The sequence below is a fragment of the Streptomyces wuyuanensis genome, assembly GCF_900103455.1.
Classification (GTDB): Bacteria; Actinomycetota; Actinomycetes; order Streptomycetales; family Streptomycetaceae; genus Streptomyces; species Streptomyces wuyuanensis.
This window is the reverse complement of record NZ_FNHI01000002.1, coordinates 454,785-512,455: the sequence shown is the minus strand read 5'-3', so window position 1 is coordinate 512,455 and position 57,671 is coordinate 454,785. Positions and strand designations below refer to the sequence as shown.

General features: G+C 71.9%; 41 protein-coding genes (2 of these 41 cut by a window edge). 15 read left to right on the top strand and 26 right to left on the bottom strand.

Annotated elements, in window-relative coordinates; all coding sequences use genetic code 11:
- Both BLT82_RS05355 and BLT82_RS05350 read right to left on the bottom strand, forming a co-directional pair.
- Positions 1-29, bottom strand: the beginning of a protein-coding gene (locus BLT82_RS05355) for a MarR family winged helix-turn-helix transcriptional regulator (protein WP_093652621.1). 466 nt of this gene lie to the left of the window's left edge; 29 of the gene's 495 nt are visible here — the first part of the coding sequence; its start codon is at positions 27-29; the stop codon falls past the left edge of the window.
- A gap of 210 nt (positions 30-239) precedes the next feature.
- The gene (locus BLT82_RS05350; RefSeq protein ID WP_093652620.1) at positions 240-3,083 is read right to left on the bottom strand and encodes a M4 family metallopeptidase; all 2,844 of its coding nucleotides are present in this window, start codon (positions 3,081-3,083) and stop codon (positions 240-242) included.
- 150 nt (positions 3,084-3,233) lie between these two features.
- Here BLT82_RS05350 and BLT82_RS05345 point away from each other — a divergent pair, with 150 nt between their 5' ends.
- Positions 3,234-4,265: a helix-turn-helix domain-containing protein gene (locus BLT82_RS05345; protein ID WP_093652619.1), complete on the top strand. Its 1,032-nt coding sequence runs from the start codon at positions 3,234-3,236 to the stop codon at positions 4,263-4,265.
- 307 nt (positions 4,266-4,572) lie between these two features.
- Positions 4,573-5,400 (top strand): trypsin-like serine peptidase, encoded by an 828-nt coding sequence (locus BLT82_RS05340; RefSeq protein ID WP_093652618.1) that lies wholly within the window; start codon positions 4,573-4,575, stop codon positions 5,398-5,400.
- Positions 5,401-5,751: 351 nt separating this feature from the next.
- On the opposite strand, the gene lon is transcribed toward BLT82_RS05340, so the two are convergent.
- On the bottom strand, positions 5,752-8,154 hold the full coding sequence (gene lon, locus BLT82_RS05335; RefSeq protein WP_093652617.1) for an endopeptidase La: 2,403 nt from the start codon (positions 8,152-8,154) through the stop codon (positions 5,752-5,754).
- A 269-nt stretch (positions 8,155-8,423) separates the two neighbouring features.
- Between lon and BLT82_RS05330 the strand changes: the two genes are divergently transcribed.
- Positions 8,424-8,984 (top strand): GNAT family N-acetyltransferase, encoded by a 561-nt coding sequence (locus BLT82_RS05330; protein WP_342029396.1) that lies wholly within the window; start codon positions 8,424-8,426, stop codon positions 8,982-8,984.
- Between the two features lie 156 nt (positions 8,985-9,140).
- Here the strand turns inward: BLT82_RS05330 and BLT82_RS05325 are convergent, their stop codons facing one another.
- Positions 9,141-9,890: a rhomboid-like protein gene (locus BLT82_RS05325; RefSeq protein ID WP_208867708.1), complete on the bottom strand. Its 750-nt coding sequence runs from the start codon at positions 9,888-9,890 to the stop codon at positions 9,141-9,143.
- 123 nt (positions 9,891-10,013) lie between these two features.
- On the opposite strand from BLT82_RS05325, the gene BLT82_RS05320 reads away from it, so the two are divergent.
- The 4 genes from BLT82_RS05320 to BLT82_RS05305 all read left to right on the top strand — a co-directional run bounded on the left by BLT82_RS05320 (position 10,014) and on the right by BLT82_RS05305 (position 16,720).
- Positions 10,014-10,709, top strand: a complete 696-nt coding sequence (locus tag BLT82_RS05320) for a spermidine synthase (protein ID WP_093652616.1) — start codon at positions 10,014-10,016, stop codon at positions 10,707-10,709.
- Positions 10,710-10,792: 83 nt separating this feature from the next.
- Positions 10,793-11,536, top strand: a complete 744-nt coding sequence (locus BLT82_RS05315) for a response regulator transcription factor (protein WP_093652615.1) — start codon at positions 10,793-10,795, stop codon at positions 11,534-11,536.
- Positions 11,533-12,624, top strand: coding sequence for a sensor histidine kinase (locus BLT82_RS05310; protein ID WP_093652614.1), 1,092 nt, complete (start codon positions 11,533-11,535; stop codon positions 12,622-12,624). The genes BLT82_RS05315 and BLT82_RS05310 overlap by 4 nt, the downstream gene beginning before the upstream one ends.
- 292 nt (positions 12,625-12,916) lie before the next feature.
- The gene (locus BLT82_RS05305) at positions 12,917-16,720 is read left to right on the top strand and encodes a multifunctional oxoglutarate decarboxylase/oxoglutarate dehydrogenase thiamine pyrophosphate-binding subunit/dihydrolipoyllysine-residue succinyltransferase subunit (protein ID WP_093652613.1); all 3,804 of its coding nucleotides are present in this window, start codon (positions 12,917-12,919) and stop codon (positions 16,718-16,720) included.
- Positions 16,721-16,842: 122 nt separating this feature from the next.
- Here BLT82_RS05305 and BLT82_RS37760 read toward each other — a convergent pair whose 3' ends face one another.
- The 4 genes from BLT82_RS37760 to BLT82_RS05285 form a co-directional block, all read right to left on the bottom strand.
- Positions 16,843-17,157: a DUF6191 domain-containing protein gene (locus tag BLT82_RS37760; protein WP_244291836.1), complete on the bottom strand. Its 315-nt coding sequence runs from the start codon at positions 17,155-17,157 to the stop codon at positions 16,843-16,845.
- Between the two features lie 101 nt (positions 17,158-17,258).
- Positions 17,259-17,840, bottom strand: a complete 582-nt coding sequence (locus BLT82_RS05295) for a T6SS immunity protein Tdi1 domain-containing protein (RefSeq protein WP_167745963.1) — start codon at positions 17,838-17,840, stop codon at positions 17,259-17,261.
- A gap of 309 nt (positions 17,841-18,149) precedes the next feature.
- A complete protein-coding gene (locus tag BLT82_RS05290) occupies positions 18,150-18,416 on the bottom strand; it encodes a hypothetical protein (protein ID WP_093652703.1) in 267 nt (88 codons plus the stop codon).
- Positions 18,416-25,294 (bottom strand): RHS repeat-associated core domain-containing protein, encoded by a 6,879-nt coding sequence (locus BLT82_RS05285; RefSeq protein WP_093652611.1) that lies wholly within the window; start codon positions 25,292-25,294, stop codon positions 18,416-18,418. Before BLT82_RS05285 ends, BLT82_RS05290 begins: the two co-directional genes overlap by 1 nt.
- 276 nt (positions 25,295-25,570) lie before the next feature.
- Between BLT82_RS05285 and BLT82_RS05280 the strand changes: the two genes are divergently transcribed.
- Positions 25,571-28,717, top strand: a complete 3,147-nt coding sequence (locus BLT82_RS05280) for a VCBS repeat-containing protein (RefSeq protein ID WP_107490231.1) — start codon at positions 25,571-25,573, stop codon at positions 28,715-28,717.
- Between the two features lie 176 nt (positions 28,718-28,893).
- Here BLT82_RS05280 and fxsT read toward each other — a convergent pair whose 3' ends face one another.
- From fxsT to BLT82_RS05240, 8 genes are all read right to left on the bottom strand, one after another.
- Entirely contained in the window at positions 28,894-31,887 is a 2,994-nt protein-coding gene (gene fxsT / locus BLT82_RS05275; RefSeq protein ID WP_093652610.1) for an FxSxx-COOH system tetratricopeptide repeat protein, read from the bottom strand.
- Between the two features lie 55 nt (positions 31,888-31,942).
- Positions 31,943-33,328, bottom strand: coding sequence for an aKG-HExxH-type peptide beta-hydroxylase (locus tag BLT82_RS05270; protein ID WP_093652609.1), 1,386 nt, complete (start codon positions 33,326-33,328; stop codon positions 31,943-31,945).
- A complete protein-coding gene (locus BLT82_RS05265; protein WP_093652608.1) occupies positions 33,325-34,497 on the bottom strand; it encodes an FxsB family cyclophane-forming radical SAM/SPASM peptide maturase in 1,173 nt (390 codons plus the stop codon). The genes BLT82_RS05270 and BLT82_RS05265 overlap by 4 nt, the downstream gene beginning before the upstream one ends.
- A 250-nt stretch (positions 34,498-34,747) precedes the next feature.
- Positions 34,748-34,936, bottom strand: a complete 189-nt coding sequence (gene fxsA / locus BLT82_RS05260) for an FxSxx-COOH cyclophane-containing RiPP peptide (RefSeq protein ID WP_093652607.1) — start codon at positions 34,934-34,936, stop codon at positions 34,748-34,750.
- Positions 34,937-34,983: 47 nt separating this feature from the next.
- Positions 34,984-38,319, bottom strand: a complete 3,336-nt coding sequence (locus BLT82_RS05255) for an SAV_2336 N-terminal domain-related protein (protein WP_093652606.1) — start codon at positions 38,317-38,319, stop codon at positions 34,984-34,986.
- 7 nt (positions 38,320-38,326) lie between these two features.
- A complete protein-coding gene (locus BLT82_RS05250) occupies positions 38,327-39,343 on the bottom strand; it encodes an AAA family ATPase (protein WP_093652605.1) in 1,017 nt (338 codons plus the stop codon).
- 109 nt (positions 39,344-39,452) lie between these two features.
- Positions 39,453-41,534, bottom strand: a complete 2,082-nt coding sequence (locus tag BLT82_RS05245; RefSeq protein ID WP_244291835.1) for a VMAP-C domain-containing protein — start codon at positions 41,532-41,534, stop codon at positions 39,453-39,455.
- A gap of 41 nt (positions 41,535-41,575) precedes the next feature.
- Positions 41,576-42,106: a CU044_2847 family protein gene (locus BLT82_RS05240; RefSeq protein ID WP_093652603.1), complete on the bottom strand. Its 531-nt coding sequence runs from the start codon at positions 42,104-42,106 to the stop codon at positions 41,576-41,578.
- 136 nt (positions 42,107-42,242) lie between these two features.
- On the opposite strand from BLT82_RS05240, the gene BLT82_RS05235 reads away from it, so the two are divergent.
- On the top strand, positions 42,243-42,425 hold the full coding sequence (locus tag BLT82_RS05235) for a DUF6104 family protein (RefSeq protein ID WP_005312030.1): 183 nt from the start codon (positions 42,243-42,245) through the stop codon (positions 42,423-42,425).
- A gap of 77 nt (positions 42,426-42,502) precedes the next feature.
- Here BLT82_RS05235 and BLT82_RS05230 read toward each other — a convergent pair whose 3' ends face one another.
- Positions 42,503-43,282, bottom strand: coding sequence for a hypothetical protein (locus BLT82_RS05230; RefSeq protein WP_093652602.1), 780 nt, complete (start codon positions 43,280-43,282; stop codon positions 42,503-42,505).
- Positions 43,283-43,420: 138 nt separating this feature from the next.
- Between BLT82_RS05230 and BLT82_RS05225 the strand changes: the two genes are divergently transcribed.
- Together BLT82_RS05225 and BLT82_RS05220 are read left to right on the top strand one after the other, a co-directional pair.
- Positions 43,421-44,269 carry a DUF4097 family beta strand repeat-containing protein gene (locus BLT82_RS05225; RefSeq protein WP_093652601.1) on the top strand — a complete coding sequence of 283 codons (849 nt, stop codon included), beginning with the start codon at positions 43,421-43,423 and terminating at the stop codon, positions 44,267-44,269.
- Between the two features lies 1 nt (position 44,270).
- Entirely contained in the window at positions 44,271-45,209 is a 939-nt protein-coding gene (locus BLT82_RS05220; protein ID WP_093652600.1) for a PadR family transcriptional regulator, read from the top strand.
- Positions 45,210-45,573: 364 nt separating this feature from the next.
- Here BLT82_RS05220 and BLT82_RS05215 read toward each other — a convergent pair whose 3' ends face one another.
- From BLT82_RS05215 to BLT82_RS05185, 7 genes are all read right to left on the bottom strand, one after another.
- Entirely contained in the window at positions 45,574-46,137 is a 564-nt protein-coding gene (locus BLT82_RS05215) for a Clp protease N-terminal domain-containing protein (protein WP_093652599.1), read from the bottom strand.
- The gene (locus tag BLT82_RS05210; protein WP_018571396.1) at positions 46,137-46,346 is read right to left on the bottom strand and encodes a helix-turn-helix domain-containing protein; all 210 of its coding nucleotides are present in this window, start codon (positions 46,344-46,346) and stop codon (positions 46,137-46,139) included. The genes BLT82_RS05215 and BLT82_RS05210 overlap by 1 nt, the downstream gene beginning before the upstream one ends.
- Before the next feature lie 32 nt (positions 46,347-46,378).
- Complete coding sequence (locus BLT82_RS05205; protein ID WP_093652598.1) at positions 46,379-47,740, bottom strand: cellulase family glycosylhydrolase; 1,362 nt, start codon at positions 47,738-47,740, stop codon at positions 46,379-46,381.
- Between the two features lie 65 nt (positions 47,741-47,805).
- Entirely contained in the window at positions 47,806-48,771 is a 966-nt protein-coding gene (locus tag BLT82_RS05200) for a zinc-binding dehydrogenase (RefSeq protein ID WP_093652597.1), read from the bottom strand.
- Between the two features lie 103 nt (positions 48,772-48,874).
- Positions 48,875-50,443 (bottom strand): alkaline phosphatase D family protein, encoded by a 1,569-nt coding sequence (locus BLT82_RS05195; RefSeq protein ID WP_093652596.1) that lies wholly within the window; start codon positions 50,441-50,443, stop codon positions 48,875-48,877.
- Positions 50,440-51,030 (bottom strand): phosphoesterase, encoded by a 591-nt coding sequence (locus BLT82_RS05190; protein WP_093652595.1) that lies wholly within the window; start codon positions 51,028-51,030, stop codon positions 50,440-50,442. The genes BLT82_RS05195 and BLT82_RS05190 overlap by 4 nt, the downstream gene beginning before the upstream one ends.
- Before the next feature lie 455 nt (positions 51,031-51,485).
- Positions 51,486-52,706 carry an NAD(P)-dependent malic enzyme gene (locus tag BLT82_RS05185; protein WP_093652594.1) on the bottom strand — a complete coding sequence of 407 codons (1,221 nt, stop codon included), beginning with the start codon at positions 52,704-52,706 and terminating at the stop codon, positions 51,486-51,488.
- A gap of 553 nt (positions 52,707-53,259) precedes the next feature.
- On the opposite strand from BLT82_RS05185, the gene BLT82_RS05180 reads away from it, so the two are divergent.
- From BLT82_RS05180 to BLT82_RS05170, 3 genes are read left to right on the top strand one after another with little or no spacing between them, the layout of a single operon-like run.
- Positions 53,260-54,225, top strand: a complete 966-nt coding sequence (locus BLT82_RS05180; protein ID WP_093652593.1) for an ABC transporter substrate-binding protein — start codon at positions 53,260-53,262, stop codon at positions 54,223-54,225.
- Positions 54,226-54,270: 45 nt separating this feature from the next.
- The gene (locus BLT82_RS05175; RefSeq protein ID WP_093652592.1) at positions 54,271-55,230 is read left to right on the top strand and encodes an amino acid ABC transporter permease; all 960 of its coding nucleotides are present in this window, start codon (positions 54,271-54,273) and stop codon (positions 55,228-55,230) included.
- Between the two features lie 3 nt (positions 55,231-55,233).
- Positions 55,234-55,995 carry an amino acid ABC transporter ATP-binding protein gene (locus BLT82_RS05170; protein ID WP_093652591.1) on the top strand — a complete coding sequence of 254 codons (762 nt, stop codon included), beginning with the start codon at positions 55,234-55,236 and terminating at the stop codon, positions 55,993-55,995.
- 81 nt (positions 55,996-56,076) lie between these two features.
- On the opposite strand, the gene BLT82_RS05165 is transcribed toward BLT82_RS05170, so the two are convergent.
- Positions 56,077-56,841, bottom strand: coding sequence for a class I SAM-dependent methyltransferase (locus BLT82_RS05165; protein WP_093652590.1), 765 nt, complete (start codon positions 56,839-56,841; stop codon positions 56,077-56,079).
- A gap of 91 nt (positions 56,842-56,932) precedes the next feature.
- Here BLT82_RS05165 and BLT82_RS05160 point away from each other — a divergent pair, with 91 nt between their 5' ends.
- The gene (locus tag BLT82_RS05160) at positions 56,933-57,562 is read left to right on the top strand and encodes a CGNR zinc finger domain-containing protein (protein WP_093652589.1); all 630 of its coding nucleotides are present in this window, start codon (positions 56,933-56,935) and stop codon (positions 57,560-57,562) included.
- On the opposite strand, the gene sodX is transcribed toward BLT82_RS05160, so the two are convergent.
- Positions 57,466-57,671, bottom strand: the end of a protein-coding gene (gene sodX / locus BLT82_RS05155; RefSeq protein WP_093652588.1) for a nickel-type superoxide dismutase maturation protease. It continues 214 nt past the right edge of the window; only the last 206 of its 420 coding nucleotides appear in the window; the start codon falls outside the window, past its right edge — the gene reads right to left on this strand; it ends in the stop codon at positions 57,466-57,468. The genes BLT82_RS05160 and sodX overlap by 97 nt on opposite strands.

The window sequence follows — 57,671 nt, the reverse complement described above, 5'->3', positions numbered from 1 at the left end:
GCCCCGTTCCCCGTACCGCTACCGTGCACGTCAGCACCCTCCGCGCGCTTTCCCGGCGATGAAAGTTTCCTTCGGCGGCCGCCGTTGCCGCAGCTCGCCCAGTATTTCGCAGGCGTAGACCAACGGCAGGCACCGGCTCCCCCTCCGCCCCGCGCGCCCGAGGCCCGGCTTCGTTCTTCCCGAACGCGGAGCCCCCGGTGCGGCAGCGCCGCACCGGGGGCTCCGGTCAACGGGAGGGATCAGCCGCACAGACCCGCGGGCCGGGTGCGGGTGACCAGGTCCGTGAAGCCGGTCGTGCCGTCCAGCCACACGACCTGCCTGCCGGACACCGCGGCGGGCGAGATCTGCTCACCGCGGTTGCAGGAGACGCGCTCCAGCCGGCTGCCGTCCGTGGTCAGCTGCCACAGCTTCGACAGCGTCTCGTTGCGCCACTGGGTGTCGGGCGTCTGGCTGCTGACGGTGACGGCGTCCTCGGACACGGTCAGGTCGACGGCGTGCAGCGCCCGCGGCTTCGCCTCGGGGGCGATGTCGTAGACGTTGCGGCCGTCGAGGTCCGCCCGGCGCACACCCATCTGGCCGGTGTCGTTGAGGTTGTCGTCGGTCAGCCAGAAGACGTGCTTGCCGTTGACGCCGGTCTGGCCGAGGCTCTGCGGCTCGCCGAGCTGCCCCGTCAGCGTCTTGGTCCCGGTCTTGAGGTCCAGGACCTCGACGCCGAGCAGGTAGTCGGTCTCGCCCGGGTAGAGCTTGGCGTACGCGATCCTGCCCTGCGAGATCGACGGGAGTGCCGTGGCCAGGAAGAAGCTGCCGCCGTCGGCGTACGTGGGCCGGGCGTCGCCGGGCCGGAGGTAGGCGACGTGGCGGTCGCCGAAGATGCCGAAGCTCTCGAAGACGACGACGCCGTTCTCGACCCGCAGCCCCGAGATGTCGCTGGTCGAGGTGTACAGCTTCTTGATGGGGCCGCCGGCGAGCGGACGGGAGAGGATGTCCAGGCTCGTCGTGCCGTAGGCGGCCCAGACGACGGTCTTGCCGTCCGTCGCCGGGTACACGTGGAAGCGTCCGTCGTTCGGGCTGATCAGCTTGGGGTTGCCGGAGCCGTCCGCCCGGCCCGCGTAGACCGAGTACGGCTCGGAGCCGTCGTCGTTGGACTGCGACGCCGTCCACCAGCCGCCGCCGGCCTGGACTCCCGTGCCGCTGATGTTCAGCTTGCCGAGGAGCTGGTCGGTGTCGACGCCGAGTGCGTCCTCCCAGCCGGGCACGATGCCGTGGGCACTGAAGGACCGTTTCACCACGTTCTGCTGCTTCGCGGTGACGCCGAGGTCCTTCGCCGCCGCCAGCACCGCGTTGCGGCCCTCCGTGAAGCCGTCGAGCGGCGTCATGTACTCGGACAGCGCCTTGTACACGATCCGGTCGGCGAGTTCCCCGCCGAGGTCCTGGCGCATGTCCCACAGCGCGCCGGAGAAGATGGCGGAGTTGAGGTGGACGCCGCCGTTGTCGGTGCCGAACGTCACCCCGAGGAAGTTCTTCGAGGTGGTGGCGCCGTCGTCGAGGTCGCGCAGGGCGCACTCCCGCGCGCTCTTGGTGCGGCACAGGTCCTCGCCGATGAGGCCGGCGTCCGGGTCGTCCATGGACCGGCCGGAGGCGGTGACGTCGATCGCGTTGCCGAAGTAGTCGGCGACGGCCTCGTTCAGCGCACCGGACTGGCCGGCGTAGACGAGGTTGGCGGTGTTCTCCACGACTCCGTGGGTCATCTCGTGTCCCACGACGTCGAGATCGGCGGAGAGGGGCTTGAACTCCTCGTCGCCCGAGCCGTACACCATCTTCTGGCCGTCCCAGAAGGCGTTGACGTACGAGCCGCCGAAGAGGGTCACGCCGACCAGCGAGTTCACGGTGGAGCCCCGGCCGTCGAGGCCGTTCCGGCCGTGCTGCTTCTTGTAGTAGTCGTAGACCTGTCCGGCCGCCCAGTGCGCGTCGACCGCGCCCGCTTCGGTGGCCGCCTTGCCGAACTCGGCGGTCGGGGACTCGAACACCTTGATGCCGCTGGGCCACTGGCCCGAGACGTCGCCGACGTCCTGGCTGGACGCGTCCCAGGTGCTGAGGGTGTTCTTGCTGGTGTCGGCCATGCGGGCGTGGTCGGTCATGCCGTACCGGCCGCTCGCCGCGTCGAAGCTGAGCTCCAGGTCGACCTTGCCGCCGTCGAGGCGCAGGCCGCTGCCCCTGGCGGCGGGGGCGGCGGGCTCGTCGGCCGCGGCACCCGCCGTCGCGGTGCCCGCCGCGGCCGGCCGCGCGGAGGCGGCCTTCGGGCCGGTGACGGACTTGATGCCGCTGTACTGCAGCACCGGGAATCCGGACCGCGCGTCGACGTACACCTCCTCCAGCACCGGCTCGCCGGTCACCGGGTTCGTGCCGCGCACCGTCACATGGCGGGCCAGGACGCCCTCGCCGCGCGGGATGACGACGAGGCCGCCCGCAGTGCCGGTGAGGGCCTGCGCCTTCTGCGACTTCTCGCCCTCCTTGCGGATGGCGTCGGCCTTGGTGAGCCGGGAGTTGCCGAGCCGGGCCGCCGTGGCACTCACCGCGCGGCGCACCGCCACGTCCTCGGCGACCGTCGCCTCGGTGCCGGTGGTCAGCCCCGTGAAGTACTTGCCGGAGGTGCCGGTGACGACGCGCTTGCCGCCGGAACTCTCCATCCGCACGACGTACTGGCCGCCGAGCACGGGTACGCCCCGGTGCTTCTGCTGGAGCCGTACGGTCTCGTCCGCACCCCGCTTCACGGTCCGGACGGGTGTCAGGTCCCGGCGCGGCTCGGCGATGCGGTAGCGGCTCTCCTTCGCCGCGAGGTGCCCGCGGGCCGCGTCCGCCGGAGCGGCCTTGGCGTCCACGGGCTCGTGCAGCCCTTCGACGAGAGCGGGTGTCGCGGTGTCCTCCCCGGGGACGACCTCGACGGGCGGTGCCGGCGGCGGGGTCGCCGCCTGGGCCGGAACCGCGGTGATCAGGAGACCGGCAGCGGCCAGGAGCGCCGCGGCCCCTGTCCCCCTGGTGATGCCGGATGCCGGTCTTCCCTGGTTGTGCCTGGGCTTGCGCACAGTACGTACCCCTCCCACGTGCTGATAAGCCGGTTCAGGTGGTCATGGCCATGCAACCCGTGAGGCGTCAACCGATCAATGCGGCAGGTGCGTTGAGAAGTGGACATGCCCACTTGTGTGTTCTGTGAAGGCAGAGTGAGAATCCCCTGCATGATCGAGGCGGAGTTGCACTACCTCGGTTTGGGGGCGACCGAGGAGCGCGCGTACGAAGCCCTGCTGGAGGAACGGGCGGAGGGGGCCGAGGAGTTGGCCCGGCACCTCCGGCTGCCCAGGGACGAAGTGGACGCGGCGCTCGACCGGCTCGTGGAGCACGGCCTCGCACTGCCGCCGCGCGGGGGCGGGACGCTGCCCCGCCCGGCCGCGCCGGCCGCCGCGATCCGTACTCTCATCCATCGCCGCCAGGCCGAACTGCATATGAAATCGGCCGAACTGGAGCGATTACGGATGACCGCCGATCAGCTCGCGGGACGGCTGACGGCGGGAGCACCGGCCGCCCGCGCCGGCGGCATCGAAGTGATCACGGGGCAGCGCGCGATCGGGAAACGCGCCGACGACCTGCTCGCGTCCGCGGAGCGCGAGGTGGTCATCCTGGACCGCCCCCCGTACGCCAAGGGCGGGCGGGGACACGGGACCTTCCACGTGCCGGGGGCCGGCATCGAGGGACTGCTGGACCGCGGGGTGACCGTGCGGACGGTCCTGGACCGGGACGGGCTCGCCGCCCCGGAGCGGATCCGCACGCTCAACGCGCTCGTGGCACGCGGGCTGCGGGCCCGCGTGGCCCCTGCCGTACCGACCCGGCTGATCGCCGTCGACCGGCGGACCGCCCTGCTGCCCCCGGGAGACGCGGCGGACCCGAAGGCATCCGCGCTGGTGGTCGGGGACGCGCTGCTGCGCCACGCGCTCGTGCCGCTCTTCGAGACCGTGTGGGACCGGGCGGCCCCGGTGGGCGGGGCGCGCGCCGGGCAGCCTCCCGCGGGCGGGGCCCTGCCCCCGGAGCAGCGGGAACTGCTGGCGCTGCTGGCGGCCGGGCTCAAGGACGAGGCGATCGCACGCCGGCTGGGTGTCCATGTGCACACCGCACGGCGGCGGATCAGCAGGCTGCTGGAGTCGCTCGGCGCGGAGACCCGCTTCCAGGCCGGCGCCCGGGCGACCCTGCGGGGCTGGCTCGACGGATCGTGCTGAAGCGGGCCGGAGGCCGTGCGGGGCCCAGGGCCCCATTCCCCCGCCGCCGGATCCGGTCGGAGGCGGGTGGGACAATCATCGGCAGACGGCTCGCGGAGGGCGGCCGGTGCGAGGGGGGCGTGACGGTCGTTCGGCGCGGTCTCACCCGCCGGCTCCCTGCGCCTTGGCCGCCCCTCCGGCGCTCCGGGCACCCGGCAGCGGTGCCGGCCCCGCGCGGCCGGGGAACGGCGGAGCCGGCCGGACAGGCACGCGGGTGCGATACGACGGGGGCTGCCGGAAGTTGACCGAGGACGGGGACGGGGCAGCCATGCTCTGGAACAGGCGGACGCTGTGGTCGGGGGCCGTGGTGCTGGCCGCCGCGGCCGCGTGCGCGGCACCGACGCACTCCGCGTCACCGCACGCGCCGGACGAGCCGCCGCCGCGGGCCGCGGCGCCCTCGCCCCAGACGTCGGCCGTTCCGTCCGCGGGTCTGAGCTGGGTGGGCGTGCTGCTCGACGACGAGGACCACTGGTGCACGGCGAGCGTCGTGGACAGCCCGCGCGGCAATGTCGTCGCGACCACCGCGCACTGCGTGTTCGAATACGGCACGTACGCGAGCGACTTCTCGTTCGCCCCTGGTTTCCGGGGCGGCGGCAAGGGCTCGTCGCCGCACGGCACGTGGAAGATCGCCGCGATCCGGGTCGACGACCGGTGGCGCAAGGAGGGGGACGAGGCGTTCGACTACGCCTTCCTGACGCTGGAGCCGGACGCGCGGGGCCGGCAGGTGCAGGACGTCGTGGGCGCGGCCCGGCCCGAATGGTCGTCGGGGCCCGGCCGCCGGGTCACCGTCGTCGGCTACCCGAACGCCGACCACAACCCGGCCAACCGTCCCATCGCGTGCACCACCGACGCCCGTCACGACGCCGACCAGCCCCCGGAGATGCTCCGGATCGAGTGCGCGGGCTTCTGGGACGGCACGAGCGGGAGTCCCTGGCTGGCGGACCACGTGGGTCCGGGGCGGCCGGGGCGGGTGATCGGCGTGCTGAGCGGGGGCGACACGGACACGGAGTCGACGGCGGTGCTGTTCGGGGCGCGGGCCAGGGCCCTCTACGAGAAGGCGGCCGGTGCGGGGGTGGGCCGGGGCCCGGCCGACTGAAGGGGCCCTGGCGCGCGGCTGTTCGGACGGCTGCCGCCGAGCAACGCCGTCCCCGGGCAGGCCCCGACACCCTCCGGAAGGGACGGCGTCCGGACGGGAGGCCGACCGAACGGATGCCGTCCGGACGGCGGTTCTGCACCCCCGCGCCGGACTTCGGCCCTGACGGCGATTCCGGACGACGGCACTGGACAGCGCCGCGGTGGAGGGCCGTTCCGGACGGCCTCGGCCCCAACGCCCTCCCCGTACGCGGCCACGCCCCGCGCCGCGGGCCGGGAAACGCGGTGGCCGTGCGCCGCCCGCGGGGAGCGGGTCGGCGCACGGCCACCTGGACGGGGAGCTTGTCCGCGCGGACTACGCCGCGGCCGGCACCGGCACCTCGGCCGGGGACAGCGCGATCTCCAGGACCTGGCGGACGTCCGTGACGGGGTGGACCTCCAGCTTCTCCAGGACCTCGGCGGGGACGTCGTCCAGATCGGCCTCGTTGCGCTTGGGGATCACGACGGTGGTGATCCCGGCGCGGTGGGCGGCGAGCAGCTTCTGCTTCACACCGCCGATGGGCAGCACCCGGCCGGTCAGCGACACCTCGCCGGTCATGGCCACGTCCGTGCGGACCAGCCGGCCGGAGAGCAGCGACGCCAGCGCCGTCGTCATCGTGATGCCCGCGCTCGGGCCGTCCTTCGGGACCGCGCCCGCCGGGAAGTGGATGTGCGCGCCGCGGTCCTTCAGATCGCCGACGGGCAGCTCCAGTTCCGCGCCGTGCGAGCGGAGGAAGCTCAGCGCGATCTGGGCGGACTCCTTCATGACGTCGCCGAGCTGGCCGGTCAGGGTCAGTCCGGAGGCACCGGTCTCCGGGTCGGCCAGCGACGCCTCGACGTACAGGACGTCGCCTCCCGCGCCGGTGACCGCGAGTCCCGTGGCCACTCCCGGCACCGCGGTGCGGCGCTCGGCCGGGTCCTGGGCGGACTCGGGCACGTGGTGCGGCCGGCCGATCAGCGCGCGCAGGTCGCCGTCGGTGACGGTGAACGGGAGGGCGCGCTCGCCCAGTTCGTGCTGGGCCGCGACCTTGCGCAGCAGCCTGGCGACCGCCCGCTCCAGATTCCGCACGCCCGCCTCACGGGTGTACTCGCCCGCCAGCCTGCGCAGCGCCGACTCGTCGAGGGTCACCTCGCCCGGCTCCAGACCGGCCCGCTCCAGCTGACGCGGGAGCAGGTGGTCGCGGGCGATGACGACCTTCTCGTCCTCGGTGTAGCCGTCGAGCCTGACCAGCTCCATCCGGTCGAGCAGCGCCTCCGGGATGGCCTCCAGGACGTTGGCCGTGGCCAGGAAGACCACGTCGGACAGGTCGAGCTCGACCTCCAGGTAGTGGTCGCGGAACGTGTGGTTCTGCGCCGGGTCCAGGACCTCGAGCAGCGCCGCCGCCGGGTCACCGCGGAAGTCGGAGCCCACCTTGTCGATCTCGTCGAGGAGGACGACCGGGTTCATGGACCCGGCCTCCTTGATCGCGCGGACGATCCGGCCCGGCAGCGCGCCGACGTAGGTGCGCCGGTGACCGCGGATCTCCGCCTCGTCCCGGACACCGCCGAGCGCGACGCGGACGAACTTCCGCCCCATCGCGTGCGCGACGGACTCGCCGAGCGAGGTCTTGCCGACGCCGGGCGGGCCGACCAGTGCGAGGACGGCGCCGCCCCGCCGGCCGCCGACCACGCCGAGCCCGCGGTCGGAGCGCCGCTTGCGCACCGCCAGGTACTCGGTGATCCGTTCCTTCACGTCGTCCAGGCCCGCGTGCTCGGCGTCCAGGACGGCCTTGGCGCCCCGGATGTCGTACGCGTCCTCCGTGTGCTCGTTCCACGGCAGTTCGAGCACGGTGTCGAGCCAGGTGCGGATCCAGGAGCCCTCGGGGCTCTGGTCGCTGGCCCGCTCGAGCTTCTCGACCTCCTTGAGGGCGGCCTCGCGGACCTGCTCCGGAAGGTCGGCGGTCTCGACCCGGGACCGGTAGTCGTCGGACTCGTCGCCGTCGCTCTCGCCGTTGAGCTCGCGCAGCTCCTTGCGCACGGCGTCCAGCTGGCGCCGCAGCAGGAACTCGCGCTGCTGCCTGTCGACGCCCTCCTGGACGTCCTTGGCGATGGACTCGGCCACGTCCTGCTCGGCGATGTGCTCGCGGAGCTGCTCGGTGGCGAGCTTGAGCCGGGCGACCGGGTCGCTGGTCTCCAGCAGCTCGATCTTCTGCGCGATGGACAGGAAGGGCGAGTAGCCGGCGTTGTCGGCGAGCGTCGGGACGTCGTCGATCTGCTGGACGCGGTCCACGACCTGCCAGGCTCCGCGCTTGCGCAGCCAGCTGGTGGCGAGGGCCTTGTATTCCTTCACGAGCTCCGTGACCGAACCCGGCAGCGGGTCGGGCATCTGCTCGTCGATGAGGGTGCCCTGGATCCAGAGGGCGGCACCGGGGCCGGTGGTACCGGCACCGACGCGTACCCGGCTGTGGCCCCGGATCAGAGCGCCGGGGTCTCCGTCGGAAAGCCGTCCCACCTGCTCGACGGTGCCGAGCACGCCGGTGGCGGCGTATGTGCCGTCGATCCGGGGGACGAGCAGCACCCGCGGCTTTCCGGGCTCCGCTCGAGCTGCTGCCTGGGCGGCCTCCACCGCGGCCCGGACGTCGTTGTCCGACAGGTCGAGCGGTACCACCATTCCGGGCAGCACGACCTCGTCGTCGAGCGGCAGCACAGGCAGGGTGAGCGGTGTGGGCGTGGCAGCCATGATCTCCCCTTCGGCAGTCAAGTTGAGTTACACCGACTCAATGCAGAGGAGGTCGCCGATGTTCCCCCGGGTTGTTCGCTGTGAGCGATACCACCCACCACCTGGGTGATCAGCCGGATGTAATAGCCTCATGACGCAAGGATCCATTACACAGGCCATTCGGGCCTGGGTCGACGGCTGGGTCGTCTCACGCGGGGCGGCGGAGCCGCTGGCCGAGCCCTGGGGGCCTCACGGTGGACGTGGGCCACCCCCGGCACACGACCCGCCACGTGCTGACCGACAACAGCGAGACCACCGTCCGCAGGGTCGCCGCTTCGGCAGGGGTTCCCGGACGGTGGCTCAAAGTGTTCGAGGAGGAGGGGCGGGTCCTGGAGTGGCTGGGCCCGGACTGGAGCCCCGACGAGCCCGGTTTCCTGATGACGACGCGCCTGGAACGGCAGGCCGCGCCCCCGCCCGCCGCGCCGGAGGGGCACCGGCTGCGCGTCTGGACGAGGGACGGGGTCACGCGTGTCCTGATCACGACCGCGGACGGCGCCTTCGCGGCCCGGGGGCAGATCGCCACGACCGGTACCACGGCCGTCGTCGACCAGATCGAGACGGCCGCCGAGCACCGGCGCAAGGGCCTCGGCTCCCTGGTGATGCGCACGCTGCAGCACTCCGCGGCCGGACGGGGCGCCATCTCCGGCGTCCTCGGGGGCACGCCCGACGGACGGGCCCTGTACGAGTCGCTGGGCTGGCGCACGATCGCCCCGCTGGTCAGCGTGTACTACGACCCGGCACCGCCGCCCTCGGCAGGGACCGGCGCGGCCGGGCCGGCGCCGGACGCCTGAGGACCGCGTGCAAGGGCGGGGCCTGCCCTCCGCCGACCGGGCGCCCCGCCCCGCCCCTCCCCCGGCCGGGCAGCGCCGCGCCCCTCCACTCCCCTCCCCGGTTCGCTCCGGCTCGTCCCGGTCACTCGGCTCGTCCCGGCACTCCCGTCACCCCCGTCACGCCTGCTCCTGCGACTCCTCCCGGCGCCGCTGCTCCCGGACGTGTGCCCACCTGCGTACGAGGGGGCCGTCGGCCAGGCCGGTCAGCAGGGCCAGGGGGTGGCCCCAGTTGCTCAGCGGGTCCTCGTAGGCGAGCAGGTCCAGCAGTAGGAGCGCCGACACGCCCGCGAGCACCGCGGTCCGCGGCAGTGGCCGGAACAATGCGGTCAGCGCCCCCACGCTCGCCAGCAGACCGAAACTGATTCCGTAGTCGAGCCGGTGCAGTGAGGTCTCGGGCAGCCGCCCGGCCATGACCCAGAGACCGACCGGGATCTCGGTGGCGAGGGTGGCGGTCACATGACCGGCCAGGAACACCGCGGCCGCCCGCAGACCGCCCACCCGGCGCTCCAGCGCCGTCAGGACGAGGACGAGCCCGAGGGCGTACGGGGAGGCGAGCCCGCCGGCGACCCACAGAGCGCTCGCGAAGAGCACGAGCAGCGGCACCGTCGCCAGATGGGCGACGTCCGTGCTCGAACCGTGCAGCAGGACCGAGACGGTGGCCGGGTCGCCGTACCGGGCGTACAGCGAGGTCCCCAGCAGGACCAGCGCGTACCAGAACGTGAACGGCGTGCCCCGGGGGTCCGGGACGAGCCGGGCCGGCCGGGCGGCCGCGCGCGCACCGGTTGCGGGCGCTCCCCCGCCCCGGGGCGCCTGACCGCCATCGGTGCGATCCGTCCCGGCGTACCGCGATGCTCCAAGCCGTCGCATCGTGCGAAGCCCCCTCCGTCCCCCTTGCCCCGCCCCGTGACCCGGGCCGCGCGACCACCGCCCGCGACGTACGTGGCCCCGGCCACGCGGCCGGCCGGCCGGCCACGGATAGCCTGGGCGTCCATGGAGCCTCTCAGCCATACCACCGCCCCCCGGACCCTCGACCGGCGGGAGGGGCCGTACGGCGAAGTCGTCCTGCGTGAACGCGGTGGCCCCGGCGGGGAGATCCACGAGATCATCGCCAACGGCTGCTTCCTGATGGACACATCGGACGGCCGCTCGGAACGCCTGCTCATGGACGCCGCGTACGGGGCGCTCGGCGGCAGGCCGGACCCGTCCGTGCTCATCGGCGGACTCGGCGTCGGCTTCTCGCTGGCGCGCGCGGCCGCCGAGCCCGGCTGGTCCCGGATCACCGTCGCAGAACGGGAACAGGCGATCATCGACTGGCACCTGTCCGGCCCGCTGAAGCACATCTCCGCGGCGGCACTGGCCGATCCGCGCACCACGGTCCTGCGCGCGGACCTCGTGGCCCATCTCCATAACACTTCGGACACGTATGACGCGCTCTGCCTCGACATCGACAACGGTCCGGACTGGACCGTCACCGAGGACAACCACAGCCTGTACTCGCCGGACGGACTGGCTGCCTGTGCACGGTGTTTGAGCCCCGGCGGGATACTCGCCGTCTGGTCGGCGCAGCCTTCCCGGAATTTCGAAGACTCATTGCGGAATGCCGGATTCAGCGGGGTAAGAACCGAAGAGATCCGGGTTGCCCGAGGCGTACCCGACGTGGTTCATCTGGCAGTTCGCCCTGCGTAGCCGGGACCTGGTCGGTGCCTTTACGCTGCCTACCTGACACACCGATCTACACGCAGCTCGCAGTGCGCGACAGGGGCGGGGCGATGGAGCAGACACACACCAGCAGCAACGGCGCGGCGGCACACACGACCGGAAGTGCCCAGCGCCGGGTGCTGGTCGTCGAGGACGACACCACCATCGTCGACGCCATCTCCGCCCGTCTGCGCGCCGAGGGCTTCCAGGTCCAGACCGCGACCGACGGCCCGGCGGCCGTCGACGCCGCGGAGGCCTGGCAGCCGGACCTGATGGTCCTCGACGTGATGCTGCCCGGCTTCGACGGCCTCGAGGTGTGCCGCCGGGTGCAGGCGCAGCGGCCCGTGCCGGTGCTGATGCTCACCGCCCGCGACGACGAGACCGACATGCTGGTCGGGCTCGGCGTGGGTGCCGACGACTACATGACCAAGCCGTTCTCCATGCGCGAACTGGCCGCCCGGGTGCACGTCCTGCTCCGCCGGGTGGAGCGCGCCGCGCTGGCCGCCGTGACGCCGCGCAGCGGCATCATGCGCCTCGGCGAGCTGGAGATCGACCACGCCCAGCGCCGCGTGCGCGTCCGGAACGAGGACGTGCACCTCACGCCGACCGAGTTCGACCTGCTGGTCTGCCTGGCGAACACCCCGCGTGCGGTCCTCTCCCGCGAGCAGTTGCTCGCGGAGGTCTGGGACTGGGCGGACGCCTCCGGCACCCGCACGGTCGACAGCCACATCAAGGCGCTGCGCCGCAAGATCGGCGCAGAGCGGATCCGTACGGTCCACGGCGTCGGGTACGCGCTGGAGACCCCGGCGCCATGATCCGGCAGAGCCGGTTCCGGACCCGGCTGGGGGCGGTGGAGATCTCGATCAAGACCAAGCTCGGCGCCCTCGTCGTCGTGGCGGTACTGATCACGACCGGGCTGGCGCTGGTCGCCTTCCGCACCGGGGCCGAGCTGCGCTACATCACGGTCTTCGCCATGATCACCACGCTGCTGATCACGCAGTTCGTGGCTCACGGGCTGACCGCCCCGCTGGACGAGATGACCACCGTCGCGAAGTCGATCTCCCACGGCGACTTCACGCGCAGGGTGATCGGCGACGGCCGGCGGGACGAACTCGGCGACCTCGCCTCCACGATCAACCGCATGGCGGACGACCTGGAGGCCGTGGACCAGCACCGCAAGGAGCTGGTCGCCAATGTCTCGCACGAGCTGCGCACCCCCATCGCGGCGCTGCGCGCGGTGCTGGAGAACGTCGTGGACGGCGTCTCGGCCGCCGACCCCGAGACGATGCGCACCGCCCTCAAGCAGACGGAGCGGCTGTCCCGGCTGGTCGAGACGCTGCTCGACCTCTCCCGGCTGGACAACGGCGTCGTCACACTGAAGGCCCGGCGCTTCGAGGTCTGGCCGTACCTGTCCGGGGTGCTGAAGGAGGCGAACCTGGCCGCCGGGCAGCGCAGGCTGTCCTCCGGTTCCGGCAGCCACACCCGCAAGGACGTCCATCTGCACCTGGACGTGTCGCCGCCCGAGCTGACCGCGCACGCGGACGCCGAGCGGCTGCACCAGGTCGTGGCGAATCTCATCGACAACGCGGTCAAGCACTCCCCTCCGCACGGCAGGGTCACGGTTCGTGCCCGCCGGGGCGCCCAGGACGAGTCCTTGGACCTCGAAGTTCAGGACGAAGGTCCCGGGATCCCCGAGTCGGAGTGGCACAAGGTCTTCGAGCGGTTCAACCGGGGCAGCGCCCCGTCGAAGCACAGCTCGGGCAGCGACGGGGGCACGGGCCTGGGCCTGGCCATCGCGCGCTGGGCGGTGGAGTTGCACGGCGGCCGCATAGGCGTGGCCGAATCGACGCGCGGCTGCTGCATCCGCGTCACTCTTCCGGGAATCCCCTCGTCGCGCGGTTGACGTAGGGTTCGAAGAGGAGCGAAGCCCGTGGCGAACCGGACCGGCGCGTCCTGCGTCCATACGTCCGGGGAGCAGGACAGGGCTGCGGCCCGCGGGGCCGCAGCCACGTTCCGCCGTACCCAGTCCGTAGGGAAACCGCGTTTGTTTCCCGCCATTTCCTACGTCGAAACCGGCTGTCAGGTGTGACTTAGGCGACGATGACCACGCCCGGCCTGCACCTCCCCGCCGCGTAGGCGTAGCCTTTATTTCCGCTGTCCATCACCTTGTGAAGCGGAAGAGGGCGGTTGCCGCCGTGTCGTCTCAGTCCCCCAGTAACTCGAGTACTTCGACCGACCCCGACGGGCAGGGGAAGAACCCCGCCGCCGCGTTCGGGGCCAATGAGTGGCTCGTCGACGAGATCTACCAGCAGTACCTCCAGGACCCGAATTCGGTCGATCGCGCCTGGTGGGACTTCTTCGCCGACTACAAGCCGGGCGGCGGGGCCACCACCGAGGCCGCGCCGGCGCAGCCGGCCGCAGCGGCCGATCAGACGCCGGGCACCGCACAGGCTCCGGCGCCCACGGCCCCCGCCGCGCAGGCTCCCGCCGCGCAGGCCCCGGCTCCGGCGGCCCCCGCGCAGCCCGCCGCCCCGGCCCCGGCTCCGGCGAAGCCCGCAGCCCAGGCGAAGCCCGCAGCCGCCGCTCCGGCCAAGCCCGCCGCCAAGGCCGCTCCGGCCGCCGAGGCGCCCGAGGGCCCGGAGATGCTGCCGCTGCGCGGTCCCTCCGCCGCGGTCGCGAAGAACATGAACGCCTCGCTGGAGCTGCCGACGGCGACGTCCGTCCGCGCGGTCCCGGTGAAGCTGCTCTTCGACAACCGGATCGTCATCAACAACCACCTGAAGCGCGCCCGGGGCGGGAAGATCTCCTTCACGCACATCATCGGGTACGCGATGGTGCAGGCGATCAAGTCCATGCCGTCGATGAACTGGTCGTACGGCGAGAAGGACGGCAAGCCGGTCCTGGTCAAGCCCCCGCACGTGAACCTCGGCCTCGCCATCGACCTGGTGAAGCCGAACGGCGACCGGCAGCTCGTCGTCGCGGCCATCAAGAAGGCCGAGACGATGAACTTCTTCGAGTTCTGGCAGGCCTACGAGGACATCGTCCGCCGCGCCCGCAGCAACAAGCTGACGATGGACGACTTCACCGGCGTCACCGTCTCCCTGACCAACCCCGGCGGCCTCGGCACCGTCCACTCCGTGCCGCGGCTGATGCCCGGGCAGTCGGTCATCATGGGCGTCGGCTCGATGGACTACCCGGCCGAGTTCCAGGGCACTTCCCAGGACACCCTGAACAAGCTGGGCGTCTCCAAGGTCATGACCCTGACCTCGACGTACGACCACCGGGTCATCCAGGGTGCCGCGTCCGGCGAGTTCCTGCGGATCGTCGCCAACCTCCTCCTCGGCGAGGACGGCTTCTACGACGACCTCTTCGAGGCGCTGCGCATCCCCTACGAGCCGGTCCGCTGGCTCAAGGACATCGACGCCTCGCACGACGACGACGTCACGAAGGCCGCCCGGGTCTTCGAGCTGATCCACTCCTACCGGGTCCGCGGCCACGTCATGGCCGACACGGACCCGCTGGAGTACCGCCAGCGCAAGCACCCCGACCTGGACATCACCGAGCACGGGCTCACCCTGTGGGACCTGGAGCGCGAGTTCGCGGTCGGCGGCTTCGGCGGCAAGTCGATGATGAAGCTGCGCGACATCCTCGGCGTCCTGCGCGACTCGTACTGCCGCACCACCGGCATCGAGTTCATGCACATCCAGGACCCGAAGCAGCGCAAGTGGATCCAGGACCGGGTGGAGCGCCCGCACGCCAAGCCGGAGCGCGAGGAGCAGCTGCGCATCCTGCGCCGGCTGAACGCGGCGGAGGCCTTCGAGACCTTCCTGCAGACCAAGTACGTCGGCCAGAAGCGCTTCTCGCTGGAGGGCGGCGAGTCCGTCATCCCGCTGCTCGACGCGGTCATCGACTCGGCGGCCGAGTCCCGCCTCGACGAGGTCGTCATCGGCATGGCCCACCGCGGCCGGCTGAACGTCCTGGCGAACATCGTCGGCAAGTCGTACGCGCAGATCTTCCGCGAGTTCGAGGGCAACCTCGACCCGAAGTCGATGCACGGCTCCGGCGACGTGAAGTACCACCTGGGCGCCGAGGGCACCTTCACGGGCCTCGACGGCGAGCAGATCAAGGTCTCGCTGGTCGCCAACCCGTCGCACCTGGAGGCCGTCGACCCGGTCCTCGAGGGCGTCGTCCGCGCCAAGCAGGACATCATCAACAAGGGCGGCACGGACTTCACCGTCCTGCCTGTCGCCCTGCACGGCGACGCGGCCTTCGCGGGCCAGGGTGTCGTCGCCGAGACCCTGAACATGTCGCAGCTGCGCGGCTACCGCACCGGCGGCACGGTCCACATCGTCATCAACAACCAGGTCGGCTTCACCGCCGCCCCGGAGTCGTCGCGTTCGTCGATGTACGCGACCGACGTGGCCCGCATGATCGAGGCGCCGATCTTCCACGTGAACGGCGACGACCCGGAGGCGTGCGTCCGTGTGGCGCGGCTGGCCTTCGAGTTCCGCCAGACGTTCAACAAGGACGTCGTGATCGACCTCATCTGCTACCGCCGCCGCGGTCACAACGAGGGCGACAACCCGCAGTTCACCAACCCGCAGATGGTGAACCTGATCGACAAGAAGCGCTCGGTGCGCAAGCTCTACACCGAGTCCCTCATCGGTCGCGGCGACATCACGCTGGAGGAGGCCGAGCAGGCGCTGCAGGACTTCCAGGGCCAGCTGGAGAAGGTCTTCGCGGAGGTCCGCGAGGCCACCAGCCACCCGGCCCCGGCCCATGTCCCGGACGCCCAGGCCGAGTTCCCGGTGTCCGTCACCACGGGGATCTCCCAGGAGGTCGTCAAGCGGATCGCCGAGTCCCAGGTCAACGTGCCCGACAACATCACCGTCCACCCGCGACTGCTGCCGCAGCTGCAGCGCCGTGCGGCCTCGGTCGAGGACGGCACGATCGACTGGGGCATGGGCGAGACCCTCGCCATCGGCTCGCTGCTGATGGAGGGCACCCCGGTCCGGCTCGCCGGCCAGGACACCCGCCGGGGCACCTTCGGCCAGCGCCACGCGGTGCTGGTGGACCAGGAGACCAACGAGGACTACACCCCGCTGCTCTACCTGTCCGACGACCAGGCCCGCTACAACGTCTACGACTCGCTGCTCAGCGAGTACGCGGCGATGGGCTTCGAGTACGGCTACTCGCTGGCCCGCCCGGAGTCGCTGGTCATGTGGGAGGCCCAGTTCGGCGACTTCGTCAACGGCGCCCAGACCGTCGTCGACGAGTTCATCTCCTCGGCCGAGCAGAAGTGGGGCCAGACCTCCGGCGTCACGCTGCTCCTGCCGCACGGCTACGAGGGCCAGGGCCCGGACCACTCGTCCGCCCGCCCGGAGCGCTTCCTCCAGCTGTGCGCGCAGAACAACATGACGGTCGCCATGCCGACGCTGCCGTCGAACTACTTCCACCTGCTGCGCTGGCAGGTCCACAACCCGCACCACAAGCCGCTCATCGTCTTCACCCCGAAGTCGATGCTGCGTCTGAAGGCAGCGGCGTCCAAGGTGGAGGAGTTCACCACCGGCGGCTTCCGCCCGGTCATCGGCGACGACTCGGTGAACGCCGCCGACGTCCGCAAGGTCGTCTTCTGCTCCGGCAAGGTCTACTACGACCTGGAGGCCGAGCGGCAGAAGCGCGGTGCCACGGACACGGCGATCATCCGCCTGGAGCGTCTGTACCCGCTGCCGGGCGCGGAACTGCAGGCCGAGATCGCCAAGTTCCCGAACACCGAGAAGTACCTGTGGGTCCAGGAGGAGCCGGCGAACCAGGGTGCCTGGCCGTTCATCGCGCTCAACCTGATCGACCACCTGGACCTGGCGGTCGGCGCGGACATCCCGCACGGCGAGCGCCTGCGCCGCATCTCCCGCCCCCACTCGTCGTCCCCGGCGGTGGGCTCGGCGAAGCGGCACCAGGCGGAGCAGCAGCAGCTGGTCAACGAGGTCTACGAGGCCTGACGCCGCCGAGGCGGTACGTGACGGAGGGCCCGGCCCCACGCGAGCGATCGCGAGGGGCCGGGCCCTCCGGCGTGTGGGCGACGGGCCGCTGGGGCGAGTGCGCCCACCGCGAGCAGTTCTGTCTACTCAGCGCCCTCGGCGGCCCGGGCCGCTTCGGCGTTCTTGCCATCCCCGGCGTTCTTGCCATCCTCGGCAGCCTTGGTGTGCTCAGCGCCCTCGGCGTTCTTGTCGCCGTCCTCCGGCTCCCCCTCGGCGGAACGCGCCTCGTCCCGTGCCGCGGGGACCCGGATGAGCACGACCCCACTCCCGAGGTCTATCGGCCCGCGCCCGGGATCGGCGTCACCGGCCTCCTCCAGCGTGAGCTCCTGACGCCGCCGCTCCTCCTCGGTGTGCCGCCGCCCAGGAGCGAACAGCTCGTTCAACGCACCGCCGAACATGGTTGCTCCTGTCTGTTTGGGTTGCCCCTCATCGTACGAACGGTTGCGGGGCTGTGGAGAGGACGGAGGCGTGCGGTGCCCCACAGCTCGACGGCTGCGGCTCAGCTCTCCCTCAGCTGCAGCGCGATCTGCGCGCACAGCTCGACGTACACCTGGCGCCCGGTGAGCTCCAGGTTCGCCACATCGTCCGCCCCACCGAGGCTCAGCGGCACCTTGTACCCGACGACCTGGTCGAACCCGACGGGTCCCGCGCCGGGGTTGGCCTTCCGCCACTCGTCGAAGTAGTCGAAGGCGAGCGCGTCCTCGTCCTCGTCGGCGACCACGACCCAGAAGTCGTCGAGCCCCAGATCCGTGGTGTAGTGCTCGCCCTCCTCCGGATCCACCATGATCACGTACCGGGGCCGCGCCTCGGGATCACGGACGTCGAACAACAGCTCACGCCCGCTCCAGTCGAAGGCGAAGGGGAAGAAGCGCCCTTCCAGCCCTCCGATCAGCCGGGCGCACAGCGCGTACGACTCATGCGCGGAGGCGGGCGTGTGCAACCGCAGAAAGCCTTCGGCGAGCGTCCGGCCGGCCATCCGCCCGAACACCGCGGCGAGCGGCGCGGGCACATGGTGCTCGCGCTCAGCGGGCTCGACCGCTCCCGTCTCCGGGAAGCGACGCACGAGGATGTCTAGCGACATGTTCACTCCAAGCGAGCCGGTCTCCACCACCATGTGGGGGCCGGCCCCTTCGCCGTATGACGCGACTACTCGTCCTAAGAATCGTCAGGAAGCAGACCGTTGAACACATCGACCGGCTTCTCGACAGTGTGCCCCGTTGCGTCGGGCTCGTCGAAACCGTCACCGTAGCCGATCCGGACGAGCTCGTCGGACAGGAATAACGGGGTCTCGGCGATCGCCTGCCCGGGTTGATGTTCATGTGGCAGGGCCCGGCCTCACGCGTGAGGCCGGGCCCTTCATCCACTGGTCGCGCTCACGCGTACGCGGCCGTCAGTCCTCTTCCTCGTCGAGGAGACCGAGAACGTCGGGAAGATCCGCCATCGCCTGACGCCGCTCGGGGTTCTCCTCCAGCTCGGCCAGCTCGACCAGCATGTCCGCAAAGGCCCGGCGGTCCTGCTCGCTCAGGTCGTCGAGCAACGCGCTGGCAGGCTCCAGAATGTCCGTCGCGACGTCAGGGTCGATGGCATCGTCATCAGAGAGGTCGATCGAGACAACGATACTCGCGAATGCCCTGGCCAGGACTCTGTTGAGTTCCATCACTTGGGAACCACCCTTACCTTGATGTTTGTAATCAGCAGCGCCCCGAGCATTCTCCGCGCTCGTCTGGCCTCGGCTGCGGTGGGGACCTCCCACCGCCCTGTATAACCGTTCTGCTCCAGTGCCAGCGACTGGTTCAGGGCTTGACGCCACGTCTTGTTGAAGAACTTGATGCTGAGCTTGCGGTCGACGAGCACACCGTTCTGAGCGTCAAAGCCGTCGAACTTGACCTGGGAGAGACTCTTCCCGTTCTCCTTGTAGTACTGGAGTGCGGGCGCATAGCCGGTCCTGGAGCCTACAGCACCGTCGTCGTACTTCCGGGCCGCGCTGCTCATGCTGGCGTTCTCCTTGACCCAGTGGATCTCGCCGTCGCAGTTGTGCGTGAGGACCGGCTTGATGCCAGCGATCACGTAGAACGTGTGGATGTCGTTCACGGTCAGATTGCGGACCGTGGCGCGCTCGGTGCGCTTCTGGACCGACTCCACCCGGATCCACTCTCCGGTGGGCGACTGCAGCCATTGGCCGCCGCGGAGCTTGCCCGCGTCGACCCAGTCCTGCATTGCGGGCACCCAGAGCGGGTGGTTGTCCGTGGCGGTGAGCTTCACGACCGTTCCAGCCTCACCGGCCTTGCCGCCGTGGAACCTGAAGCTGATGTCGACCAGCTTCTTGGGGCCCTTGCCGACGATAGTCGCCGAGACCGTCTTGCTCCGTGTCTCGCCGGTCCTGGGGTCCGTCGCGAGCACCTTGTCGCCAGTTCTCACCTTGTCGATGGGCTTCTTGGACCCGTCAGCCATCAGGACGAGAGTGCCAGGCACGAAGCTGTTTCCGCCTCCCACCTTGCACGCGGTGGCCTGCACCTCCTCCTGGACCTGCTCCTGTACCTCCTTGCGGGCCTGCTTGACCACCTTCTTGACGACCGAGGGCTTCGGCTTCGGCTTCGGAGCGCTGCGTGGCTTCGGCCTCGGCTTCGGGCGGGACGCGGCCTTGCGCGCGGCTGCACGCCGAGCAGCGGCTCGCCTGGCGGCCGCACGAGCAGCCTTTGCCCGAGCCTGTGCCGCGGCACGCTTGGCCGCGGCACGCTTGGCCGCCGCGCGAGCAGCGGCACGCTTGGCCGCGGCGCGCTTGGCCGCAGCTGCCTTCCGGGCCGCCTCGCGACGCGCCTTCGCGGCAGCACGCTTGGCCGCCTCGATGGCACGCTTGCGGGCCAGGGCCGCGGCACGACGCGCCGCCGCCTGAGCCGCCTTGCGGGCCGCGATGATCGCCGCGCGGCGGGCCGCAGCACGAATGGCCGCCTGAATGGCGATACGGGCCGCGATACCGATCAGGATCGGGAAAAACTGCCCGTCAGGGTCGGAGAACGTGACCGGCGCGTTGTTGCTGTAGGCGTACGGGTTCATCGTCGCGGGCTGCGTGTAGTCGACCAGAGGGTCGACCGAGATGAACCTCCCGGTGGTGGGGTCGTACTCACGGGCGCCGAGCGTCGTCAGTCCCGTGTCCTTGTCCACCGTGCCACCGACGAAACCACGCTGGCCGGGCCAGGCTGCCGGCGCTCCACCGCGCTCTTCACCGAACGGCATCAGCTTCCGCCGGGTCACGGCCATGTCGGCGGCGACCATGTCGACGGCAGTGTGGGAGGAGCCGTTCTGGTCGGACAGCAGCACCTGTCGCACACCACCAGTCGCTCGGACAGTGATCACGCCGTCGGGGTGGCCGTAGAACCGCTCAGCGGTCTTCTTCGTCAGATCGGCGCTGATCGTCAGCTCGGCGTCACCCAGGTACAGCGTTTTGCTGCCGTCCGGACCGACACGGATCAGACGCTCACCACCGGCGTCGTAGAGGTAGGAGGTGGTCTTGGTACCGCCGCCCTCCACCGGCTCGGTGACCTTCCGCAGCTCTCCCTCGGCGTCCCACTCCAGGGTCTGAGTGGTGCCGCCGTTCTGACGCCCGGTTGTGTTGCCCGCCTGGTCGTAGGCAAACGTGTTCAGCCGCTCGCCCTCGGGGCCGACCGACTTGACCTCAGCCAGAGCGCTCGGACCGCCGACACCTGCCTTGCCGTAGGTGTAGGTGCGGGTGACGTCCTTGGTCGTGTCACCAGTCGTGTCGTGCTCGATGAGCTTCGTGCGGTTGCCCGCAGCATCGAACTCGAACGACTGCCAGTAGGCGTCCGGGCCACCGACCGTGTCCTTCGAGGGCGCGGCCGTGCAGTCATCGGTCTTGGCCGTCCACGCAGAGGTCATCTGGCGCAGCTGGTTGTGGACAAAGCACTGCGTATCCGTCACGCCGCTGTCAGGCGCTGCCTCACCCGGGGTGTCGGTGATCTTCGTGACGTTGCCCGCGGCGTCGTATGAGTAGCGGGTGTCGCTGATGCGTCCCGGGGCGATCGAACGGTCGAAGGTGGACTGGGTCAACCGTCGAGTGAACTCGTCGTAGATGTAGCTGCCGTACACCTTCTTGGTGGCCGGGCCCGCCTCGGTACGCAGAACCTCGCCAAAAGCCGAGTATTCGACCTGGTTGAGGTAGGTCGAGGCGCCGCCGATGGAGATCGGCAGGTCGTCGGCGTTGTACCGGAAGACCACCCGCTCGGTGGTGAGCCCGCCGACACCCGGCACCTCGGCCCACGCCATGTTGCCGGTCGGCGTGTAGGAATAGTTGTACGTGTACGTGCCGTTGAGGCCCACTTCCTCGTCCGGGATGACGGTCTTCGTCGACTTGACCCGGTAGGCGGGGTCGTACGCGGTCACCTCCTCACGGTAGGCCTTGGCCCCGTCGTAACGAATCGAAGCCGTGGGCAGGCCCTTGAAAAGAGTGTCGTACGTGAACTCGACCCGCTTCGGCCCGGCCTCGTTCCCGTCCCTGACGGTCGTGACACGGCCAGCCGCGTCATAGGTCGTCACAAGCGTGTTGCCACGAGCATCGGTGGTCGACACCACGCTGTCCGAGTTGTCGTACCGGTAGGTCGTCTTGCCACCGTCCGCGTCGGAAGACGAGGTCTGCCGTCCGCGCTTGTCATATTCGAATGACGTCACCGCCCCACCCGGCGCGGTGATCTTGGCGACGTTATCCTGGTCGTCGTACTCGTACTTGGTGGAGCGCCAGGCGCTGCGATCGTCCTTGGTGTACTCACGCAGCTCCACGACGCGCCCCTCGGCGTCCTCGATTGAGGCCGTGACCGTGTCGCCCTTCGGCGGAATCGTCGTCGAGACGTCCCCGTCGCGCTCCGTCGTCGTGCGGAGCTTCTCCACGCCCCGGAAGTACGTCACCTCGGCGACGGGCTCGCCCATGCCGTTGAACGTCGTCCGGTTCTGCGACGGGACCTCGTTGTCACCGACCTGGAGGAGCTTCGCCTCGGGCTCCAGGTCGTTGTAGTAGCCGTCGTTCTCCTTCCACTTGCGGCCGGCGGTGTCGTAGAAGGTGTCGTTGACGATGCGGCCGGCGCCGACTGCCTCGTCCTGGGTCTGCCGCTCACGCAGCAGGCCGTCGAGGATCTCGTAGGAGACGGCGTACTGGCCGTTGTCCTTGAGGGTCTTCGTCGTGACGATCGTCGGGCCGTCGCGGCGCACGGTGTAGCCGTACTCCGCGGTCGGCGTCTGCGTCGCCGGGTCGCGGTCGATCTCCCAGACCTTCAGCAGCCGGCCCAGCGGGTCGTACTGCATCGTCGCCTTCTTGCCGTTGGCGTCCGTCTCCACGAGCGGCATACCGCGCACCGCGTCGAAGTCGGTCGTCTCGGTGTGGCCCAGCGGGTCCGTGGAGACCTGCTTCGTCGGGCGGGCGACCGTCGCCGGGGTGTACGTCACCGAGGTCTTGCGGTTCTCGGCGTCCCAGGTCGCCGTCTCGCGGCCGTGGATGTCGTACTCGGTCCTGTCGATCGTGATGTAGCCGGTGCCCTCGGCGTTCAGCTCCTGGACCTCGGTCGCGAGACCCTTCGTGGGCGCGGCGCCGAAGGCCAGGTTGTCGTAGAGGGTGCGGGTGTCCTCGATGACCTCGCCGCCCGTGGTGCCGCAGGCGCCGAGGGTGGTGAGTTCGCGGGACTCGGACTCCAGCAGGTACGCCGCGGTGTTGCGGGCGTACGTGGTCGTGGAGCACATGCGCTTGCCGCCGGGCGTCGTCTCGTCCACCTGGTACGGCAGGCCGTAGCTGTCGTACTTGGTGGTCTCGGTCGACGTCCGCCAGGTCTCCCCCTTGACCCGCTCGCGGGTCCGGACGGTCTCCGGGCGGGTCATCCACGCCTCCAGCGGCGTGGTGCCGGTGCGGGCGCGGGTGGCCGTCTTCTCCGACCAGGCGGTGGTGAGCGTCGAGGAGTCGACGGCGCCGCCGTCGGACTCGTAGGTGATCTGCTCGCGCAACTGGCCCTGGTACTGGGGCAGGTCGTTGACGGTGCCGCCCTGGGAGTCCTCGATGACCGAGGTCCGGGTGCCACTGGGCAGCTTGTCGCCGTGCATGCCGCGGAAGTAGCGGTGCTCGGAGAGCTGCTTGACGTCGTCGCCGGCGCCGAGGCGGGTGCGGACCCGCTCGTAGCCGCGGTACTGGGACCAGGTGCGGTGCTTGTTCTCGGTGAACTCGCTCTCGTCGTAGGCCCAGGCGGCGCCGCCGATGAACTCGTACGAGGTGACCTTGGCCGGGCTGTCGGTGACCAGGTCCTCCTCGCGCACCTCGGTGACGAGGTACTTGTGGAACCAGTCCTGGACGGGCTTCAGCGCGCCCTTGGGGGTCCAGTACTGCGGGAAGCAGCGCATGGTGTTGGTCTCGGGCGAGGCCGGCATGCGGCGCGGTTCCAGCACCTGGCAGTCGCGCGGCGAGTAGGACACGCCGATGCGGCCGCCGGTCTCCGTGTCGATCGCGTTGATGCGCAGTCGCGAGAAGGGCGGCAGGCCCTCGACGCCGTCGACGCGGTTGTCGAGCTGGACGCCCGAGAAGCTGACCTTCGGCATGGCCGCGGACGAGCCCGCGCCGTGGCCCGTGCGGGTGATGGAGTCCAGCCAGAGCGCCGGTGACGTGCCGTCACCGGTGTCCGGGTAGGAGCTCTCCAGCGCCCAGGAGTCGACGTTGGTCAGCGCGGACCCGGCCAGCACCTGCGTGCTGATCTTGGTGAGGCGCTTGGTGGACCAGAACGTCGGGGAGAACTTGTCGGTGCACTGGGCACCGGACTTGCACTCCTGGTCGAGCGGGGTGTCCGGCCAGCGCGAGGCGTTGGCGGTGGTCCGCTTGGACTCCGCGCAGTCGAACGTCGCGTTCGGGATGCAGCGTTCGGAGACGGTGAAGGAGACCCGGCCGGCGGGCTGCGCCGAGAACAGGGTGTCCGAGCGCTGGCCGTAGTCGATGCGGGCCAGATCGGCGGAGCGCACGTACGAGATCTGCTGGTCGGCCTTCATGTTCTGGCCGTAGAAGTTCGTGTGCTTGTTCCACCACAGGGTCATGGCGTCGCCGAGCGGGTCGACGACGTAGTCCAGGTTCCAGCGGTAGGCCTGGGTGCAGTCGGAGTCCATGAACGCCGTGGCGTGGCAGGGCTCACCGGGGTGGTTGCCGAACACCGGCACGGTCAGGGCCGAGTTGGTGGTCTGCGTCGTGGCGTTCGGCAGCTTGTTCAGACCGAAGTGGTACTTGACGCCGTCGGTGCCGGTGACGATCCAGTACTCGCCGTCCTTGGTGCCGTTGACCGCGCCGGTCTTCTGCTCGATCTTGGTGCCGTCGTCGTCGGCGGGGCGCCACTTGCCGGTGGCGTCGTCCTTCACGAGCTCGGTGGTGTTGCCGCCCAGCGACATCACCACGTGGTCGGAGCCCCAGCACAGGTCACCGTTGTCGGTGGTGTTGTTCGGCGCCTTGTCGTCGACCTTGCCCTTGTCGTCGGAGCAGGAACGGTACTTGCGCTCGATGAAGCCGGGCTCGTAGTCCCAGCCCTCGGCGACCCACGACGACTGGGCGTTCGTGGACGCGGTGCGGCCGTCGACGGACTGCGAGGAGTACGAGAGCTCGATCTCCGGCTGCGGTCCGCCCGGGACCTCGGGTGCCTCGATCGGGTACGTCCACGAGAAGCCGCCGGAGGAACTGCCCGCCATCCAGGAGCCCGACGGCGACAGCGAGGTCGCCTCGTGGCTGCCGCCGGGACCGGACGCGGCCGCGGTGGCGGCGAGGACCATCGGGGCGGCCGCGGTGCTGCGGGCGGCGAAGCCCTGCACGGGCGCCGAGCCCAGGTCCACGGTGGCGTCGACGGTGTGGGCCGCCGGGTCGTTGGAGCCGCGCAGCTCGGTGCGGGTGCGGCACTCCGCCTTCTGCGGGGTCGTCAGCGCACAGGCGGGCAGCTGGACGAGGCGGAGCCGGGAACCCCAGTCGCCTCCGAAGGTGTCCTTGACGGCCGAGTAGTCGAGCTCGACCTCCACGGCGCCGGACGCGGCACCGGCGGTGCCGTCCTCGGCTGCCGCCGGGGTGGCGGTGAACAGGACGCCCTCCACACCGGCCCTGCGGGCCGTGGCGGCATCCTTGACCTGGACCCGGGCGGCGGAACCGGCCGCGGCCTTCGGCGCCTTGGTCCGGGCGCCCTTCGACCGCGGGGCATCCTGCGCCTGACGAAGCCGCACCGGCAGCTTCGCGAGCGCCTCCGGGGCCTTGCCGAGCGCGGAGCCGCCTGCGGCTCCCAGGCGCTGCCTGGCGGCCTTCTTCGGAGTCTTGCCCTGCGGGTCCGTGACCTGGACCAGGTAGTCGCCGGCCGGGACCTTGCCCAGCGACGGCTGCCAGTCCTTGGCCGCGGCGTTCCTGGCCTCGCGACGCTCCTTGGAGAACGCCCGGCCGGCGACCGAGCGGTCGCGCTTGAGTTCTTCGAGATCCGTGCCACGGCCTGCGGCGGCCGCCGGATCGTCCGGTATCAGAGTGATCATCATCGCCATGAAGGCGACGAAGGAAACGGATCTATGCCAGTGCCCCAAGTAGCGCAACTGGCGTAGGAATTGTTGCACGAGCTACCCCCACCCTACGCAACTGAACAGTTGATCGACGTGACCCTAAGGCGCGAGATCTCTGCCTGCAACACAGTCCTTTGCAATGACACAACCCCTCGTTTCGCCACAAGTAGGCAAAACCCTGTCGTCAGGTCCCGTGTACTGTTCCGCCGGAGTCGCTTGAGATCGACTTCACGACTGAACGGACCTGGGGGGTTCAACTACATGTCAGAGATAGGTGCGTGGAGACGGGGGGCGACACGGACCGCGCGCACGGCGCTCGTTGCCGCTCTCGTCGGAGGCTCGCTTGGCCTCACCCCGATCGGACTCACCTCCTCGGCCGCCGCCGAGGACAAGACCTCCTCCGCTCCGGCCGGTTCGGAGGCACACGCCCTGCGGCAGGCCAAGGAGACCGGCAAGCAGGTCGAGGTGCTCTCGGAGCGCAGTGAGACCAGCGAGACGTACGCCCTGCCCAACGGCAACCTCCGCCGTGTCCAGCACTCCGTCCCGCAGCGCGTGAAGCGCGAGGGCGCCTGGACCCCGATCGACACCACACTGGCCGAGGTCAGGGGGCGTGTCGCGCCCAGGGCCGCGGCGGGGAACGTGACCTTCTCGGCCGGCGGCGCCGACCCGCTCGTGGTCCTCACCGACCAGGGCCGGAAGATCTCCCTGAGCTGGCCGAAACCGCTGCCCGAGCCGGAACTCGAAGGCTCCACCGCCACGTACCGCGAGGTGCTGCCGGGTGTCGACCTCGCGGTCGCCGCCGGTGTGGACGGCTTCAGCCAGGCGCTGATCGTCAAGTCGGCCGCAGCGGCGGACAATCCCGAGCTCGCCACCATCGACTTCGACCTCAAGGCCGATGGTCTGACGCTCAGGAAGGACGCCGCGAGCGGCACTCTGACCGCCGTCAACCCGGTCGGGCAGACCGTGTTCGCGACGTCGACGCCGCGGATGTGGGACTCCTCCGGCTCGGAGGATTCGACCGCGGCGCAGACCGCCACGGCGCCCGCGGCGCGAACCGCCTCCGCGAGGACGCTGTCGGCGACGACGACCGCGCCGTCCGCCACCGCCGCCGCGCAGGAGGAGACCCCGACCGATCTGACGCCCGGCACCAACAGCGCGGACGTCGGGGTCACTGTGGCGGGCGGCCAGCTCACCCTGACGCCCGACCAGGAACTGCTGGACGACCCCGGGACCACGTACCCGGTCTACATCGACCCGCGGATGACGGGCACCCGCCAGGCCTGGACCATCGCCTACAAGCCGCACCCCAACAACAGCTACTGGAACGGCACCGGCTGGAACGGCGGCACCACCAGCGAGGCCCGCGTCGGCTACGAGAGCTCGACCGGCGGCACCGCCCGGTCGTTCTTCCGGGTCGACTCCAAGTTCCTGGCCGGTGTAAAGGTGATCGACGCGCAGTTCCAGATCACCGAGACGCACTCCTGGTCCTGCACCGCGAAGCCCGTCGAGCTCTACCTGACCGGCTCCATCAGCTCGTCCACCACATGGAACAAGCAACCGTCCTGGTCCACTCGCCAGGACAGCCGCAACTACGCACACGGCAACGAGTCCTTCGGCTGCCCGGACAAAGCGGTCGACTTCACCGCCAAGGACGCGGCGGTCAAGGCCGCCGCCAGTAAGTGGACCAACATCACCTTCGGTCTTCGCGCCCCGCAGAGCGCGGAGGACAACAAGGACGCGTACAGCTGGAAGAAGTTCAAGCCAGACGCCAAGCTGATCGTCGACTTCAACCGTCCGCCGAAGGCGCCGTGGGCGCTCGACACGATCCCGAGCACCAAGGTCAGTGCGACGGAGTGCGGGAACGGCTCCTCGTACGTGACACTCGGCAACACGGATGTGACGCTCACGGCCCAGGTCTGGGACCCGGACGGCGGTGACGTCAACGTCCAGTTCCATCTGTGGGCGACCGGCAAGCACGACGTGGCGCCCGGCGTGTTCTTCGACAAGAAGGTCAAGGTCACGGTCTCGGCCAAGAACTCCGCGGGAGCGCCAGCCCGGGTGATCGTTCCCAAGGCGCTGCTCGATCAGCACAAGGGCGCCTCCAACGGCCAGTTCTCGTGGAAGGCCCAGGTCGAAGACGTCGCCGACGCGGGCTTCGCCTCCGACTGGACTCCCACTCAGGGGGCTCCCGGTTGCCGCTTCGGGTTCGACCCGACCGCACCGTCGGTGATGCCGACCGTGCAGTCCAAGGAGGACGTCTACCCGGAGAACGCCGAGGGTGCGCTCGCGCGCACTCCCGGTCAGTTCATCCTGGGCGCCAACGGCGTCGGCGACATCGCCGAGTACAAGTGGGGCCTGGACCGCACGCCGCCGAACAACTCCGCCAAGCCCGCGACCGCGGGAGGCGATGCCGAGATCACGGTGACACCGCTCACTCCCGGTCCGCACACCCTGTACGTGCAGGCCTTCGACGCCGGGAAGAACGCGGGACCGATCTATCCGTACCGGTTCTACGTCAGGAGCCCCGGTGTGATGGACAAGCCGGGTGATGTCAACGGCGACGGCCTGCCCGACATGTTCGCGGTGGACGGCACCGACAATCTGCGGCTGTACGGCGGTACGGGCAACGGCGCGGTCGCGAACGCCCTCCCCCTCTCGTCGGGCGGCGGCTGGTCGGACGCGCTGATGACCCACCGCGGTGACTGGACCGAGGACTTCTACGAGGACCTCGTCGCCCGCAAGTCCGACGGCAAGCTGTGGCTCTACCCGAACAACGGCCAGGGCGAGTTCACCGAGGACACCAAGCAGGAGGTGTACGTCTTCCCCGACGACGAGACGGGTGTCCCCACCGACACCTCGGCGGTCAAGCAGATCGTCTCCGTCGGGGACATCACCCCGAACACGGAGAGCTACAACCCCGACTTCGTCGCGGTCATAGGCGACCAGCTCTGGTTCCTTCCCGGCTGGTCGGGCGGATCCCTCGAGTCGGGCTACCTGATCGGCAACTCGGGCTGGGCCGCGATGACGCTCGCTTCCCCCGGCGATGTGGACGGCGACGGCTTCGTCGACCTCGTCGCCCGGGACAACTCCTCCGGTGCCCTCTGGGTCTACCACGGCAAGAGCAGGGGGGACGCGGACGGCGACGGCGTTCCGGACGGCGGCACCGATCCGGCCTCGCTGGGTGTCGGCTCCGGCCGCACCCAGTACGCGAGCGGCTGGACCACGGCGACGCGACCTCTGGTGACAGCGAGCGGTGACTCCAACGGGGACGGCGTGCCCGATCTGTGGACCACCACGTCCAACACCACCGCCGGGCTGGAGTTCGTGCCGGGTCGCAGGACCGGGCTGGTCGGCACTCCTTCTGTCGTCGGCGCCGGCGGCTGGCAGGCGATCAAGGCGATCTCCTGACACAGGACGGGCGGCGTTGCCGACCGGTCCGACGGCCGGTCGGCAACGGCTCCGCCGGGGCACATCCGCACCGGCGGCCGGAGTCCTGAAGTCCCGGGGAAAGAGGCCCGGCCCCGCGGTGCGCGCGGGGCCGGGCCTCCCGCTGTCGGAGCGGTTCCCGGCCCGGAAACCCCGGATCAGATGGTCTGCGGTTCGAAGTCCCAGTAAGGCCGGTTGCGAGAGCGGGCCGAGACCGTGTGGACGTGCTGGGGACCCAGCGTCGCGGCGAGGTCCCCGAGCGCCTCCGACTCGATCTTGTCGGCACGCTGCCGGTCCCTCAGGGCGCGCAGATCGGCCGCGTGGGCGATCCGGGAGGACAGCGTCAGCGGATGGGTGCGGCCCAGTGCCTCGACCGCCCGGTCGATGGTGACGCGGGTCAGTTCGGCGGCGCCTTCGGGGTCACCCACCAGATTGCGCAGCGCGGAGGCGTTGACGGCGCAGCCGAGCGTCCAGGGGTGGTTCTCGCCGACGGCCCGCGTCATGTCGCCGAGGGCCTCCTCGACGAGCACGTGGGCCTGCTCCCGGTCGCCGACGTTGCGCAGGACGAGGGCGTGGTTCCCCCGGGTCCCGGCGACGTACGGATGGCCCTCGCCGAGCATCTCGGAGTAGATGGCGACGACCCGTGCGCTTATGTCCCTGGCCTGGTCGATGTCGCCGTGCTCCCGGGCGAAGCAGCACTGGCTCGCGGAGAACATCACGGTCAGCGGATCGGCTTCGCCGAGCACGCGCTCCGCACGCTCCAGGATCCGGGTGAACATCTCCTCGGCCTTGGCGCGCTCGCCCATGCGGTAGTGGCACAGGGCCAGATTGTGTTCGGCCCGCAGGGTCTGCGGGTTGTCCCGGCCCAGGACGAGCCGGTGCACACGGACGCTCTGCGCCTGGAGGGACTCGGCCTCGTGGTAGCGGCCGAGGAGACGCAGGTCCGTGGCGTAGTTGATCTCCGAGTAGAGCGTCCAGTTGTGCCGGGGGCGCAGCAGCTGCCTGCGCGCCTCCAGGGTGCGGCGGTTCAGCTCCAGGGACTCGCCGTAACGGCCGAGCAGGCGCAGGGACATCGCCATGTTGTTCTGGGCGTTGAGGGTCCGGGAGTCCTGCTCGCCAAGGAGTTCGCGGTAGGCGTCGAGGATCCACTGTGACAGCTCCAGTGCCTCCTCGTACCGCCCGAGCCCGCGCAGATCGGCCGCCAGACCGCCGGCCGCACGGAGGTGCTCCAGGTCGTCCGGGCCGCGCTCGTTGCGCAGATGGTCCGCGGCGGCCCGCTCGATGGCCTCCGTGCCCGCGTAGTCGCCGACGGCGCGCAGCAGGTTCGCGTAGTGGTAGCTGAGGTCCCAGATCCTCGGGTGCGTCTCGCCGAGGAGGGCGCGCCAGGCGGCCATGGCGCGTTCGCCGAGCTTGATGCCGGCGCGGTACTCGCCGGACAGGTACATGTAGCGGAGGCAGTTGAGGACCAGGGTGTGGACCGCCGGGTCCTCACTGGCCAGGGCGTCGGCGTACTTGAGGTGCGGGGTGATCTCCGCGTACCGCGGCCAGAGCCGGGTGTCGGTCGGGCGTCCCGGGTCGGCGCCGGCGAGGGCGCGGCGGACGACCTCGACGAACTCGGCCGCGTTCCGCTCGGGCATGTCCTTGCGGACGATCTGGTGGACCATCCGGTGCAGGTACAGCGACTCCCCGGAGGTGGACGCCTCGTCCGCCAGGGACTCGTGCGACTCCAGCCGCACCACCGAGTACTGGCGCAGCTGGGCGATCGCCCGGTTCCACAGCAGCGGGTCGTTCATCAGCCCCGACAGGGACTCGGGCATGGTTCCGGACGGCATCTCCTTGAGCAGCCGCACGGGTACGGAGCCGGGGGCGAAGAAGGTGCACAGGCGCAGCAGGTCGACGGACTCCGGGACGGTCTCGCGGAGCTTGTTCAGCAGTATCGACCACGCCGTCTGGAAGGCCAGCGGGAAGTCGGCGGAGACCTTCACGACGTCCTGGTCGATGCCGCCTTCGAGGAGCTCAATGTACTCGTCCACCGACATGTCGGAGTCGTTGAGCCAGCCCGCCGTCTGGTCGAGGAGGAGCGGCAGGTCCTCCAGGGCCGCCGCGAGCTGATCGGCCTCGGTGTGGGTCAGCCGGGGGGCGCGGCGGCGGATGAAGGCGACCGACTCCTCGCGGTCGTAGACCTGCACCTCCAGCAGATTGCTGTTGTGCTCGCTCCACTCCGGGTTGCGGGAGGTGATCAGGACGTGGCCGGGGCCGGTCGGCACCAGGTCCCAGATGTGCTCCGGCTCGTCCGCCCCGTCCAGGACGAGCAGCCAGCGCTGGTACGGCTCGCCGCGACGCAGGGCGTCGCGCACGGCGCGCAGCCGCTCACCGTACTCGGCACCGGTGGAAAGACCCAGGGCCGGGGCGAGTTCGGCGAGCTTCTGGCGGTAGGTGACGCGCTTCTCGGCGGAGACCCACCACACGACGTCGTACTCGGAGCCGAAGCGGTACACGTACTCGGCGGCGAGCTGGGTCTTGCCGACACCCGACATGCCGTGCAGGGTCACCACTCCGGCGCCGGGGCCGGCGTCCTGGAGGGCGTGGTAGGCGGAGTTGAGCAGGCTCTCGCGGCCGGTGAAACGGGTGTTGCGGCGCGGGACGCCGCCCCACACCTCGGGGGTGTCGGCCGGGTAGCGGGGGCCCGGCCGGCCGCCGGCCGGAGCGACCGGCTCGGCGGGCAGGTCCAGCCGGGCCAGCAGCCGGCGCTCGGCCTCGTCGGCGCCGACGTTGGTGAGGTCGGCGGCGGCGAACACGGCGGTGGCGGCGGGCAGCGTGGAGGTGGTGATGGAGACGGCGGCGAACCGGTCGGGCTCGGCGGCGACGACGTCGCGCAGCGCCCGGTTCCACTCCGCGTGGCTGCGCGGGCCCAGCTGGAAGTACCAGTCGCTGAGCAGGACGAGGATCCGGCCGGGGGCGAGCATCAGGTCCCGCAGGTTCTCCTCGAGCGGGGTCTGCACGGGCGGGTCCCAGCGCTGGAACACCACGCGCATGCCGCGCCGTTCGAGCCGGTCGCCGACCCAGGCGGCCCAGGCGCGGTTGAATCCCGCGAAACTGATCGTGACGGTCTCTGTCCCGGTCGCTCCAACGGGCTTGCGCGCTGCGGGCATTCAACCGTCTCCCTGCTCCGTGACATTCCATACGAACATACAACGGAACGTGGTGTCACCGCTGCGTTCCGTTTCGCTGGCACCAGATCACGCGCGCGGTGTCGACATATGCCGCCGCCCTCGCCAAGTGCCCGAAAGGGGGCGGCTGATCAGCCAGATGGTCGTAGAGCGCGATCATCTCGTTGACCACGGTGCGCCCTTCGCGGGTGAGTGCCCCGGAGCCCGCGAGGACGGGGAGCACCGCGCCGACCTGTTCGCGGCAACGCGCGTGCTCCGCCCAGGCGAGGTCGCGGTGTGCGGAGTTCCGGGCGCCGAGCGCGAACCGCTGCCAGTAGTCGGCCAGCGCGATGTGCGAGTACGCGCCCTGCAGCAGGCCGTCGAACGGCCGCGGGTCCGATCGCCAGGGAGCGAAGTGCCGCGGTGCGGCGTCCTCGTGGTGCAGCGGGGCGAGCGCGCACAGCGCCGCCAGTTTGGTGTGCTGGAGCTCGTGGACGAGCGTCGCGGCGAAGTACGCGGGCGTGGACGGCTTGCTGCTGAGGACGGCCCCGAAGGCCTCGCGCCGGGTGCCACTGCAGTGCGACGCGCTCCCGCCGGTGGGGCCGGAGCCGGGCGGCGGGGCGAGCGGCACGAGGCAGCGGAGCAGTACGGCCGCCTCCGCGGTGCGGTGCTCGCCGCCGATCCGCAGCAGGGGCTCGATCCCGGACCAGGACTCCGCCCACGCCTTGCGTTCGCCGTCGTCGAGCGCGGCCCCCGAGCTGAGCCCGTGCCGCTCCAGCCCGCCACCCTCGGTGCGGTACGGGTGGAGGTCGTCGAGCGGCACGGGGTGGGAGCCGGGCAGGACGGCGGGCAGCGAGAACACGGACTGCCAGCGCGGATCGCCGCAGTGCGCGGTCCCGTCGGCGGCCCTTCGTACCGCCACCCGGCTCCCCCAGCCTGCTCCGAACGTCAACTCCTCGCCGTCGAAGGCGATCTCCACCGGCTCCGGGCCGGGCACGCGCAAGGCGCCCAGGAGCGGAAGCACCAGCGTCCCGTCCCGGGGCGGGAGCCGGGTGGTGAAGGGCAGCCCGGCGCGGACCGCGGCCGCGGCGGCGAGGGCCCCGAAGTGGTCGAGTCCCGCGCCCGGGCGGGGCGCCGGTCCGGGCGCGGTGAGCCCGTACAGGCAGCGCTGGGCCCAGGGCCCGGTCAGCGGGTAGAGCAGCAGACCGCGCACGGCCTCCCGGTCCTTGCGCTCGGCGGCCTCCAGCAGTGCCCAGGCGTCCCGCATCCGCGCGGCAGCCCGTCGCCCGGATGCGGCGGGTGCCGACTCCGCCGCGTCCAGGAGCGCGCGCAGCAGCACCATCCGGCGGGTGTGCTGGTCCCGTACGAGCAGTCCGAGTGCCTCGTGGCCGCCTTCGGTGCGGCCGAGTTCCCGAAGGGTCCGCCCGGGGACGGGCGCCCTCACCGGACCGCTCCGGCGCCGGCGCCGGCCGCGGCCAGCCGGCCGGCCGCGTGCCGGATGAGGCGTTCGAGGTCGGCGCAGTAGACGGACGGGTGGGTGAAGCCGGCGCCCGCGCGGTAGCGGTGGGCGTAGTGACCGCCGCCGCACACCGTCAGCAGCGGGCAGGCGCAGCACTCGGCGGAGAGGGCCGCCGCGCCCGCCTGCCGGGCGGCCATCCCCGGGTGGCCGAGGACGGCGTCGAAGGCGTGCCGGAAGACGTCGAGGCCCGTTGCGGCGGCGCCGTCGTAGGCGGACTTCAGGGAGTCGACCTGCTCGATCGCCCCGTCCGTCTCCACGACCACGGCGTTGACCGGGTCGAGGCCGAGCGACTCGGTGGCGCCGGGCAGGCCCAGGAGCAGGGCCAGGCACTCCTCGAAGAGCCGGACCCGCGTCTCCCGCCGCCGGGCCCCCCACCAGCGGTCGAAGACCGCGACCAGCCAGTCGCCGTAAGGGGTGGGTGCGTCGGGGAACCGGTGCGGCGTCCCGGGCGCGGCCGCGGGGTGCCCCGGCGGTGGGGAGGTCCAGTTGCCGTGCGGCAGCAACAGGTCGAGGGCCGGGGGCGCGAGGTCCAGCAGGGACTCGTACGTCTCCACCGGATCGGTCCGCGGGTCGACGACGGTGAGGATGCCGGCGTACGCGTCCGGATGGCGCTCGGCGAGGAGCCTCGCCCCCCGCGACGCGGCGGGCCAGGACGGCCGCCCCGCGTGGTCGGTGCGCAGGGCGTTGTGGGCGGGGAGGCCGCCGTCCAGGCTGATGCCGATGCGGACGCCGTGGCGGGCGAGGGTGCCGGCGCGGGCGCCGGTCAGCAGGGTGGCGTTGGTCTGCACGGTCGCGCGGACGGTGCAGCCCTCCGGCACCCGTTCGCGCACGAGGGAGGCGAAGGCGCCCAGCCGGTCCGCGCCGGCGAGCAGCGGCTCGCCGCCGTGCAGCACGAGCGAGAGCCCGCCCAGGCCGTGAGCGGCGGCGTGCTCGGCGATCCGGGCCGCGGTGCGGTCCAGGACGCGGGGCGGGGCGGCCGCCGGCCGGTCGCGCCAGGTCCGGTCCGGGCCCGCGTACAGGTAGCAGTAGCGGCAGGCCAGATTGCAGCGGCCGTGCATCTTGACGATGAACTGGCCGAACGGCACCGGGGGCATCGTCCGACGAGACACTCCGGCACCCCCATGCTGTACGGCACGCGGTACGGCCCCCGCTGCCGGCCCGAGGCGAGTATCCCTGCGGGGCCCGGCGGGCAAACCCACGCCGGGCGACGTTGTCCTGTTCACCGGAGTGCCGGGCCGAAACCGGACCCCCGGCCGGGACGGGACCCCGGATCGGGACCGGGCTCCGGCACACCGCACCACGCGACGGGACCGCGGGCGGACCGCCGGCCCCGGAGCCCGGCGATCAGAACGCGTTGGTGAAACCCCACAGCATCTCCCGCGGCTGCTCGGCCCTCCCCCGCAGTTCCGCCAGCACCTCGGAGAGCACCGGGTGGTCCAGCGTCCGCAGCCGCTCCAGGTCGAGCCCGAGCAGATCGGGCAGTTCACCGCTCGTGTCCGCCGCTCCCGCGGGACTCTCCGCCGACTCGCCCATCACGCCTCCCCGTTGCCGTTTCCCGGTCCGTGCCCCGTGCCGGGTGCTCATCGCTCCAGTTCGGCGAGCCGCTCCGCGGTGGCCTCACCCTCCGCGCCGCCGCCGTCCGGCAGCCTGCGCCACTCCCGGACCGCGGCCCGGTACGCGTCGCGCGCGGCCCTGGGTCGGCCCGCCTCCTCATAGGTCCTACCCCGCCAGTGGTTGGCCCTAGCACCCAACAGCATTGCTTCTTCGCGCTGTTGGGCGTCTTCGCATTCGGCCAGGGCCGACCTCGCGTACTCGGCGGCATCGCGGAACGCCTCGGCCGCCTCGTCGAGCCGGGCCGGTCTGCCCAGGCTCTGGTAGGCGGCCAGCCGGGCCCGGCCCAGCTCCAGCGAGCAGCGTGCGGCGGTCAGCGGGTCGTCGGCCTCCTGCGCGGCGAGCCCGAAGAGGTACTCGGCCTCGCGCAGGTCCACCCGGTCCTCGGTGGCCCGGTGCCGCAGCATCAGGGCCCGGCCCAGCATCAGCAGCCGCTCCGCCTGGTGGACGCTGCCGGCCGCCGTCTCCGTGCGGCAGTCCCTGAGGACGCGGACCGCGGCGCCGATGTGGGCGCGCCCGCCGGGGAGTTCGGCTCGTCGGAGCAGGGCGGCGCCCCACTCGGCGAGCAGGTCCGCGTGGGCCCGGGAGTCGCGCGGAACCCCGCGCGACGCGGCCTCGAAGGAGCGGGCCGCCTGCTCCAGCCGCACCGGGTCGCCGGACTGCTCGTGGCGGTGCACGCTCACCCGGCCCGCCCTGATCTGCAGCGAGGCGCGCAGCCGCGGGTCGCCGACGGTCTCCAGCGCCTGGTCGACGAGCGCGCCGGCCTCGTCCACGCCGTCGCCCGACCGCAGCAGAGCGTCGACGAGGTCCAGCAGGACCCGCTGCCGACTGCCCAGGGTCTGCGCGCCGCCGCCCGCGCCGAACGCCTTGCGCAGGGAGCGCGCCGCCTGGCCCGCGTACAGCCGTGCCTGCTCGGTGTCGGTGGTAGCGCCGGAGAGCCGCAGCAGGGTCCTGCCGTGCGCGAGCGGCAGGCTGACCGGCCGGTTCTCCTGGTCGGGCCACACATCGGCGAAAGCCTCGAGCATGCCGACGGCGCCCTGGAGCAGGGCGCTGTCGCCGCCGAGGCGCCACTGGGCCTCCAGGGCCCGCACCCGGTCCAGGGTGAGGCGCAGGGCCTCGGCGGCGTCGAGGCCGGGTGCGGCGCAGGCCGCGGTGTACTCCCGGTCGGCACGGCGGAGCAGGTCCAGCGCCCCGCGCCGGTCGCCGCGCCGCCGGCGCTCCTCGGCGGCGGCGTGCAGCACCTTGGCGAGGATGGCGCGTTCGCGTACGGCGCCGGGGTGGGCGGCTGCCCTTTCCGCGGCCCGTTCGGCCTCCCGCAGCAGTTCGCCGCCGCCCTGCACCTCCCACAGCCTCAGCAGGCAGCGGGCGAACTCGGCCCACAGACCCGGGTCGGAACCCGGCCGCTGTTCCCGCTCGGTGGCGCCGCGCAGCAGCTGCACGGCGTCCATCAGGTAGTGGACCATGCTGTCGCTCTCGAACTGCCGCAGCAGGGTCCGGGCGCGGTCGACCGCGGCGTGCTCCGGCCGGCCCTCCTCGGGCGGCCCGGCGGGACCGTACGGCGCGAACTGCTCCGGCAGCGGCATGAACCGCTCCAGCACCCGGGCCGCGACCTCGGCGAAGGGGGACGGCACGCGCTCCTCGCCGTTGTCGCCGGGCCCCTCCGTGTCGTCGTCCGGGCCACCGTGCGGGTAGGGGGCGTGCCGGCCGTCGTCGAGCTGGGCCAGGGCGAGGGCGGGGAAGTTCGGGCCCCCCTTGCCGAAGCGCTGCTCTATGTACTCCGAGCAGTGCTTGAGCACGAGCACGGCCTCGTCCCGTCCGAGCGGGCCGAGGAGCGCCTCCCGGACGCCCGGCGCGAACTCGTACCACTGCCCGTCGTCGCGGCCGTCGTCCCCGGCCCGGGCCAGCAGTCCGCTCAGCAGCACCTCGGCGAGTTCGGACGGCCCGGAGTCGGGCAGCATCGTGCGCTGCACGAGCTGCATCACGGGCAGGTAGAGCGGTGCCGCGGCCAGATAGACAGCGAGCTGACCGGCCGCCGGGGACGCCGCGGACCGGAAGGCGCTGACGAGTTGGAGCGAGGACGGCCGGCGGGCGCGGCGGGCGGCGGGCGCGGCGGGCTGGTCGCCGCGCACCAGGCCGACCGCTCCGGACACCCGGCCGGCGCCGGTGCCGGAGAGCAGCCTCGCCCAGGCCCCGAGCGCACCGGCGACGGGAGGCAGGACCGGTACCGGGAGTTCCCCGCGGGAGGTCCGGGGCGCCGGGGCGGACTCGTCGGTGAACCTGAGTGCGGCGGCTCCCGCCGGGCCCTCGCCCCGGGACAGCACGCCATGGGTGACCGGCAGCCGCGTGCGGTTCCACATGCGCTGCGGCAGCGGCTGGACGACGGCGGCGGGCGCCTGCCTGGCGAGCCGGTGCAGCAGCCGGTGGGCCCGCCCGCTGTGCCACAGGGGTCCGGCGCAGTCGCTGAGGAGGACGGTCACCCGGCGGCCGGTGGGGTCGCTGAGCCGGTCAGCGGAGTGCAGCGGGGCGGCGGCGGGGTCGAGGCTCCGGCTGACGGCGGGCGCCCCGTCCGGCCCTTGGTGGAGATAGCGGACCTGGACGTCCCTGAAGGCGCCCAGCCGGGCGAAGACCAGCTGGAGTTCGGCGAACAGCCGGTCCCAGACGCGCATCGAGGAGGAGGCGTCCATGACGAACTGGAGCAGCGCGTCGGCCCTGGACACCCCCGCGAAGACGGGGAGGACCAGCCCGCCCGCGCGGGCGCTGCGTTCCGCCGTGGCCGCCTCGTCCAGGACGGTGCGCGCCGGCGGGGCGGCAGGCCGGTAGCGCTGCAACGGCCGCAGGGCGCGCTGGAGTTCGAGGGGGGCCGGCAGGACGGGGGCGGCCGGTACGCCGACGGTGAGCGTGGTGCGGTCCTCGCCCGGCCCCGGGCGCGGGAGGCCGTCGCGGCGCGGTACGGGGTACAGGGCGACCCGCCGGTCCTCGCCGTCGAGTGCGGCCCGGGGGGCGGGGTGGTCGCGATCCGCGGCGTCGCCGGGGCCGGCGGGCTCCCCCGGGACGGCGGGACGGGCCCGCGTCTCCCCGTGCGTCGCCGGGGCCGGGGCGGCGGGCCGCTGCCCGGGTTCCGGCGTCGGCCCGGGCCGCCGGGTGTGGCCGGCGAGCCAGAGGGCGTCGCAGAGCTGCTCGGCGTCGGGGTCGAGCCCGGCGGCGCGCAGCCGGGCGACGAAGGTCGGCAGCAGTCCGCCGTCCTGCGGCGGCGGCTCCTCGCGGGGCGGGCCGCCCGGTCCGTGCCGTGCGCTCGCGTCGGGCATCAGTGCCTCACCTCGGGCGGTCGAGTCGCTGGATGAGCAGGTCGGCGAGCCGGTCACGGCCGGCCGGGGCGGCGGCGTCGGTGAGGTAGATGGCGTTCAGCAACTGGTCGGTGGCGAGGAGTTCGCTGCGGGAGCGCTCCAGGAAATGGGCGATGAGGTCCTCGCCGGAGCGGGCGGCCTCGTCGCCGAGGTGGGCGCGCACGAACGTGGCGAGCCGCTGGTGGTCGGGCCGGCCGAGCTCCAGGTGGATGCAACGGCGCATCAGCGGCGCCGGGAAGTCCCGTTCGCCGTTGCTGGTGAGGACGACGAAGGGGAAGGCGTTGCACTGCACCCGGCCGCCCATCACGGTCGCCCTGGTGCCGTCGTCGGTGAGCACCTGGGCGCGCCCGTCCGGCAGCCGGTCGGCGACGCGCTCCAGCTCGGGAATGCCGAACTCGCCCTCCTCCAGCACGTTCAGGAGGTCGTTGGGCAGGTCGATGTCGCTCTTGTCGAGTTCGTCGATGAGCACGACGCGAGGCCGCTCCGAGGGCAGCAGCGCGGTGCCCAGCGGGCCGAGCCGGATGTAGCCGCCGATGTCGTCGGCGGCGCCGTCGCGCCCGGCCGCGGCGCCGTGCGCGGCGATCTGGACGTCCTGCAGCCTGGCGATGGCGTCGTAGTGGTAGAGGCCGTCCTGGAGCGTCGAGCGGCTGACGATGGGCCAGCGAAGCACCCGGCCGAGGCCCAACTCGTGGGCGACGGAGTGGGCCAGCGTGCTCTTTCCGGCGCCGGGGCTGCCGGTGACGAGCAGCGGGCGGCGCAGATAGAGGGCGGCGTTGATCATCTCGAGTTCCTCGGCTCCGGGCCGGTGCAGTTCGGCGACGTGCCGGTGGCCGCCGAGCCTGCGGTCCGCGGAGCCGTCGGCGCCGCTCGCGGCGGCGTGCCGGCCCGCGAAGTCCCGCCACGGCGGCGGGGGCGGCAGCTGCCGGATGCCCTCGTGAGGTTCGCCGGCCCCTCGGTAGATGAGCCACTCGCTGGGTTCGCTCATTGCGTGTTCCTCGTCGTCACTCGTCCGCAGGGGGCAGCGGCAGCCGTCGAACGTGCCTTACGGTAGCGATCCGTTGTACGCCCCGTAAGGGGATGTCCGGCCGGGCACCTCACGGGGCCTCCAGCAACTGGCCGGAGCCGGGCAGGGGATGGTGCGGATCGTCCCAGAACAGCGCGACGCCGTCGGACCAGTACGTCTCCGTACGGCCCGCGTGCACGCCGCGCCGCAGTTCATGGATCGTGTGCGGCAGCCGGTCGGCTGTGCCCGCCCCGGCGACGGTGCCGGCGGCCCGCCGGTGGAACTCGGTGCAGACGGTGTCCGCCCGCCGCCCGTCGGGGCGGCGCCACAGGGCGAGGCCGAAGCCTCCGTCGAGGACCCGGAGCAGACCCGTGGCGCCGTCCGGCCCCGGCCCGGCCCCGGACCGGCAGAGCACCGGAACCGTCTCGTGCGCCATCGAGCGCAGCTCGGCCGGTTCGGGTACGGGTACCCCCAATCCGTCCTCGCAGTCGAGGACCTCGGCCCGCATCAGGGCGTTCCTCGTGCGGTTCCAGCGCGCGAGGCGCTCGCTCGCTCCGGCGTCCGTCTCCGGGGGCGGCAGGTCGGAGCAGCGGATGACGACGGGGCGGGCGGCCCCCAGCGGCGGCCCGTCCGGCGGTACGCGCCAGCTCTCGACGTCCAGCCCGAGCATCGCCCGGACCACGGCGACCTGGAGGACGGCCGGGCTGCCGGGTTCGTCGCAGCGGCGGAACGCCTCGGTGAGCGGCGCGGCCAGGCACGACGGGAGGTTCGCGAAGGCGGTGCCGTGGCTGTCCTCGGCGACCGGAAGGACCTCGCCGCCGGGGCGGGAGACGCCGACGCGCCAGTCGTGGCGGTCCCGCTCCCAGCCTCTTGGCTCCAGCTCCAGCAGGACGAAGGGCCGTTCGTCCGGGCGCCGTACGGGACGGTCGGACGCCGGGGCGGGGTGCCGCTGGTGCGCCTGGTCGGCGCGGACCCGGCCCGCGTGCCACAGCAGGGTGAGCTCGTGGCGCAACTCCCGCGGCAGTCGGTCCTCCGCGATCCGCTTCACCCATTCCCACAGGGACTTCTCCGCGGTCACGGTCGACGGTGCGGCGTAGGGCCGCTCGGCGGCGATGACGCTCATGCAGTAGCGCAGGACGAGTTCCAGGGCGCCGTCGCGGTCCCGGGTCTCGTACAGCGCGCCGACGGCGTCCCGCCAGCCGCGCGGCGCCGGCCGGTGGTCGCGCGGGTACACGCCGGGCAGCCGCTCGAGCTGCTCCAGGAGGCTGTGGGTGCTGACCGGCGGCGGGAACTCGGCGAGCCGGCCGAGGAGGTCGACGCGCTGCTGCGGGCTGAGGGCGCGGCCGGCCCCGGCACGCAGCTCGCTCTGGACGTCCGCCCAGGTGCTGTCCGTGCTCACCGGGCTGTTGTGCCGGTCGGCGTGATAGCGGTCGTGGGCGTGGAACACCGCCTGGTAGACGTCGTCGGTCTCGGCGGTGACCGCTCCGGCGGGCACGGGCAGCGAGCGGAGCCGGTCGACGCCGATGGACGTGCCGCCCTTGCTGCCGCCGAGGCGCGACTTGAGCACGCCGACGACCTCGCCCCGTGCCGGGTCGACGACCGGCGAGCCGGAGACGCCCGGAACGAGCCAGTCGCCGTCGATGCGGATCTGCGCGTCGGCGTCGGACCAGCCGCCGTAGGTGCCCATCACCTCGCACCGCCCGCTGAGCCTGGTCGGCCGGCCGTCCACGATCGTCCAGCCGGAGAAGAGGACGCTCTCGCCGCCGAAGAGCGCTCCGGGCCGCTCGGTGACGTACACGCACGGGTGCTCGACGGGCCGCAGCAACCGGATCAGCGCGAGATCGGGCGCCGGCCAGCCGCCTGAGTCCGGCGGGAGGACCGCCTGGTGGGCGGTCGCGTACGGGCCGTCGGCGGCCGGGGGCTCCGGCAGCGCGGCGACGACCGCGCCGGCGACGGTCGTCTCACCGCTGCCGGGACCGGTCTCGAAGACCACGTTCACCTCGCGCCCCTCCCCCTGCATCGCCACGTGCGCACAAGTGAGGACCCAGCTCGGGGCGATGAAGAAGCCGCTCCCCAGGAAGCCGCCGCCGGATCCGTCGGGAACATGCCCCGGCGGCGTCCCGTGGATACGTACGGTCGCGGCCATCACGAGGTTCAGCAGTGCACGGGGCATCCGTCCCCGGGCGCCCCCTGCGCCCCCCGGCCACCCGTCGGTCATGACCGGCCGCCGCCGGGCGGCAGGGTGCCGTCCGGATGCGCCGGTGCGCCCGGCGCCGTCCGCGGCACCTGGGCCGGGGGCCGCGGCGGCACGGGTGGCGCGGGCGGAACGGGCGCCTGCGCGGGCGGAACGAGCGTCTGCGCGGGCGGGGCCGGATCGCCGTCGGGCGGTCCACCGTTCCAGGTGAGCGTGACCTTGATGGCCCCCTTGGCCTCACCGTCCGCGAGGAGCCCGACCACCTTTCCCGCCTTGGCGGTGAGCTCGATGCCGAACTCGACGCTGACCTCGTCGGGACGCACCGCCCGCAGGGGCCCGGCGAGCGAACGGGCGACCCCCGTGACGACCCCGTGCAGGCTCTCCATCCTGGCCTGCACCTGCTCGGCGAAACCGGTGTCGCTGTACGGCAGTCCGCCCGGCTCCCCGCCGGGCCCGGGCCGCTCCAGTTCCGCGGCCCCGGAGATCCGCGCCCAGACCGGTGTGCCGTCCGGCAGGACGATGCGCGTGACACGTGCCTCGGAGTCCCCCATGGCATCCCCCGTTCCCTCAACTGCCCGCAGATTAACCCCGGTAGCGGCGCCGGTGCGGGCGAACGGCCCGGGTGCCGGTCCGGGCGGCCGCCGGCACCGGCCGGACCGACGCGCGGGGCGCATTAGGCTGGTGGCCATGTACTTCACCGACCGTGGCATCGAGGAGCTGGAGAAGCGGCGCGGCGAGGAGGAGGTCACCTTCGAGTGGCTCGCCGAGCAGCTGCGCACGTTCGTCGATCTCAACCCGGACTTCGAGGTGCCGGTCGAGCGGCTGGCCACCTGGCTGGCGCGGCTCGACGACGAGGACGACGAGGAGTAGCGGGGGCGGCTCCCCGGCCGTCACCGCACCGGCCCGCGGTCCCGGCCGTCACCACCACCCGTCCGCGATCCCGGCCGTCACCGCACCGGCCCGCGGTCGCGGGCCAGCGCAAGGGCGCCGTGGGCGAGCAGCACGGCCCCTGCGACCGTCCACCCCGCGCTGCGGCGGGCGAGACCCCAGACGGTCAGCGGGAATCCGGCGGCGATCTGCACGATGGCCGGAACGCTCGGGCCCGTCGGCCGGTGCCCGAGGGCGTGCGCGGTGTGACCGCGCTCCTGCCCCGCCGCCGCTTCTTGTTCTTCCCGTACGGCCGCCGCCCGGGCGGCGGCGCGGATGCCGTCCGTCTGCCCGCCCGGGACGACGCCCTCGGGCAGGACGAGGCCGGTACGGCCCAGGACCGCGGTGAGCCCGATCAGCCGGGCGCGGGCGCCGGCATCCGGCTCGGGGCGGGTGAGCGCTTCCAGGGCCTGGAGGTCCAGTACGGGGTCGAGGCCGAGCCGGGCTGCGAACGTGTGCATCGCCTCGTCCTCCCCCGCCGGTGTGCCGTCCGCGAGCCAGACGTAGCCGACCGGGCGGCGGAACCCCGTGGCGAGCGTGAAGCCCGCGCGGTCCTCGTCCCACCAGAGCGCGAGCAGGGGGTGGTCGGTGGCCACGGCGAGCGCCGTGGCCCAGCCGGAGAGCACCCGGTCCACGGGTTCCGCGCCGCCCGGCCACGGCTCCCCCTCCGGCACGAGCGCGCTCCAGCCACGGCCCGCCGGGGCGAGGAGGAACGGCTCACGCAGCAGTGGGACCGCGGGCCCGATGACGTCGTACTCGGCCCGGCAGAGCAGCAGTCCGCCTGCGGAAGTCGCGTTCATGCGCCACACGCTAAGGCACTTTGCCCGCATTTGCCGCCACCCCTCACAAGCGCCCCTTGACTTCCGGTCACCGCGATATATCGTGTTGCGGAGAAGACGCGATATGTTGCGTCCCAGGCAGGCCGGGAGGTCAGCACCATGCCCGACTCGACATGGGAAGTCGCCGAGCCGACGAAGCTCACCTTCGACGAGCCCGTGACGTCCCTCAACGTGCGCATCGTCAACGGGGCGGTGAACGTCGTCGGAACCGACGAGAGTTCCGCCCGGCTGGAGGTCTCCGAGATCGAGGGCCCGCCGCTGATCGTGACGAGGTCCGGCTCCACCGTCTCCGTCGCCTACGAGGACCTGCCCTGGAAGGGCTTCCTCAAGCTGCTCGACCGCAAGGGGTGGCACCGCCACGCGGTGGTGTCCCTCGCCGTGCCCGCCGACGCGACCGTCGAGGTCGGCGTCGTCGGCGCCGGAGCGGTCGTCTCCGGCATCCGCGGGCGCACGGACGTCCGGGGCGTCAGCGGGGACACGACGCTCGTCGGGCTCTCCGGCACCGTCCGGGCCGAGACCGTCTCCGGCAGCCTGGAGGCCCAAGGCGTCACCGGCGATCTGCGCTTCCAGTCCGTCTCCGGGGACCTGACCGTGATCGAGGGGGCGGGCTCGTCCGTACGGGCCGACTCCGTCAGCGGCGACATGGCGATCGACCTCGACGGAACGCCCACGGACATCCGCCTCACCAACGTCTCGGGCGAGGTGGCCATCCGGCTGCCGCACCCCGCGGACGCCCGCGTCGAGGCCAACACCGCGAGCGGCGCGGTCTCCAACGCCTTCGAGGACCTGCGGGTCAGCGGACAATGGGGCGCCAAGAAGATCACCGGCACACTCGGCGCGGGCAGCGGTTCCCTGCGGGCCACCACCGTGTCCGGGTCCATCGCCCTCCTGCGCCGTCCGCCCCGGGCGGAGGAACCGTACGAGGACGAGACAGGAAAGGCCCTCTGACATGCCCCCCGTATTCGCCCACGGCCGACTCCGCCTGTATCTGCTGAAGCTCCTCGACGAGGCCCCGCGCCACGGGTACGAGGTCATCCGCCTGCTGGAGGAGCGTTTCCAGGGGCTCTACGCGCCGTCCGCGGGCACCGTCTATCCGCGCCTGGCCAAGCTCGAGGCCGAGGGCCTGGTCACCCACGCCACCGAGGGCGGGCGCAAGGTCTACTCGATCACCGACGCCGGCCGCGAGGAGCTCGCGGGCCGCAGCGGGGAGCTCGCCGACCTCGAACTCGAGATCCGCGAGTCCGTCTCCGAACTGGCCGCGGAGATCCGCGACGACGTGCGCGGCGCCGCGGGCCAGTTGCGCAGCGAGATGCGCGCGGCCGCGACGGAGAGCCGCAGCGCCGGCGGCTCCGGTGCAGGCGACGACGCCTGGCAGGCCACGAAGGAGGAGCTGCGCCGCGCCAAGCAGGAGTGGAAGGAGCAGGCGCGCCGGGCGAAGGACGAGTCGCGCCGGGCCCGCGAGGAGGCGCAGACCGCCCGACGCCAGGCCAGGGAGGCGCAGGACCGTGCGCGCGACGAGGTCCAGCGCATCGCCCGCCAGGTCCAGGACCAGGTCCAGGGGCACTTCGCTCGCGGTGACTGGCCGACGGGCGTGAGGGAGGGGCTCTCCGAACTGACCGCGCAGCTGGGCGGACTGGCCGCGCGCGGCACGGCATGGCCGCCGCACGGCAAGCCCGATCCGGCCGATGCGGGCCCCGAATGGGCGAAGGACACGGCGGAGTCGGGCGACCCCGCGCGCGACCTCGAACGCCTCCTGGACCGCTTCCGGGACGACGTCCGCGACGCGGCCCGCGACCACGGCGTGACGGCGTCCCAACTCGGCGAGGCACGCCGCCACTTGTCGACGGCGGCGGCGCACATCTCGGCGCTGCTGCGCGGGGGCGGGTGAACACCGCGGGTGAACACCGCGCAGGTGTCACGCCCGGGGCGTGACACCTGCGCCTGCGCGCCCCGGGGGCCGGCACTTCGCGCGCACCAGGGAGTCCCGCGCTTCGCGTGCGGTCCGGTGGCGCCGGCGCTCGGGACTCGCGCATCCCGGGGCGGCGCGCGGAACGCCGCCGGCGCGTTCCGGTCCCACGCGGGCCGGTGCGACCGCCTCGCCCCTCGCACTTCCTCCGCGGGACCCGGCGGACCGGAGTCTCCGGCCGCCCTTCCTCCGCGGGACCCCGCCGGGCCGGGATGCCGGGCCCGTCCCGCGCGCTCGGGTGCGCCCGGGGGCACCGGCCGCAGGGGCCCGAGCCGGCCGCGACCCCTCACACCCGCGGGAACATCGTCCGTTCCAGCGACTCGTACGTGGCCCCGTGCGACGCCAGCACCTCCGACACCACACCCCGCCCGACCGACAGCGCCAGCAGGATGTGCTCGTCGCCGATCGTGCGGTCGCGGCGGCCGACCGCGATGCGGAGGGACTTCTCCAGCACGCCCTTCGCCTCGCGGGTGAAGGGGCGGTGGCCGGACCTCCACCCCTTCCCCGGAGCGGGGGACGTCGGACGGTCGCCGGCGAGCACCCCCGCGCCGTGCGTCTCCTCGACGCGGGACACGATCGCGCCGACGTCGATCCCGAGGCCCGCCAGCGCCTCCGCGTCCGCCTCCGATAGACCGCCCCGGCGCCGGGCGTCCTCCAGCGCGGCTTCGACGGACGCGCGCCGGTCGGCGACCCCGAGCGCACGGAAGGCGAAGGACGCCTTCGTGCCCTCCTGGTCGAACAGGGCGAGCAGCATGTGCTCCTCGGTGATCTCACCGGCACCCGCCCGCTCCGCGTGCCCGACCGCACCGGTCACCACGGCGCGTGCGCCTCGGCTGAACCGTTCGAACATCACTGCCTCCCGTACTTCTTGTGCACGGCCTGCCTGCTCACGCCCAGCTCGGCCGCGATCTCCTGCCACGACCAGCCCTGGTTGCGGGCGCTCCGTACCTGGACGGCCTCCAGTTGCTCCAGCAGCCGCCGCAGCGCGGCGACGGCACGCAGCCCGACGCGCGGGTCGCGGTCGCCCGCCCGCTCGGCGAGATCGGTTGCTTCGGTCATGCCTGTCAACTTACATTGACAATTGGCGACCGTCAACGTCGGTTGACAAGCACACCGACCCGCTCGCCCGGCCGGGCGAGCACCAGGTCGCCGATCCGCACCCCGCCCGACACCGTGACCCGCCATCCCCGCTCGCCCCTCGGCAACGACAGCTCCGTGGGCCGGGATCCGCGCGCCTCGTACACCAGCCGGTACACCCCGCGCTCCGGGTCCCAGCGCTCCTCGCGCACCACCCCCGCGACGGCCGGTGCGTAGGGCGTCGCCGTGAGCTCCTTGTTCGCACGGAAGCGGCCCGACTCGTCCAGCGCGCAGTACCCGCCCCCGTAGCACCAGACGTAACCCGCCCAGCCCGAGCCGTACCGGCCCATCGAGGCCAGGGCGTCGCGGTAGAAGCGGCCCATGTTCGGCAGCGAGTTGTTCAGCGGACCCCACTCCCCCACGACGACGGGCACCCCGTACCGCCTCGGATACTCGGTGACCGCGGCCTCGTAGGACTCGATCCAGCCGGCCTCGGGGTCGTAGTCCGCCCCGGCCTCCATCGCGGCGTTGTAGAAGTGCGGGGCGTAGACGACCTTCGGGTCGTGGATCCGGCCGAGTCCGGTGGGGACGCCCTCGCCGACGATCGGGGTGGGCTCGACGAAGAGCCAGCTGTCGTCGTCGGCCGAACGGACCGCGTCGGCCAGGCGGTTGTACATCGGGGTGAGCTGCTCGCGCTCGATACGGCGGGCGGCCGTCGCCAGGTCCTCGCCCTCGCGCAGCTCGCCCATGGGCTCGTTGACGAGGTCGTAGCCGAGCACGGCCGGATGGCCCTCGAAGCGCTCGGCGAGCACCCGCCACATCCGGGCCTGGGCCCGCCGCAGATCGGCGTCCTCGTACAGATGGGTGAACGCCCGCTGCACGGCCGGCTCGAAGTACTCGGCGAACCAGTCGTCGGGGTGCGGGGTGAACGGCAGGCCGTCCGTACGGGTCGCCCATTCGGGGATGCCCCTGTGCCCGAACGCGGGGCCGAAGACGTCCTGGTGGGCGTCGATCACGACCCGGACGCGATGCTTGTGCGCCCAGTCCAGGACACGTCCGATCCTGTCGAGGTACCGCTCGCTGTAGCGGCCGCGGACCGGCTCGAGGTCGTCCCAGAACACCAGCAGCCGGGCGAAGCCGAAGCCCTGGGCGCGCAGGTCGCGGAAATGACGCTCGGTGATGGCGGACAGGGCCTGCTCACCGCGGTGCGCCTTGTCCTCGACGTTCCAGCCGCGCAGGGTGAGGACACGGCCGTGGTCGTCGGTGAGCCGGGGCACGGCCCGCTGCACGGGGCGGGGGTCCGCGGCGGCGGGCGCGCCACCGGTCAGGACCAGGAGGAGGAGCAGGCCGACGAGTGCGGCGAGTGGGCGGCGCATACGGGACCTCCGGCACGGCGCGGATCGGCAGTGCCGGAGATCCCATCAGCGGAACTGACGGGTCATCAAGAGTTGGTCAGGACAATCTTCCCGAAGAGCTCGCCGGAGGCCATCTTCGCGAAGCCCTCGCGCGCCCTGTCCAGCGGCAGCACCTCGTCGATCACCGGCCGGACGCCCGTCGCGGCGCAGAAGGAGAGCAGGTCCTCCAATTCGTCCTTGGTGCCCATGGTGGAGCCGACCACCTTCAGCTCCAGGAAGAAGATCCTGGTCAGCTCGGCGTGCGAGGGCCGGTCCCCACTGGTCGCGCCGGAGATCACCAGCGTGCCGCCGGGGCGGAGCGACTTGACCGAATGCGACCAGGTGGCCGCGCCGACGGTCTCGATCACGGCGTCGACGCGCCGGGGCAGCCGCGCGCCGGGCTCGAACGCTTCGACCGCGCCCAGGTCCACGGCGCGCTTGCGCTTGGCCTCGTCGCGGCTCGTGGCGAAGACGCGGAGGCCCGCGGCCTTGCCGAGCACGATCGCGGCGGTGGCGACTCCGCCGCCGGCACCCTGGACGAGCACCGAGTCGCCCGGCCGGACCCCGGCGTTGGTGAAGAGCATGCGGTAGGCGGTCAGCCAGGCGGTGGGGAGGCACGCGGCCTCCTCGAAGGAGAGCTCCTTCGGCTTGCGCAGGACGTTCCAGCTGGGGACGGCGACCTGCTCGGCGAAGGTGCCCTGGTACCTCTCGGTGAGGATGGAGCGCGGCTCGTCCGGGCCGACGCCGTGGCCGCTCTGGCCGATGACCGAGTGGAGCACCACCTCGTTCCCGTCCGCGTCGACGCCGGCGGCGTCGCAGCCGAGGATCATCGGGAGCTTGTCCTCGGCGAGGCCCACTCCGCGCAGCGACCACAGGTCGTGGTGGTTGAGGGAGGCGGCCTTGACGTTGATGGTGGTCCAACCGGGACGGGACTCGGGGGCCGGGCGGTCACCCAGCTCCAGGCCGTTCAGCGGCTGGTCGCGGTCGATGCGGGCAGCGTATGCGGCGAACATGACCTTGAGCGTAGGGCGGGCCGGTGCGCGGCGGAACCGCGCACCGGTGTGACACACGTCCCTGGGGGACCCGGGCTGCGCAGGGCACCTCCCGGTTTCGCCCCTACCCGTCCCTCCGCCACTGGGCGGGCGAGTTCTTCGTCGCCGGGTCCTCGTACGAGCCCGCCGTCCCGCGGTCCACGTGGAACGTGGTCAGGGTGGTGACGGGCGAGACCGGGTCCCGGCGGTCGGCGACGACCCGCATGTGGGCACTGAACCGGCGCGGTGTGACCTCGTAGACGTCGTAGCCGTAGCGGTTGCCCTCGAAGTACTTCAGATGCGGGTTGGCCGCGCCCATCAGAGGGCCGTTGGCCTTGTTCCAGTCGGCCGAGTACGCCCCCGAGGTGACGGAGTGCGCCGTGAACTCCGTGCCGATCACGGGCGAGGAGGGGTCGTCGTAGTCGGGCCGGATGTCGTCGACGAAGGCGGAGTGCCAGTCGCCGGTGATGACGACGAGGTCCTCCAGGCCGCTGCCCTGCACATGGCCCAGGACTTCCTTGCGCTCGGCGAGGAAGCCGTCCCACTGGTCGGTGAACATGTACGAACCGCCGGGGCGGCCGCGGAGCTGGCTCAGCATGATCGAGTTGGCCCAGACGTGCCAGGTGTCCGGCGCCCGGTCGACGTTCCGCTTCAGCCAGGACTTCTGCCGGGCGCCGAGGATGGTGCCGTCCGGCAGGTTCTGGGCGGACCGGTGGGAACGCAGGTCGAGGACGGTCAGCTCCAGCAGGTCGCCCCAGCGGCGGGTCCGGTGGATCTCGGGGTCGGGCAGCGCGGCGGCTCCGGCGTCGCGGTGCGGCATGTTCTCGTACCAGGCCTGGTACGCGGCGGCGCGGCGCTTCATGAACGGGGCGCCGCCGCCGGTCCCCGAGTAGTCGTTGACGACCTCGTGGTCGTCCCAGGTGAGGAACCAGGGGTGGGCGGCGTGGGCCTCGCGCAGCGAGCGGTCGCCCTTGTAGAGGGCGTGCCGGCGACGGTAGTCGGCGACGGTGAAGATCTCGCCGCCCTCGTGGTCGCGGACGTGGTCGGCCGGGACACCGCCCACCTGGCCGTGCTCGTATATGTAGTCGCCGAGGTGGACGACGAAGTCGACGTCCTCCCGGGCGATCCCGCGGTGTGCCGCGTAGAAGCCGTCGTGGAACGCCTGGCAGTTGGCGGCGGCGAAGCGGACGGAGGCGACGTGCCCGGCGGGCGCGGTCCTGGTGCGGCCGGTGCGGCTGGTCCTGCCGAGCGCCGTGAAGGCGTACCAGTAGCGGGTGCCCGGGCGGAGCCCGGAGACCGGGACGTGGACGCTGTGCCCCAGGGTCGCGGACGCGGGGGCCGTACCGCGGGCGACGACGCGCCGCAGCGCCGGGTCGGTGGCGACGACCCAGTCGACCTCAACGATCTCGGGCAGCGGCTGCTCGCCCGCCAGCGGTTCCGGCGCCAGCCGCGTCCACAGCAGGACGCTGCCGGTCTGCGGGTCGCCGGAGGCGACGCCGAGGGTGAACGGCGCGGGGTCGTAGTCCGCGCCGAGCGCCTCCGCCGCCTCGCGGGCCTGCGCGGGCGTGAGCCCGGCGCTCAGCGGCCAGGCGAGGTTCAGGGCACCGGCGGCGCCGGCGGCCTTGAGCAGATCACGACGGTTGAGCCTGGTCACTGGTGTCCCCCGGAAGGCTTCGCGGTGGCGGTCAGGGTGAGCGAGACGGCGTCGGCGTAGCCGTCGTTCGAGGTGCCGCCGCCGCTTCGGGTGAAGACGAGCAGCACCCGTGCGGTGCGGGCGCCGGGCGGCACCGCGGCGGACGCGGTGCGCTCCAGCAGCGCGGTACGGGACTGCCGCTCGGCCGCCGTGACGGGGCCGAGCACCGACAGGGCGACCGGCGTGCCCCTGCCGTCCCGGAACTCCACGGACAGCCGGACGCCGTCCTCCTGGGCCGCGTACCCGCCGAGCCAGCCGGCGAGCGTGTACCGGACCCGGCCGGCGTCGACGGCCTGCCGCCCCGTGCGGCCCTGCGCGGGCAGCACGATGTCCTGCACGAGCGCGGTGCGGGGGCTGTTGCCGCCGGAGAAGAAGCGGCTGCCCCGGGAGGCCGGGCCGGGGTCGGCCGCCGTCGGGTAACCGCCCCCGAGGCTGTACGCGACGAGCGCCGGCGCCCCCTCCCACACGTCCCAGCCGTTCACGTCAACCACCGGATCCGCGGACCCGCCCGGCCCGCTCTCCGCGTCACCGTTCACCACGAGATTCATTCACGCCTCCCCTGTTCCATTCGGCTTGCGAATCCCAGCAGTTGGCGGTGAACCGGGGAAGACGGCGTGGGTAACGGGCGGGGATGCGGGCGGGTCGTCCGCGGGACCCGCGGCGGTGGGGGTCGGCGCCGGACCGCCGGGCCGGGGCGGACGCCGTGCCGTCCCGGGCACGGGCGCGGACCCCTGCCGGCCCGGACCCCGGCCGGCCCGGGAACGCGCGGGCATCCCCACGACCGAAACCGTCCGCGCCACGGCACCACCCGGCAGCGCTGCGAGCGCGAACCCCGGCCGGCCCATGAGGGGCCTCAGGAGGGTCCCCTCGCCCGTCCGGCCGAACCCGGGCCGCCGACGGAGCGACCCGGCGCGGACGTGCCACGGCCCCGGACGCGTCCAGCGCGTCCGGGGCCGTGAAAGGGGCGGTCGGGGGGGGCGTCCGACTCCGACGACGGGCGTCGTCAGCGCCGGGCCACTCCCTCGGCTCGCGCCGCGGCCGCCACCGCGGCGGTGACCGCCGGGGCGACCCGCTCGTCGAACGGCGACGGGATGACGTAGTCCGGGGCGAGCGCGTCGCCCACCACGTCGGCCAGCGCGTTCGCCGCCGCGATCTTCATGCCCTCGGTGATCCGGGAGGCCCGCACCTGCAGCGCGCCCGCGAAGATGCCCGGGAACGCGAGGACGTTGTTGATCTGGTTGGGGTAGTCGCTGCGGCCGGTGGCCACGACCGAGGCGTACTTGTGCGCCACGTCCGGGTGCACCTCGGGGTTCGGGTTGGCCATCGCGAAGACGAAGGCTCCCGGCGCCATCGAGGCGACCGCGGGCTCCGGCACCGTGCCGCCCGAGACGCCGATGAAGACGTCCGCGCCGGCCAGCGCCGTCTCCAGCGAGCCGCTGAGGCCGGCCCGGTTGGTGATCTCCGCGAGTTCCCGCTTGACCGGGGTCAGGTCGTCGCGGTCACGGCTGACGATGCCCTTGCGGTCGGCCACCGCCACGTCGCCGAGCCCCGCCTCGAGGAGGAACTTGGCGATGGCGACACCGGCCGCGCCCGCGCCCGAGATCACGGCGCGCAGGTCGCCCAGACCCCGGCCGGTCAGCTTGGCCGCGTTGCGCAGGGCCGCGAGGGTGACCACGGCGGTGCCGTGCTGGTCGTCGTGGAAGACCGGGATGTCGAGCCGCTCCTGGAGCTTGCGCTCGATCTCGAAGCACCGCGGCGCCGAGATGTCCTCCAGGTTCACTCCGCCGAAGGACGGGGCGAGCCGCACGACCGTGTCCACGATCTCGTCGGTGTCCGTGGTCGCGAGGGCGATCGGAACGGCGTCCACGCCGCCGAACTGCTTGAAGAGGATCGCCTTGCCCTCCATCACGGGGAGGGAGGCTTCCGGTCCGATGTCTCCGAGTCCGAGAACCGCCGTGCCGTCGGTCACGACCGCGACCACCTGCGATTTCCAGGTGTAGTCGTGGACGAGTTCCGGCTTCTCGGCGATCGCGGTGCACACCTTGGCGACACCGGGTGTGTATGCGAGGGACAGGTCGTCCTTGTTCCGGACGGGCACTGTGGCCTGGACGGCCATCTTGCCGCCGCGGTGCAGCGCGAAGGCCGGATCGAAGGGTTCGCCGGAGTCCCCGGGTGCACTCTCCGTCCCGCTGGCGCTGCCAGGATTGACGATCTCCGCTGCCATGTTCGTTTGACCCCTTAAGTCTTCATCAGTTGAGGGTGGCCACTCCTGGTTGAGGAGGGGTGGGCGGGCACCGCGTCCGTTCCCTGCCCTGGATGGTTGGCCCGCCCCGGCAGGGGGAGGTACGTACGCGCGGGCGCGCCGCACAACGCGCCCTGAGCCCCGGATGAGGGGTGTAAGGATCCTTCTTACCGGACGGACGGCACCGGAGACGAGCCCATTGGTCCGTCCATGATCTCCCAGTGACCTGACTCATAGCGACATATGCTGACAAGACAGGAACACTTGGCAGAAAGCACGATGAATGGCGTCCGCATCCCGAGACGGTCCGAAGATCTTCCGGTCGGAAGAAGGAAAGGCCGCAGATGATGCGGCTGGTACGGCCCTGATGTACCGGCCCGTAGCGCTTCGGGGGTCACCCGTTATCCGATTTTGACATGCGTAGCCCACTGAATGGGCTAGTCCGAATGGCAAGATGCCGGAAACACACAAGGTCGACACTCGAAGATGAGTGCGCGACGCCTGGCAAACCCACACCTGCCGGAGGACCACGATCATGACCGCAAGCACCACCCGCCGCTCGACCGCCGCCAAGTCCCGAATCGCCGCGGTCAGCGCGATCGCGGTCGCCGGTGCCCTGCTGCTCACCTCCTGCGGTGACCAGACGAACTCCGGCTCGGGCACGGGTGTGAAGGAGAGCGCTGCCGGCAGCGGCGCGCCGCTCTTCGACAAGCTGCCCAAGAAGTACCAGGACGCCGGCGTGATCAAGGTCGGCACGGACGCGGCGTACGCCCCGATGGAGTACGAGGAGGGCGGCAAGATCGTCGGTATCGACCCCGACATCGCTGCGGCTCTCGGCAAGCAGCTCGGCGTCGAGTTCAAGTTCACCTCCGGCACCTTCGACGGTCTCATCTCCTCGCTCAACACCGGACGCCAGGACATCGTCATGTCCGCCATGAGCGACACCAAGGCCCGCCAGGAGGGCCTGGACGACAAGGGCAAGAAGACCGGTGAGGGCGTCGACTTCGTCGACTACTTCAACTCGGGCGTCTCGCTGCTGGTCAAGAAGGGCAACCCGCAGAAGGTCACCTCGCTCGACGACCTGTGCGGCAAGAAGGTCGCGGTCCAGCGCGGCACGATCTACGAGGACACCTTCAAGGCCCAGGCCGCCAAGTGCGCCAAGGACGGCAAGGGCAAGCTCACCATCGAGGCGTTCGACACCGACGCCGAGGCCCAGACCCGCGTGAAGTCCGGCGGCGCCGTGGCCGACCTCAACGACTACCCGGTCGCCGCGCACATCGCGAAGACCGCGGGCGGCGGCAACGACTTCGAGGTCGCGGGCGACCAGACGGACGCCGGCCCGTTCGGTATCGCCGTCGACAAGGACAACACCCAGCTGCGTGACGCGCTGAAGGAAGCCCTGGACGCGATCATCAAGAACGGCGAGTACGGCAAGGTCCTGGAAAAGTGGGACGTCAAGGGCAGTGCGGTCACCGAGGCGACCATCAACGCCGGTAAGTAAGTCTGGCGTACCCCGTCTCGAGCGTTCCACTGAAGGGCAGTCACTGTGACTGACAAGTTCGACAAGACGCCCGCGGACGAGCCCCCCACGGGCTCGTCCGCGAGCAAGGAAACAACCGCCACGGCCCACCCCGAGCAGATCAAGGCCATCCCGGTACGGCACTACGGCCGTTGGGTGTCCGGCGCGGTCGTGCTGGTACTGCTCGGCTGGCTCGCCTTCGCCTTCGCGCAGGGCGACATCCGCTGGGCCACGATCACGGACTACCTGTTCGACGGCAGGATCCTCCAGGGTGCCCTGAACACGATCATCATCAGTGTTCTGTCCATGCTCATCGGCCTGGTGCTGGGCATCGTCTTCGCGGTGATGCGGCTGTCGAAGAACCCGGTGACCGGCGCCGTGGCATGGCTGTACATCTGGTTCTTCCGGGGCACCCCGGTGTATGTCCAGCTGCTGCTCTGGTTCAACTTGGCGCTGATCTTCCCGATCCTGAACATCGGGTTCTACAAGGACGAGATGGTCGACGTCATGACCCCGTTCCTTGTGGCCCTGCTGGGCCTGGGCCTGAACGAGGGCGCCTACATGGCCGAGATCGTCCGGGCCGGCATCCAGTCGGTCGACGAGGGCCAGACCGAGGCGTCGCACGCGCTCGGCATGTCCAACGGCAAGACCATGCGCCGGGTCGTGCTGCCCCAGGCGATGCGGGTGATCGTGCCGCCCACCGGCAACGAGTTCATCAACCTGCTCAAGACCTCGTCCCTGGTGTCGGCGGTCCAGTACACCGACCTGCTCCGGGCAGCGACGAACATCGGCTCCACCTCCTTCGCCATCATGGAGATGCTGATCGTCGCCTCGATCTGGTACCTGGCCCTGACGAGCGTCTTCAGCGTCGGCCAGTACTACGTCGAGCGGTACTACGCCCGCGGTTCGCTGCGCCAGCTGCCGCCCACGCCATGGCAGCGGGTCAAGACGAATCTGCGATTCCTCCAGAGCCCCAGGGGGGTGTGACACATGACCGCCATGGTGAAGGCCGAAGGCGTCCACAAGTCCTACGGCGCCGCCCACATCCTCAAGGGCATCGACCTCGAGGTAGCCCCCCGTGAGGTGTTCTGTCTCATCGGCCCCTCCGGCTCCGGCAAGTCGACCTTCCTCCGGTGCATCAACCACCTGGAGAAGATCAACGCGGGCCGGCTCTGGGTCGACGGCGAACTCGTCGGCTACCGCCAGAAGGGCGACAAGCTCTACGAGCTCAAGGACAGCGAGGTCGCCCTCCAGCGCCGTGACATCGGCATGGTGTTCCAGCGCTTCAACCTGTTCCCCCACATGACCGCCGTCGAGAACGTCATGGAAGCCCCCATCCAGGTCAAGGGCGAGGCCAAGGCCGTCGCCCGGGAACGGGCCCTCAAGCTCCTCGACCGCGTCGGCCTCGGCGACAAGGCCGGGAACTACCCCTCCCAGCTCTCCGGCGGCCAGCAGCAGCGCGTCGCCATCGCCCGCGCCCTGGCGATGGAACCCAAGCTGATGCTCTTCGACGAGCCCACCTCCGCCCTCGACCCCGAGCTCGTCGGCGACGTCCTCGACGTCATGCGCGGCCTCGCCGAGGACGGCATGACCATGGTCGTCGTCACCCACGAAATGGGCTTCGCCCGCGAAGTCGGCGACAACCTCGTCTTCATGGACGGTGGCGTCGTCGTCGAATCCGGCAACCCCCGCGACGTCCTCACCAACCCCCAGCACGACCGCACCAAAGCCTTCCTCTCCAAGGTGCTGTAACGCTCGGTGGACCGTCGTACCGAACGCCGGAGGCGGCAGGGCATGCCCTGCCGCCTCCGGCGTTCGCCCGTCCGGGCCCGCTTACCGCAGCGCCAGCACCAGCGCGTCGGAGGGCGACGCCCACACGGGGCGGGCCTCGGCGAAGCCGGCGGCGCGCAGGGTCTCGGTGTGCCAGCGGACGGACGGGGTGTCACCTTCGGCGTGCTCGCCGTAGATCTCGAAGCGTCGGGCGGTGGGGCCGGCCAGGACGGGGTCCGCCGCCGCGAGGGCCCACCAGTCGGCCCAGTCGAGCGCCCCGGCGGCCCTGGCCCGCTCCATGGCGGCGTGCCGGTGGGCGCGCTCGGCCGCGTTGATGCGCGGGGTGTCGTCCTTCATGTGGTCGGCGTTCATGAACACGCCGCCGTCCGCGACCAGGCCGGCGAGCTGCCCGTAGAGGGCGGCGAGGGGCTCGGCGTGCAGCCAGTGCAGCGCGGTGGCGGTCAGTACGGCGTCGTACGAGGTGTGCGGGAGGGCCGCGGTCCAGCCCGGGTCCTTGAGGTCGGCGGTGACGAAGGTGACGCGCCGGTCACCGGCGAAGTACCCCTCGGCGATGGTCAGCAGCGCGGGGTCGAGGTCGACCCCGACACTCTCCGCCTTCGGGAACCGCTTGAGCAGTCTGTCCGTGATACTTCCCGTACCGCAGGCGAGGTCCAGGACTCTCGGCTCGGGGCCGGCGAAGGCCTCGACCATGTCCAGCATCACCCGGAACCGCTCCTCGCGGTCGGGCATGTACCACTCCTGCTGGCGGTCCCAGCTCTCCTGCCAGGCCCGCCAGTCGGTTCCGGTCGCGGCCGCGCTCTCGGTCATCCGTACCCCTCCAGTCCGTAATACCCTCGTAACCAGAGCATCACTTACCTCATCCATCGCCGACACTAGACCTCATCCGTAAGGACTACAAGTGGAACTGGCCTCTTACTCGGACTACGCCGTGCGTCTGGTCAACACCGAGGAGCCGGCCCGCAGCAAGGACACGCTCACGTCGGTGGAGGCGGTCCGCGAGCTCTTCGGCGCGGCCTCCCAGATGGCGCGCCGGGCCACGGACTCGGACGTCACCCGCTTCCGGTCGGTACGGGCCAGGCTCCGCGCGGTCTTCACCGCCGCGGACTCGGGCGACCAGACCCAGGCCGTCGACCTGCTCAACTCGCTGCTCCTGGAGTTCCCCGTCAGCCCGCAGATCTCCGGCCACGACTTCCTCGACGAGGAAGGCCGGCCGCGCTGGCACATGCACCTCGCCGACCACCCGTCCAACGCGACCTCCGGCTACGCCGCGATCGCCGCGATGGGACTCGCCTTCCACCTCACCGAGTACGGCGTCGACCGGCTCGGCCTCTGCCAGGCCGCGCCCTGCCGCAACGCCTACCTGGACACGTCCACGAACCGCTCGCGCCGCTACTGCTCGGACCGCTGCGCGACCCGCGCCAACGTCGCCGCCTACCGGGCCCGCAAGCGCCTGGAGACCGAGCGGTCCGAGAGCACGGGCCGCACGGCGGAGAACGCCCAGGCCAGCAGCCCGAGCGCCGACCTCTGACCCCGCGGGCGCGGGCGGTACCGCGCCCGCACCCGGCCGAGCAGCAGGTCCTCGGGCACAGCGCCGAACAGCCGGCTGTCGCCCTCCGCGTACGGGTTGTCGCCCAGCA

Excerpts from the sequence above, each read along its gene's own strand:
- BLT82_RS05325 (WP_208867708.1), bottom strand. The coding sequence starts at position 9,890 with ATGCGACGGCTTGGAGCATCGCGGTACGCCGGGACGGATCGCACCGAT.
- BLT82_RS05240 (WP_093652603.1), bottom strand. The coding sequence starts at position 42,106 with ATGGGGGACTCCGAGGCACGTGTCACGCGCATCGTCCTGCCGGACGGC.
- BLT82_RS05285 (WP_093652611.1), bottom strand. The coding sequence starts at position 25,294 with ATGGCGATGATGATCACTCTGATACCGGACGATCCGGCGGCCGCCGCA.
- BLT82_RS05220 (WP_093652600.1), top strand. The coding sequence starts at position 44,271 with ATGCCCCCCGTATTCGCCCACGGCCGACTCCGCCTGTATCTGCTGAAG.
- BLT82_RS05265 (WP_093652608.1), bottom strand. The coding sequence starts at position 34,497 with ATGCCCCCGGTGCCGTTCGGCCAGTTCATCGTCAAGATGCACGGCCGC.
- BLT82_RS05245 (WP_244291835.1), bottom strand. The coding sequence starts at position 41,534 with ATGCCCCGTGCACTGCTGAACCTCGTGATGGCCGCGACCGTACGTATC.
- BLT82_RS05320 (WP_093652616.1), top strand. The coding sequence starts at position 10,014 with ATGGAGCCTCTCAGCCATACCACCGCCCCCCGGACCCTCGACCGGCGG.
- lon (WP_093652617.1), bottom strand. The coding sequence starts at position 8,154 with ATGGCTGCCACGCCCACACCGCTCACCCTGCCTGTGCTGCCGCTCGAC.
- BLT82_RS05340 (WP_093652618.1), top strand. The coding sequence starts at position 4,573 with ATGCTCTGGAACAGGCGGACGCTGTGGTCGGGGGCCGTGGTGCTGGCC.
- BLT82_RS05255 (WP_093652606.1), bottom strand. The coding sequence starts at position 38,319 with ATGCCCGACGCGAGCGCACGGCACGGACCGGGCGGCCCGCCCCGCGAG.
- BLT82_RS05225 (WP_093652601.1), top strand. The coding sequence starts at position 43,421 with ATGCCCGACTCGACATGGGAAGTCGCCGAGCCGACGAAGCTCACCTTC.
- BLT82_RS05230 (WP_093652602.1), bottom strand. The coding sequence starts at position 43,282 with ATGAACGCGACTTCCGCAGGCGGACTGCTGCTCTGCCGGGCCGAGTAC.
- BLT82_RS05295 (WP_167745963.1), bottom strand. The coding sequence starts at position 17,840 with ATGTCGCTAGACATCCTCGTGCGTCGCTTCCCGGAGACGGGAGCGGTC.
- BLT82_RS05250 (WP_093652605.1), bottom strand. The coding sequence starts at position 39,343 with ATGAGCGAACCCAGCGAGTGGCTCATCTACCGAGGGGCCGGCGAACCT.
- BLT82_RS05215 (WP_093652599.1), bottom strand. The coding sequence starts at position 46,137 with ATGTTCGAACGGTTCAGCCGAGGCGCACGCGCCGTGGTGACCGGTGCG.
- BLT82_RS05165 (WP_093652590.1), bottom strand. The coding sequence starts at position 56,841 with ATGACCGAGAGCGCGGCCGCGACCGGAACCGACTGGCGGGCCTGGCAG.
- BLT82_RS05315 (WP_093652615.1), top strand. The coding sequence starts at position 10,793 with ATGGAGCAGACACACACCAGCAGCAACGGCGCGGCGGCACACACGACC.
- BLT82_RS05345 (WP_093652619.1), top strand. The coding sequence starts at position 3,234 with ATGATCGAGGCGGAGTTGCACTACCTCGGTTTGGGGGCGACCGAGGAG.
- BLT82_RS05205 (WP_093652598.1), bottom strand. The coding sequence starts at position 47,740 with ATGCGCCGCCCACTCGCCGCACTCGTCGGCCTGCTCCTCCTCCTGGTC.
- BLT82_RS05235 (WP_005312030.1), top strand. The coding sequence starts at position 42,243 with ATGTACTTCACCGACCGTGGCATCGAGGAGCTGGAGAAGCGGCGCGGC.
- fxsA (WP_093652607.1), bottom strand. The coding sequence starts at position 34,936 with ATGGGCGAGTCGGCGGAGAGTCCCGCGGGAGCGGCGGACACGAGCGGT.
- BLT82_RS05280 (WP_107490231.1), top strand. The coding sequence starts at position 25,571 with ATGTCAGAGATAGGTGCGTGGAGACGGGGGGCGACACGGACCGCGCGC.
- fxsT (WP_093652610.1), bottom strand. The coding sequence starts at position 31,887 with ATGCCCGCAGCGCGCAAGCCCGTTGGAGCGACCGGGACAGAGACCGTC.
- BLT82_RS05170 (WP_093652591.1), top strand. The coding sequence starts at position 55,234 with ATGACCGCCATGGTGAAGGCCGAAGGCGTCCACAAGTCCTACGGCGCC.
- BLT82_RS37760 (WP_244291836.1), bottom strand. The coding sequence starts at position 17,157 with ATGTTCGGCGGTGCGTTGAACGAGCTGTTCGCTCCTGGGCGGCGGCAC.
- BLT82_RS05185 (WP_093652594.1), bottom strand. The coding sequence starts at position 52,706 with ATGGCAGCGGAGATCGTCAATCCTGGCAGCGCCAGCGGGACGGAGAGT.
- BLT82_RS05310 (WP_093652614.1), top strand. The coding sequence starts at position 11,533 with ATGATCCGGCAGAGCCGGTTCCGGACCCGGCTGGGGGCGGTGGAGATC.
- BLT82_RS05190 (WP_093652595.1), bottom strand. The coding sequence starts at position 51,030 with ATGAATCTCGTGGTGAACGGTGACGCGGAGAGCGGGCCGGGCGGGTCC.
- BLT82_RS05210 (WP_018571396.1), bottom strand. The coding sequence starts at position 46,346 with ATGACCGAAGCAACCGATCTCGCCGAGCGGGCGGGCGACCGCGACCCG.
- BLT82_RS05290 (WP_093652703.1), bottom strand. The coding sequence starts at position 18,416 with ATGGAACTCAACAGAGTCCTGGCCAGGGCATTCGCGAGTATCGTTGTC.
- BLT82_RS05180 (WP_093652593.1), top strand. The coding sequence starts at position 53,260 with ATGACCGCAAGCACCACCCGCCGCTCGACCGCCGCCAAGTCCCGAATC.
- BLT82_RS05200 (WP_093652597.1), bottom strand. The coding sequence starts at position 48,771 with ATGTTCGCCGCATACGCTGCCCGCATCGACCGCGACCAGCCGCTGAAC.